This is a genomic window from Actinacidiphila sp. bgisy144 (assembly GCF_057708105.1).
Genome location: NZ_JBYIRM010000041.1, coordinates 1 through 57,456 on the forward strand (window position 1 = coordinate 1; position 57,456 = coordinate 57,456).

49 protein-coding genes (1 of these 49 only partly in view) are annotated in these 57,456 nt (G+C 72.9%); 28 read left to right on the forward strand and 21 right to left on the reverse strand.

The annotated features are described in order from the left end of the window. Positions 1–385: 385 nt before the first annotated feature. On the forward strand, positions 386–1,216 hold the full coding sequence (locus tag AC3EVP_RS32525) for an AfsR/SARP family transcriptional regulator (RefSeq protein WP_435136179.1): 831 nt from the start codon (positions 386–388) through the stop codon (positions 1,214–1,216). A 170-nt stretch (positions 1,217–1,386) separates the two neighbouring features. Continuing rightward, the gene (locus AC3EVP_RS32530; protein WP_335984070.1) at positions 1,387–2,058 is read left to right on the forward strand and encodes a GntR family transcriptional regulator; all 672 of its coding nucleotides are present in this window, start codon (positions 1,387–1,389) and stop codon (positions 2,056–2,058) included. Positions 2,059–2,176: 118 nt separating this feature from the next. On the opposite strand, the gene AC3EVP_RS32535 is transcribed toward AC3EVP_RS32530, so the two are convergent. Together AC3EVP_RS32535 and AC3EVP_RS32540 are read right to left on the reverse strand one after the other, a co-directional pair. Next, positions 2,177–3,478: a cation:dicarboxylate symporter family transporter gene (locus AC3EVP_RS32535; RefSeq protein ID WP_435136182.1), complete on the reverse strand. Its 1,302-nt coding sequence runs from the start codon at positions 3,476–3,478 to the stop codon at positions 2,177–2,179. A 182-nt stretch (positions 3,479–3,660) separates the two neighbouring features. Next, the gene (locus tag AC3EVP_RS32540; RefSeq protein ID WP_335984109.1) at positions 3,661–4,320 is read right to left on the reverse strand and encodes a GntR family transcriptional regulator; all 660 of its coding nucleotides are present in this window, start codon (positions 4,318–4,320) and stop codon (positions 3,661–3,663) included. Between the two features lie 187 nt (positions 4,321–4,507). Here AC3EVP_RS32540 and AC3EVP_RS32545 point away from each other — a divergent pair, with 187 nt between their 5' ends. The 4 genes from AC3EVP_RS32545 to AC3EVP_RS32560 all read left to right on the forward strand — a co-directional run bounded on the left by AC3EVP_RS32545 (position 4,508) and on the right by AC3EVP_RS32560 (position 8,117). After that, positions 4,508–5,533, forward strand: coding sequence for an amidohydrolase family protein (locus tag AC3EVP_RS32545; RefSeq protein WP_435136185.1), 1,026 nt, complete (start codon positions 4,508–4,510; stop codon positions 5,531–5,533). Between the two features lie 88 nt (positions 5,534–5,621). Continuing rightward, positions 5,622–6,305, forward strand: a complete 684-nt coding sequence (gene ligK / locus AC3EVP_RS32550) for a 4-carboxy-4-hydroxy-2-oxoadipate aldolase/oxaloacetate decarboxylase (protein WP_335984076.1) — start codon at positions 5,622–5,624, stop codon at positions 6,303–6,305. Between the two features lie 53 nt (positions 6,306–6,358). After that, positions 6,359–7,225, forward strand: a complete 867-nt coding sequence (locus AC3EVP_RS32555) for an amidohydrolase family protein (protein WP_435136189.1) — start codon at positions 6,359–6,361, stop codon at positions 7,223–7,225. Further along, complete coding sequence (locus AC3EVP_RS32560; RefSeq protein WP_435136192.1) at positions 7,218–8,117, forward strand: substrate-binding domain-containing protein; 900 nt, start codon at positions 7,218–7,220, stop codon at positions 8,115–8,117. The genes AC3EVP_RS32555 and AC3EVP_RS32560 overlap by 8 nt, the downstream gene beginning before the upstream one ends. 24 nt (positions 8,118–8,141) lie before the next feature. On the opposite strand, the gene AC3EVP_RS32565 is transcribed toward AC3EVP_RS32560, so the two are convergent. After that, a complete protein-coding gene (locus tag AC3EVP_RS32565; protein WP_435136195.1) occupies positions 8,142–9,185 on the reverse strand; it encodes a LacI family DNA-binding transcriptional regulator in 1,044 nt (347 codons plus the stop codon). A gap of 229 nt (positions 9,186–9,414) precedes the next feature. On the opposite strand from AC3EVP_RS32565, the gene AC3EVP_RS32570 reads away from it, so the two are divergent. The 7 genes from AC3EVP_RS32570 to AC3EVP_RS32600 all read left to right on the forward strand — a co-directional run bounded on the left by AC3EVP_RS32570 (position 9,415) and on the right by AC3EVP_RS32600 (position 16,261). Continuing rightward, the gene (locus AC3EVP_RS32570; protein WP_435136198.1) at positions 9,415–10,581 is read left to right on the forward strand and encodes a Gfo/Idh/MocA family protein; all 1,167 of its coding nucleotides are present in this window, start codon (positions 9,415–9,417) and stop codon (positions 10,579–10,581) included. Then, on the forward strand, positions 10,578–11,504 hold the full coding sequence (locus tag AC3EVP_RS32575) for a DUF6807 domain-containing protein (RefSeq protein WP_435136201.1): 927 nt from the start codon (positions 10,578–10,580) through the stop codon (positions 11,502–11,504). The genes AC3EVP_RS32570 and AC3EVP_RS32575 overlap by 4 nt, the downstream gene beginning before the upstream one ends. After that, entirely contained in the window at positions 11,501–12,223 is a 723-nt protein-coding gene (locus tag AC3EVP_RS32580; RefSeq protein ID WP_435136204.1) for a cupin domain-containing protein, read from the forward strand. The genes AC3EVP_RS32575 and AC3EVP_RS32580 overlap by 4 nt, the downstream gene beginning before the upstream one ends. 218 nt (positions 12,224–12,441) lie before the next feature. Continuing rightward, positions 12,442–13,773, forward strand: a complete 1,332-nt coding sequence (locus AC3EVP_RS32585; protein ID WP_435136207.1) for an ABC transporter substrate-binding protein — start codon at positions 12,442–12,444, stop codon at positions 13,771–13,773. Then, entirely contained in the window at positions 13,770–14,735 is a 966-nt protein-coding gene (locus AC3EVP_RS32590; RefSeq protein WP_435136210.1) for a carbohydrate ABC transporter permease, read from the forward strand. The genes AC3EVP_RS32585 and AC3EVP_RS32590 overlap by 4 nt, the downstream gene beginning before the upstream one ends. Continuing rightward, positions 14,732–15,571 carry a carbohydrate ABC transporter permease gene (locus AC3EVP_RS32595; RefSeq protein WP_435136213.1) on the forward strand — a complete coding sequence of 280 codons (840 nt, stop codon included), beginning with the start codon at positions 14,732–14,734 and terminating at the stop codon, positions 15,569–15,571. The genes AC3EVP_RS32590 and AC3EVP_RS32595 overlap by 4 nt, the downstream gene beginning before the upstream one ends. Positions 15,572–15,580: 9 nt before the next feature. After that, positions 15,581–16,261, forward strand: a complete 681-nt coding sequence (locus tag AC3EVP_RS32600; RefSeq protein WP_435136216.1) for a hypothetical protein — start codon at positions 15,581–15,583, stop codon at positions 16,259–16,261. 28 nt (positions 16,262–16,289) lie between these two features. On the opposite strand, the gene AC3EVP_RS32605 is transcribed toward AC3EVP_RS32600, so the two are convergent. Then, positions 16,290–17,321, reverse strand: a complete 1,032-nt coding sequence (locus tag AC3EVP_RS32605; protein ID WP_435136219.1) for an ABC transporter substrate-binding protein — start codon at positions 17,319–17,321, stop codon at positions 16,290–16,292. 292 nt (positions 17,322–17,613) lie between these two features. Between AC3EVP_RS32605 and AC3EVP_RS32610 the strand changes: the two genes are divergently transcribed. From AC3EVP_RS32610 to AC3EVP_RS32620, 3 genes are read left to right on the forward strand one after another with little or no spacing between them, the layout of a single operon-like run. Continuing rightward, positions 17,614–18,669 carry an ABC transporter substrate-binding protein gene (locus tag AC3EVP_RS32610; protein WP_488179839.1) on the forward strand — a complete coding sequence of 352 codons (1,056 nt, stop codon included), beginning with the start codon at positions 17,614–17,616 and terminating at the stop codon, positions 18,667–18,669. After that, positions 18,666–19,451, forward strand: a complete 786-nt coding sequence (locus AC3EVP_RS32615; protein ID WP_435136225.1) for an ABC transporter permease — start codon at positions 18,666–18,668, stop codon at positions 19,449–19,451. Before AC3EVP_RS32610 ends, AC3EVP_RS32615 begins: the two co-directional genes overlap by 4 nt. Then, positions 19,439–20,263: an ABC transporter ATP-binding protein gene (locus AC3EVP_RS32620; protein ID WP_335984100.1), complete on the forward strand. Its 825-nt coding sequence runs from the start codon at positions 19,439–19,441 to the stop codon at positions 20,261–20,263. The genes AC3EVP_RS32615 and AC3EVP_RS32620 overlap by 13 nt, the downstream gene beginning before the upstream one ends. 84 nt (positions 20,264–20,347) lie before the next feature. On the opposite strand, the gene AC3EVP_RS32625 is transcribed toward AC3EVP_RS32620, so the two are convergent. The 15 genes from AC3EVP_RS32625 to AC3EVP_RS32695 all read right to left on the reverse strand — a co-directional run bounded on the left by AC3EVP_RS32625 (position 20,348) and on the right by AC3EVP_RS32695 (position 37,148). After that, positions 20,348–22,294 (reverse strand): hypothetical protein, encoded by a 1,947-nt coding sequence (locus AC3EVP_RS32625; RefSeq protein ID WP_435136228.1) that lies wholly within the window; start codon positions 22,292–22,294, stop codon positions 20,348–20,350. A gap of 376 nt (positions 22,295–22,670) precedes the next feature. Beyond that, positions 22,671–23,924, reverse strand: a complete 1,254-nt coding sequence (locus AC3EVP_RS32630; protein WP_435136231.1) for a lactonase family protein — start codon at positions 23,922–23,924, stop codon at positions 22,671–22,673. A gap of 61 nt (positions 23,925–23,985) precedes the next feature. Then, positions 23,986–24,858 (reverse strand): ABC transporter permease, encoded by an 873-nt coding sequence (locus AC3EVP_RS32635; RefSeq protein WP_335984105.1) that lies wholly within the window; start codon positions 24,856–24,858, stop codon positions 23,986–23,988. A 44-nt stretch (positions 24,859–24,902) separates the two neighbouring features. Further along, positions 24,903–26,003, reverse strand: coding sequence for an ABC transporter substrate-binding protein (locus tag AC3EVP_RS32640; RefSeq protein WP_435136234.1), 1,101 nt, complete (start codon positions 26,001–26,003; stop codon positions 24,903–24,905). A gap of 84 nt (positions 26,004–26,087) precedes the next feature. Then, a complete protein-coding gene (locus AC3EVP_RS32645) occupies positions 26,088–26,753 on the reverse strand; it encodes a GntR family transcriptional regulator (RefSeq protein WP_335984329.1) in 666 nt (221 codons plus the stop codon). An 85-nt stretch (positions 26,754–26,838) separates the two neighbouring features. After that, positions 26,839–27,699 carry an amidohydrolase family protein gene (locus AC3EVP_RS32650; RefSeq protein ID WP_335984331.1) on the reverse strand — a complete coding sequence of 287 codons (861 nt, stop codon included), beginning with the start codon at positions 27,697–27,699 and terminating at the stop codon, positions 26,839–26,841. A gap of 85 nt (positions 27,700–27,784) precedes the next feature. Further along, positions 27,785–28,780 (reverse strand): ABC transporter substrate-binding protein, encoded by a 996-nt coding sequence (locus AC3EVP_RS32655; RefSeq protein ID WP_435136239.1) that lies wholly within the window; start codon positions 28,778–28,780, stop codon positions 27,785–27,787. A gap of 57 nt (positions 28,781–28,837) precedes the next feature. Continuing rightward, positions 28,838–29,704 carry a substrate-binding domain-containing protein gene (locus AC3EVP_RS32660; protein WP_435136242.1) on the reverse strand — a complete coding sequence of 289 codons (867 nt, stop codon included), beginning with the start codon at positions 29,702–29,704 and terminating at the stop codon, positions 28,838–28,840. 29 nt (positions 29,705–29,733) lie between these two features. After that, a complete protein-coding gene (locus AC3EVP_RS32665; protein ID WP_435136245.1) occupies positions 29,734–30,927 on the reverse strand; it encodes a DUF3500 domain-containing protein in 1,194 nt (397 codons plus the stop codon). Further along, entirely contained in the window at positions 30,920–31,813 is an 894-nt protein-coding gene (locus AC3EVP_RS32670; protein ID WP_435136248.1) for a substrate-binding domain-containing protein, read from the reverse strand. The genes AC3EVP_RS32665 and AC3EVP_RS32670 overlap by 8 nt, the downstream gene beginning before the upstream one ends. Continuing rightward, entirely contained in the window at positions 31,813–33,465 is a 1,653-nt protein-coding gene (locus tag AC3EVP_RS32675) for a thiamine pyrophosphate-binding protein (protein ID WP_435136251.1), read from the reverse strand. Before AC3EVP_RS32675 ends, AC3EVP_RS32670 begins: the two co-directional genes overlap by 1 nt. Continuing rightward, positions 33,462–34,544, reverse strand: coding sequence for an amidohydrolase family protein (locus tag AC3EVP_RS32680; protein ID WP_435136254.1), 1,083 nt, complete (start codon positions 34,542–34,544; stop codon positions 33,462–33,464). The genes AC3EVP_RS32675 and AC3EVP_RS32680 overlap by 4 nt, the downstream gene beginning before the upstream one ends. A 158-nt stretch (positions 34,545–34,702) precedes the next feature. Further along, positions 34,703–35,563 (reverse strand): HpcH/HpaI aldolase family protein, encoded by an 861-nt coding sequence (locus AC3EVP_RS32685; RefSeq protein ID WP_435136257.1) that lies wholly within the window; start codon positions 35,561–35,563, stop codon positions 34,703–34,705. Beyond that, positions 35,541–36,335, reverse strand: coding sequence for an SRPBCC domain-containing protein (locus AC3EVP_RS32690; RefSeq protein ID WP_435136260.1), 795 nt, complete (start codon positions 36,333–36,335; stop codon positions 35,541–35,543). Before AC3EVP_RS32690 ends, AC3EVP_RS32685 begins: the two co-directional genes overlap by 23 nt. A 9-nt stretch (positions 36,336–36,344) precedes the next feature. After that, complete coding sequence (locus AC3EVP_RS32695; RefSeq protein WP_335984343.1) at positions 36,345–37,148, reverse strand: ABC transporter ATP-binding protein; 804 nt, start codon at positions 37,146–37,148, stop codon at positions 36,345–36,347. A 447-nt stretch (positions 37,149–37,595) separates the two neighbouring features. Between AC3EVP_RS32695 and AC3EVP_RS32700 the strand changes: the two genes are divergently transcribed. The 10 genes from AC3EVP_RS32700 to AC3EVP_RS32745 all read left to right on the forward strand — a co-directional run bounded on the left by AC3EVP_RS32700 (position 37,596) and on the right by AC3EVP_RS32745 (position 52,467). Continuing rightward, positions 37,596–40,295: a SpoIIE family protein phosphatase gene (locus AC3EVP_RS32700; protein WP_435136323.1), complete on the forward strand. Its 2,700-nt coding sequence runs from the start codon at positions 37,596–37,598 to the stop codon at positions 40,293–40,295. Between the two features lie 219 nt (positions 40,296–40,514). Then, positions 40,515–41,570: an ABC transporter substrate-binding protein gene (locus AC3EVP_RS32705; RefSeq protein WP_435136264.1), complete on the forward strand. Its 1,056-nt coding sequence runs from the start codon at positions 40,515–40,517 to the stop codon at positions 41,568–41,570. A gap of 286 nt (positions 41,571–41,856) precedes the next feature. Next, the gene (locus tag AC3EVP_RS32710) at positions 41,857–42,528 is read left to right on the forward strand and encodes a GntR family transcriptional regulator (protein ID WP_435136267.1); all 672 of its coding nucleotides are present in this window, start codon (positions 41,857–41,859) and stop codon (positions 42,526–42,528) included. A gap of 123 nt (positions 42,529–42,651) precedes the next feature. After that, positions 42,652–44,241, forward strand: a complete 1,590-nt coding sequence (locus AC3EVP_RS32715) for a carboxylesterase/lipase family protein (RefSeq protein ID WP_435136270.1) — start codon at positions 42,652–42,654, stop codon at positions 44,239–44,241. A gap of 91 nt (positions 44,242–44,332) precedes the next feature. Beyond that, positions 44,333–47,374 carry a glycoside hydrolase family 2 TIM barrel-domain containing protein gene (locus AC3EVP_RS32720; protein ID WP_435136273.1) on the forward strand — a complete coding sequence of 1,014 codons (3,042 nt, stop codon included), beginning with the start codon at positions 44,333–44,335 and terminating at the stop codon, positions 47,372–47,374. After that, complete coding sequence (locus AC3EVP_RS32725; protein ID WP_435136276.1) at positions 47,371–48,057, forward strand: GNAT family N-acetyltransferase; 687 nt, start codon at positions 47,371–47,373, stop codon at positions 48,055–48,057. Before AC3EVP_RS32720 ends, AC3EVP_RS32725 begins: the two co-directional genes overlap by 4 nt. Before the next feature lie 77 nt (positions 48,058–48,134). After that, positions 48,135–48,641, forward strand: a complete 507-nt coding sequence (locus AC3EVP_RS32730) for an SRPBCC family protein (protein ID WP_435136279.1) — start codon at positions 48,135–48,137, stop codon at positions 48,639–48,641. Between the two features lie 123 nt (positions 48,642–48,764). Next, complete coding sequence (locus tag AC3EVP_RS32735) at positions 48,765–49,604, forward strand: GNAT family N-acetyltransferase (RefSeq protein WP_435136282.1); 840 nt, start codon at positions 48,765–48,767, stop codon at positions 49,602–49,604. 97 nt (positions 49,605–49,701) lie between these two features. Further along, a complete protein-coding gene (locus tag AC3EVP_RS32740) occupies positions 49,702–50,874 on the forward strand; it encodes an MBL fold metallo-hydrolase (protein WP_335984156.1) in 1,173 nt (390 codons plus the stop codon). A 456-nt stretch (positions 50,875–51,330) separates the two neighbouring features. Then, a complete protein-coding gene (locus tag AC3EVP_RS32745) occupies positions 51,331–52,467 on the forward strand; it encodes a serine hydrolase domain-containing protein (protein ID WP_435136286.1) in 1,137 nt (378 codons plus the stop codon). 105 nt (positions 52,468–52,572) lie between these two features. Here AC3EVP_RS32745 and AC3EVP_RS32750 read toward each other — a convergent pair whose 3' ends face one another. Further along, positions 52,573–53,304: an SDR family oxidoreductase gene (locus tag AC3EVP_RS32750; RefSeq protein ID WP_435136289.1), complete on the reverse strand. Its 732-nt coding sequence runs from the start codon at positions 53,302–53,304 to the stop codon at positions 52,573–52,575. Between the two features lie 70 nt (positions 53,305–53,374). Between AC3EVP_RS32750 and AC3EVP_RS32755 the strand changes: the two genes are divergently transcribed. Beyond that, positions 53,375–54,250, forward strand: a complete 876-nt coding sequence (locus tag AC3EVP_RS32755) for a LysR family transcriptional regulator (RefSeq protein ID WP_435136292.1) — start codon at positions 53,375–53,377, stop codon at positions 54,248–54,250. Positions 54,251–54,366: 116 nt separating this feature from the next. Here AC3EVP_RS32755 and AC3EVP_RS32760 read toward each other — a convergent pair whose 3' ends face one another. After that, a complete protein-coding gene (locus tag AC3EVP_RS32760; RefSeq protein ID WP_435136295.1) occupies positions 54,367–56,379 on the reverse strand; it encodes a M3 family metallopeptidase in 2,013 nt (670 codons plus the stop codon). A gap of 176 nt (positions 56,380–56,555) precedes the next feature. Between AC3EVP_RS32760 and AC3EVP_RS32765 the strand changes: the two genes are divergently transcribed. Beyond that, positions 56,556–57,456 carry the 5' portion of a saccharopine dehydrogenase family protein gene (locus tag AC3EVP_RS32765; protein WP_435136298.1) on the forward strand. 128 nt of this gene lie beyond the right edge of the window, so only the first 901 of its 1,029 coding nucleotides appear in the window; it begins with the start codon at positions 56,556–56,558; its stop codon lies beyond the right edge, outside the window.

Below are 57,456 nucleotides of genomic sequence, written 5' to 3' on the forward strand. Positions count from 1 at the left end.
CTCTGGCCAGGGCCTCACATGTTCGTATACCGTTGCGAATGATTTCGCCGGAATACGGCCACGGAACCCTGAAGCACAATTACCGTCAGGGATGCGTATAAATCACTGCAACGGGCGCGCTCTTCCCAAATACGGACCAGGGGCAGCAGAAAGCCAGCGACCCGGCATCCGCCACCAAGGCCGCAGCGGTCAGCATGGACCACTGCCCGGAACGCGGCCAAGAGAAAGTCAAGAACACGCCATCACCCCGCAAAGACAGGCGCCCTTGACAGGCGATACACGGCCTGACGTATGCTCTGCGCACGAACGTCTGACAATTTACATTCACGCACCGGATATACTCGAAATCCACTCCCTATTCGCACGCGTTTTCGTGGGGGAAGCATTGGACATCGGGATTCTCGGGCCACTGGTCATCGGCGCCAACGACCAGGACGCGGCGCCGAGCGCACCGAAGCCCCGGCAGCTGCTGGCGCTCCTGGCGGTCCGGGCCGACCGCGTGGTCCCGGTCGACGTGCTGGTCGACGAGTTGTGGGAAAGCGCTCCACCGCCCAGCGCGCTCACCACGGTGCAGACCTACATCGTGCTGCTGCGCCGGCTGCTGGCGGCCGCGTTACGGGTCAGCGGCGCGGTGGTGGCGCAGCAGGTACTGACGTACACCGGTTGGGGATACCAGTTGTCGGCGGGCGAGGGCGCCCACGACGCCAGCGACTTCACCCGGCACGCCGCCCTCGGCCGCCGGGCGCTGGCCGCCGGGGACAACAGCCGGGCCTCGGCCGCCCTGCGCCAGGCGCTCGCCTGCTGGCGCGGACCGGCGCTGGTGGACGTGCGCACCGGCCCGCAACTGCTGGCCCACCGCGTCTCCCTGGAGGAACAGCGCATGGGCACCCTGGAGCAGCGCATTGAGGCCGACCTGCGGCTGGGCCGGCACCATGAGGTCATCGGAGAACTCTCCGGCCTGGTGGTCCAGCACCCGCTGCACGAGAATATCCACTCCCTTTTGATGGTGGCGCTGTACCGCTCGGGCCGCCCCGGCCAGGCGCTGGAGACTTTCCAGACGCTCCATCAGAACCTGCGCGACGAATTGGGAATGGAACCGTCGCCGCGTATACGGACGGTCCAGCAGGGAATTCTGCGCCGGGACTCGTCGCTGGAGGCCGACCAGGAGTCCAAGCTGTTCCTCCAGCAACTGACGCCCTGCCACCCCGCGAGCTGACCGCCGGCAGAAGCCGCACGCGGCGGAAAGCCGCCGCACCGCAGGCGCTCCCGGCCGGCGCCGGACCGGCCTTCGGCGGAGCGCCGGGCGCCGAGCGGCGCGTACGGCGGTGCCGCGGGCCGGATGTATTCTCCCGGCGGGGAACAGCGGAACTCAACGAGGCGGTCGCAGTGGCGCAGGACCGGAAGTCGGGGCGGGCGGGGCGGAGCGCGGTGCAGCAGGGCATCCGCCAGGCGCTCGCGGCCGGGGACATGGTGCCCGGCCAGCGGCTGGTGGAGCAGGAGCTGTCGGACGGCTTCGGCGTCACCCGCAGTTCGGTCCGCGAGGCCCTCCAGGAGCTGGCCGCCGAGGGGCTGGTGGAGTTGGTCCCCAACCGGGGCGCGCGGGTGCGCGTGGTGTCGGTGGAGGACGCCGTGCTGATCACGGAGTGCCGCTCGGCGCTGGAGGTCCTGTGCGCGCGGCGCGCGGCCGTGCACGCCACCGACGACCAGCGGCGCGCGCTCGAGGAGATCGGGGAGCGCATGCGCGCGGCCGTCGCCGAGGGGGCGCTGGACACGTATTCCGCGCTCAACCGCCGCCTGCACGACCTGGTGGCGGCCGCGAGCGGCCAGACGGTGGCCGAGTCGCTGCTCGACCGGCTCAACGGCCAGATGGTGCGCCACCAGTTCCGGCTGGCTGCCCGCGCCGGCCGCCCCGCCCAGTCGCTGCCGCAGCACCTGGCGATCATCGAGGCCGTCGCGGGCGGCGACGCGGACGCGGCGGAGAAGGCGACGCGGGCCCATCTCGACAGCGTGCTGGCGCAGTTGCGCGCCACCGCCGACAGCGGCCTGGGCGCGCTGTGAGGCGCGGCCAGGCCGGGCGGGCGGTGGCGCGCGGCCGGTTCACCAGGGCTGCGCCCCGCGGCAGGGTCACGCGGCGGTGACGCCGGGCGGTGTCACGCGGAAGTGACGTGCGGCGGTGTCACGCGGCGGTGGTGAACCCGGCGTCGAGCTCGGCGTTCAGCCGGACCCGGTCGATGGCGTTCTCCCACTTGCCGACCACCAGCGTGGCCACGCAGTTGCCCGCGATGTTGGTGAAGACGAAGGCCGCCGACAGGATGCTGTGGATGCCCAGCACCAGCGCGATGCTGTCCACCGGGATCTTGTGGGTGGAGCTGAGTGTCAGCGCCAGGACGGCGATCGCCGAGCCGGAGACCCCCGCGCCGCCCTTGGAGGTGAGCAGCAGGATCAGCAGCAGGCCGAGTTGGGCCTGCCAGCCCAGGTCGGTGCCGGTGGCCTGGGCGAGGAAGACGCTCACCGAGGCGAAGTACAGGCAGGTGCCGTCGTGGTTGAAGCTGTAGGCGGTGGGCAGCACCAGGCCGACCACCGACTCGTCGACGCCGAGCCGCTCCAGCTTCGAGGTGAGCTGCGGGAAGACGCTCTCCGAGGAGCTGGTGCCCAGCACCAGCAGCAGTTCGGCGCGGAAGTAGCGCAGCACCTTCAGCAGGCTGACACCGGCGTACCGGGAGACCGGCCACAGCACCAGCAGGAAGAACAGCAGCACGATCAGGTAGAAGACGCCGATCAGCTTGCCCAGTGAGGTGAGCGTGCCCAGCCCGTACTTGGAGACGGTGTAGCCGATCGCGCCGAACGCGGCCAGCGGCGCGATCCGCATCACCTTGCCGATGATCCAGAACAGCGTGCGCTGCACGGTGCCGACCAGCTCCAGCACCGGGGCGCTGCGCTCGCCCAGCGAGGCCAGGCCGCAGGCGAACAGCACGGAGAAGACCAGCACCTGGAGGATGTCGCCCTGGGCGAACGCCTGCACCGCGGAGGTGGGGACCAGGCCGACGAGGAAGTCGTCGAAGCCCTCGGACTTGGCGGGTGCCGTGCCGGTGCCGCCCTGGTGCGACAGGTCGATGTGCACGCCGGAGCCGGGGTGCAGCACGTTGACCACGACCAGGCCGATGATCAGCGCGGCGGTGGTGATCACCTCGAAGTACACCAGGGCCCGGACGGCTATCCGGCCGACCTTCCCCAGGTCGCGCACGCCGGCGATGCCGTGGGTGACCGTGCAGAAGATGATCAGGCCGACGACCATCTGGATCAGGTGGATGAAGATGTCGCCGAGGAACTGCGTGTGCCGCCCCACCGCGGGGGCGTAGTTGCCCACGACGACGCCCAGCGCGACGCCTGCGAGGACCTGGACGGCCAGGTCCCGGTAGAACGGGGTAGGGGGTTTGGGCGCCGCGGGCGGCGCTCCCAGTGTGGCGGTCTCGCTCATCGTGGTATCCGGATTCTCCGTTGAAGGCCGGGTGGCCGGGTCTCGTCCGTGCGCCTCGGCGGACCCGTTGACGTCCCGACTGAATCCCACGTCGATCAGATTGTCAATAATCTTGCCGAAGATATGGTCGCCCGAAGCGCCCGCAATTCCGCGCCGGCCGCGCGGCGCCACGACCTGCGCCGCTACCAGCCGTTCAGCCCGGTCGGCGGCTCGCTCGCCCGCAACTGCTCGATCACGCCCGCGAGTTGGGCCTCCGCCGCCGCGTCGGCCGCGTCCGGGTCGCCGGCCAGGACGGCGTCCACGATGGCCAGCAGCTGCGGCAGCGACTCCTGCGGGCGGCCGGGCCGCATGGCCAGGCGGAACTGGAAGCGCACCATCTGCGTGTTCAGCCGCTCCAGCTGGCGCCGGGCGACAGCCTGGCCGCTGAACTCGATGACCAGGTCGTGCAGGCGCCGGTTGAGCGCCGAGTAGTCCTCGAAGGCGCCCTCGGCGACCGCCGCGCGCAGCCGCTCGCCGACCTCGGCCAGCGCGGCGCGCTGCTGCTCGTCGGCGTGCTCGGCCGCCTTGCGCGCGCACAGCCGCTCCAGCGCGGAGCGGCACTCGGTGATCTGGACCGCCTCCTCCACCGAGACCACCCTGATCCGGGCGCCACGGTTGGGCACCAGCTCCACCAGGTCGTCGGAGGCGAGGTCGAGCAGCGCCTCGCGGACCGAGCTGCGCGTCACCCCCATCCGGTCGGCGAGGTCCTGCTCCACCAGCCGCTGCCCCGGCACGAGGTCGCCGACCCACAGCGCGCGCCGGATCTGCGCACTGACGTGCAGCCGCCCGGCCGCGCCCTTCATACGTGTACTGGTCACCTGGACCGGACTCCTCTCCCTGGCTCCCCCGCACCCGCTCATTCGGCCGGTAACCTTACCATCGGCAATATTGTCAGCAATATGATTGACGACTACTATGCGGAGCGCAGCGCGCCCGGGCGCAGGGCCTTCTGGCCCCCGCCCGGCCACCCCGACCGCGAGGAGAACCGCGTTGATCATCGACTGCCACGGCCACTACACGACCGCGCCCGCGGCGCTGGGCGACTGGCGCGACCGCCAGGTCCAGGCGCTGGCGGGCGACGGCGAACCGCCCCGGCCCGCGGACCTGCGGATCGGCGACGACGAGATCCGGGCGTCCATCGAGGCCAACCAGCTGCGGCAGATGGACGAGCGCGGTATCGACGTGACCGTCTTCTCCCCGCGCGCGTCCTTCATGGCCCACCACGTCGGCGACTTCGCCACCTCGGCGGCGTGGGCGCGGTGCTGCAACGACCTGTGCGCCCGCGTCGGCGAGCTGTTCCCGGACCGGTTCGCGCCGGCCGCGATGCTGCCGCAGTCCCCCGGGGTCGACCCGGCCACCTGCATACCGGAGCTGGTCCGCGCGGTCGAGGAGCTGGGCGCCGTCGCGGTCAACCTCAACCCCGACCCCTCCGGCGGCCACTGGAGCGCGCCGCCGCTCACCGACCGCTCCTGGTACCCGCTCTACGAGAAGATCACCGAACTCGACGTGCCGGTGATGGTGCATGTGAGCACCAGCGACAACCCCGCGTTCCACACCACCGGCGCGCACTACCTCAACGCCGACACCACCGCCTTCATGCAGCTGCTGCAAGGCGACCTGTTCGCCGACTTCCCCACGCTGCGGCTGGTCATCCCGCACGGCGGCGGCTCGGTGCCCTACCACTGGGGGCGCTTCCGCGGTCTGGCGCAGGCGCTCGGCAGGCCGGAGCCGGCGCAGCACCTGCTGGGCAACGTCTTCTTCGACACCTGCGTGTACCACCAGCCCGGCATCGACCTGCTGCTGAAGGTGCTCCCGCCCGCCAACGTGCTCTTCGCCTCGGAGATGATCGGCGCGGTCCGCGGCGTCGACCCGGACACCGGGCACCACTTCGACGACACCCGCCGCTACGTCGAGCAGGCGGGCCTGGCGCCCGCGAACCTCGCGGCGATCACCGAGGGCAACGCCCGCCGGGTCTACCCCCGGCTCGACGCGCGGCTGCGCGCGGCCGGCCGCTGAGCCGCGCCCCCGCGCAGCGCACCCGCGCCCGCACCACATACCCCGCACCGCAGCACGTCCGAGCGGCATCCACCGAGAGGAACCCACCATGCAGGAACTCGGCGTCGTCCACACGACCATCGAGCGGGCCGACCCCGCCGCCGTGGCGCGGCTGTCCGCGCTGGGCGTGGCGACCGTGCACGAGGCGATGGGCCGGCTCGGCCTGATGCACCCGGCGATCCGCCCGGTCTACCCCGGCGCCCGGCTGTGCGGCACCGCGGTGACCGTGCTGCTCCAGCCCGGCGACAACTGGATGCTGCACGTCGCCGCCGAGCAGGTCCGGCCCGGTGACGTGGTGGTCGCCGCCTGCACCTCCGAGAGCCGCGACGGCTTCTTCGGCGAACTGCTGGCCACCTCGCTGCGGGCCCGCGGCGCGCGCGGCCTGGTGATCGACGGCGGCTGCCGCGACGTCGCCGACCTGGAGCGGATGGACTTCCCCGTCTTCAGCACCGCGATCCACGCCAAGGGCACCGTGAAGGCCACCCTCGGCTCGGTCAACGTGCCGGTGGTGTGCGCGAACACCCTGGTCACCCCGGGCGACGTGGTGCTCGCGGACGCCGACGGCGTGGTGGTCGTACCGGCCGCGCGGGCCACCGCGACCGCCGAGGCGGGCGAGGCCCGCGAAGCCGCCGAGGAGGTCAAGCGCGGCCGGCTCGCCGCGGGCGAACTCGGCCTGGACATCTACCGGATGCGCGAGACGCTGCGGGACCGCGGCCTGCGCTACGTCGACTGAACGGACCGGCCGACCGAGCCGACCGTGCCAACCGAAAGGAACCGACACCGCTCATGCTGGTGATCGACAGCCACACCCACGTCATCTCGACCGACGCCGCGCGCTACCCCGCCGACCCGATCGGCGGCCGCCGCTCCACCTGGTCGCAGGAGCACCCGGTCGACCTCGAGGGCCTGATCGCCGCCCTGGACACCGCCGGCATCGACCGGGCCGTGGTCGTCCAGGCGTCCACCGTCTACGGCCACGACAACCGCTACCTGGCCGACTCCGTCGCCGCGCACCCGGACCGGCTGGTCGGCGTCCACTCGCTGGACGCGATGGCGCCCGACGCGGTGGAGCGGATCGCGCACTGGCACTCCCGCGGGCTGTCGGGCTTCCGGCTGTTCACCACCGGCACCACCATGCCCGGCCAGGCCGACTGGCTCGGCCACCCCGACACCTTCCCCGCGTGGGAGTACGCCGAGGCGCACGACATCCCGATCTGCCTCCAGATGACGACCGACGGCATCCCGGCGCTGCGCGGCGCCCTCGAGCGCTTCCCGCGCACCCGGGTGCTCCTCGACCACTGCGCGCGCCCCGACCTGTCCGACGGGGCGCCCTACCGGAAGGCCGCGGCGCTCTTCACGCTGGCGCACTTCCCGGGCGTGCACCTGAAGCTCACCCACCGCGCGCTCGGCGCCGCCGCGAAGGGCGCCTCCACGGTGCCGGACTTCCTGGCCGCGCTGCTGTCGGCGTACGGCTCCGCGCGGCTGATGTGGGGCTCCAACTTCCCCGCCGCCGACGGCAAGCTCGCCGACCTGCTGGCCGAGGCCCGGTCGGCGCTGAGCGGCCTGTCGGCCGCCGACGCGGCGGCGGTCTTCGGCGGCACCGCGGACACCTTCTACTGGGGTGCGCGCCGCGCGGAGGCCGACCGTGCCTGAGACCCGCCTGAGCATCGCGCTGGACACCCACCCCGTCGGCACCCTGCTGCGCGGCGGCACCCTCACCGACCCGCGCGTGCGGCTGGACTTCGCCGACGTCGCACCGATCCACAAGGCGTTCGCGCCGATGGTGCGCGAGCAGCGCTACGACGTGAGCGAACTGGCCGTCGTCACCGCGCTCCAGGCGATCGCGCACGGCCACCCGGTCGCGGTGCTGCCGGTGGTGGTCGCCGCGCGCTTCCAGCGCAAGTGCCTGATCGCGCACCGGTCGCGGCCGGTCACCGACCCGGCGCAGCTGCGCGGCCGCCGGATCGGGGTGCGCGCCTACACCCAGACCACCGGGATGTGGGTGCGCAGCCACCTCGCGGAGGACTTCGGGCTGGCGGCCGACCAGTCGCAGTGGGTCACCCAGGACGAGGCGCACGTCCCGGAGTACGCCGACCCGCCGTTCGTGGACCGCTCGCTGTCCGGCAGCCTCGTCGAGGCGCTGCGCTCGGGCGCGGTGGACGCGGCCGTCCTCGGCAACGACCTGCCCGGCGGCGACGAGTTCGTGCCCGTCTTCGACCGCGCCGCGCAGCGCGACCGCGCCTGGTACGACGCCCACGGGTACGCGCCGGTCAACCACCTGGTGGCCGTCTCCACCGAGGTCCTGGCGCGGCAGCCGGACGCGGTCCGTGGCGCGTACGCGCTGCTGTGCCGCGCCGAGGAGACCGCCGCGCGGCAGGCCGCCGACCGGCAGCCGGACGCGCCGCGCCTGACGAGGTCGGGAGCGGACCGGCTGAGCGGCCCGATCGAGGAGATCGCCGCCGCGTGCCTGGCGCAGGGGCTGCTGCCCCGGCCGCTGACCGCCGAGGAGGTCTTCGGCCCGGCCCGCGACCTGCTCGCCGCCTGACCGGATCGGCGGCGAGCGGGGGATTCAGTCCGCGACCGGCGTGCGCCCGCCGGTCGTGGACTCCCCCACCGCCAGGCGGTAAGGGGCCAGATGGACCGCGTGGCGCGGCGGGGTCGCCGCGCCGATCCGGTCGGCGAGGGAGGTGACCGCCAGCGACGCGATGGCCGCCTTGTCGGGCACCACCGACGTCAGCGAGGGGATGGCGTACCGGCCCTCGTCGGTGCCGTCGACGCTGGCCACCGCGATGTCGCCGGGCACCGCGAGCCCGGCCTCGTGGAAGGCGCGGATCGCGCCGACGGCCAGCAGGTCGTTGAAGCAGAAGACCGCGTCGGGGCGGCCGCCGGCCGGGAGCGCGGCGAGCGTGCGGCCGGCGTGCAGGCCGCTGCGCCGGTCGAACTCCTCGACCGGCGGCGCCAGGCGCGGGTCGAAGGGCAGTCCGGCCTCGTGCAGGGCGAGTTGGAAGCCCTCCAGGCGCTGGCGGCTGGTCGCGGAGTGCTGCCGGTCCACGCCGACGGCCGCGAACCGGGTCCGGCCCAGGGACGCGAGGTGGGCGGTGGCCTCGCGGGCGGCGGCCACGTTGTCGATCAGGACGTGGTCGGTGGCGAGCTGCTCCCGGCCGTCCTCGCGCTCGCCGAGCAGCACCAGCGGGAAGCCGGCCGTGGTGGCGGCGAGTTCGTCGAAGGGCACCCGCAGCGGGGAGAGGATCACCCCGTCCAGCAGGGCCGAGCCGAGCCCGCTGGCCAGCCGCAGTTCCTCGTGGGCGTCGCCGAGGGTCTCCTCGATGAGCACCGTCAGCCCGATCCGGGACGCCTCGGTCCGTACATGGTGGGCGAGTTCGGCGAAGTAGGGGGTGGCCAGGAAGGGCACCGCCAGCGCGATCAGCCCGCTGCGGCCGGTGCGCAGCCGCACCGCCGAGGGGTTGGGCCGGTAGCCGAGCTCCTGCACCGCGGCCATGACGCGCTCCCGGGTGGCGGGCGCCACCTTCGACATTCCGCGTACAACGTTGGAAACCGTCTTGACGGAGACGCCCGCCCGGTCGGCGACGTCCTTGAGCCTCACTGCCGTCACGTAACTCCCCTTCTGAGCGGTGCCTCATTGTAGGGCAGTTCCCCGCAGACCGGCTCCCCTTCGGCGACACGGGCGATCCGGCGGCGCCCTAAGGGTTGACCGCCCGTACGCATGCTGGTTACAACGTTGGAACAGCGAGGCGAAGGAGCCGTCGGTCTGCCCCTGCTGCGGGGTTCCGCTGCGCCTCGCGCCTTGCGTGACGTACCGCCAGCCGCACGAGAGGGCCCGTATGTCCCCGCACGAACCGCTGCCCCCGCACCTCCCGGCCACCCCGCTGCGCACCGCGGTGGTGGGCGCCGGAGCCATCGCCCGCGGCGCCCACCTGCCCGCGCTCGCCGCGCTCGCGGACGAGGGCGGGGTGCAGGTCGCCGCCGTCGTGGACGTCGCCGAGGACGCGGCCCGCGCCGCCGCCGGGCAGTTCGCCGTACCCGGCGCCTTCACCGATGTCGGCGCCATGCTCGACCAGGTGCGCCCGGACCTGGTGGTGCTGTGCACCCCGCCGGCCCTGCACCGGGAGCAGGCCATCGCCGCGCTGCGGGCCGGCGCCCATGTGTGGTGCGAGAAGCCGCCCTGCCCCTCGCTCGCCGACTACGACGCGGTCGCGGCCGCCGCGGGCCCCGCGCCCGGCGCGCCCACCGCCTCCTACGTCTTCCAGCACCGCTTCGGCTCCGGGGCCCGCCATGTGCGCCGGCTGCTGCACGAGGGCGCCTTCGGCCGGCCGCTGGTCGCGCACTGCCAGACCACCTGGTACCGGGACGCCGCCTACTACGCGGTGCCCTGGCGCGGCCGCTGGGACACCGAGGGCGGCGGCCCGGCGATGGGCCACGGCATCCACCAGACCGACCTGCTGCTGGACCTGATGGGGCCGTGGCAGGAGATCCGCGCGATGGCCGCCCGGCTGGTGCACGACGTGCAGACCGAGGACGTCTCCACCGCGCAGGTCCGCTTCGCCGGCGGCGCGGTGGCCACCGTCGTCAACAGCGTGCTCAGCCCCGACGAGGTCAGCCGGATCAGGATCGACTGCGAGCTCGCCACCATCGAGCTGACCCACCTGTACGGTTACCGCAACGCCGACTGGCGGATCACCCCGGCCCCCGGCGTCCCCGCGCGGACCGCCGCGGCCTGGCACGACTTCGGCCCCGACGAGCCGAGCTCCCACCTGGCCCAACTGCGCGCCCTGGTGGCCGACATCCGCGCCGGCACCCCGCACCCGACCAGCGGCGGGGGCGGCCGCCGGGTCGTGGAGTTCACCGCCGCGCTCTACAAGTCCGCCTTCACCGACAGCACCGTCCGGGCCGGGCAGATCCGCCCCGGCGACCCGTTCTACGCCGCCATGCACGGCGGCGCCCCCGACCGGCTCCCGGTCGGCGCCCGCGAGGAGGAGCAGCCCGCATGACGCTCTCGCTGACCCACGTCCACGACGACCGGATCACCGTCACCCACCAGGGCACCGGTACCGAGCTGTTCGCGTACGTCTACCGCCCGGAGGCCGCCTGGGAGGCGCCCAAGCCCTACCTCCACCCGATCCGCACCCTCGCCGGCGGCCTCGTCACCGACTACCGCCCCAACGACCACCGCTGGCACAAGGGCCTCCAGCTGACGGCCTCGCACCTGTCGGGCCAGAACCTGTGGGGCGGCAACACCTATGTGCACGGCGAGGGCTACCTCGCGCTGCCGGAGCGGGTCGGCTCGATGGCGCACACCGGCTTCGACGAGGTGTCCGCCGGCCCGGACGGCGTGGTGATCGCCGAGCGCCTGAGCTGGCACCCGCACGACGGCTCGCTGTGGGCGCGGGAGGAGCGCCGGATCGAGGTGCGGGCCGACGCCGACGCCGGCAGCTGGAGCCTGACCTGGTCCTCCGCGGTCACCAACCGGCGGGACGAGCCGCTGCGGTTCGGCAGCCCCACCACCGCCGGGCGCCCCGATGCCGGCTACACCGGGCTGTTCTGGCGCGGCCCGCGGGCCTTCCGCGACGGGCACGCCTTCACCGAGGACGCCGACAGCGCCGAGCGCGACCTGATGGGTCATCAGGCGCCCTGGCTCGCCTACAGCGGCGAGCACGACGGCCGCGACGGGCACGCCACCCTCGTCTTCGAGCACGCGCCGGGCAACGACCACACCGGCGCGAAGGGCGTCCACCCCGCGCACTGGTTCGTCCGCACCGACCCCTTCGCCGCGGTCGCCCCGTCCTTCGCCTTCCACCAGGAGCTGGTGCTCGACCCCGGCGACACCCTCGCCCGCGCCTACCGCGTCCATGTCGCCGACGGCGCCTGGGACCGGGCCGCGGTCATCGCACACCTGGAGCGTCATCCGTGGTGACCGGCTACGACGGGTTCCCCGGGGCGGTCGGCGTCTCCCGGCTGAGCGTCTACGACTGGCCGACCGTCGACGGCCGCCCCGGCGGCGGCACCCCGCACCTGCACCTGACGTGCAGCGAGGGATACGTCGTCACCGGCGGCGAGGGCGCCGTGCAGACGCTGACCGCCGGCGGCTTCGAGGAGACCGAGCTGCGCGCCGGCACCGTGGTGTGGTTCACCCCCGGCACCATCCACCGGCTGGTCAACACCGGGGAGCTGCGGATCACCGTCGTCATGCAGAACGACGGGCTGCCCGAGGCGGGCGACGCGGTCCTCACGCTGCCGCCGCACCTGCTCACCGACCCGGATACCTACGCGGCCGCGGTCCGGCTGCCGGCCGGGGAGGGCGAGGCCGCGCAGGCGGAGGCGGCCCGCGCCCGCCGCGACCTGGCCACCCGCCGCTTCACCGAGTTGCGGACGGCGGTCGCCGCGGGCGACCCCGAGCCGCTGGCCGCCTTCCACCGAGCGGCGGCCGCGCTGGTGCGGCCGCGGCTGGCCGACTGGGAGCGCCGCTGGCGCGAGGGCGCCGCAGCCGCGGCCGCCGCCACCCGCGACCAGCTCGCGGCGCTGGCCGCGGGCGACCCGGGCCACCTGGCCGCGGCCCGCACCCATGCCACCGGCCCCACCGCCACCGGGCGGTTCGGCATGTGCGGCCGGCTCGACGTCTACCACGGCGCGTAGCCGCCCCGCCCGTACGGCCCCGCCCCACCACCCCTCAACACCCGCCGACCCGAGCGCCGGACCCCACCGCGAGCCGCACCGACCGTACGCCCGCACCCACCCCTCACCCCCGCGCACCCGACGCCACCCGCCGAATCGACCGCGGGCGATACCGCCTGCCCGCCCGGCGCCGCCCGGCACCTGTCCCCCATCACCCCACCCCGTCCCGAAAGGCCACCATGCCCGAGCCCCGAAGCGGCCGGCGCCGGTTCCCCCGCCGCCGGGCGGCCACCGCGGCACTCGCCGCCGCCTTCAGCACCGTCCTCCTGGCCGGCCTCACCTCCTGCGGCGCCTCCGACGCCGGCGGCCACATCACCCTCACCTTCTCCTGGTGGGGCAACGACGACCGGCAGGCCCGCACCGAGCAGGCCGTGAAGCTGTTCGAGAAGGCGCACCCCGGCGTCACCGTCCAGATGTCCAACGCCGACTTCGGCTCCTACAAGCAGCGGCTGTCCACCCAGGCCGCGGGCGGCGGCATACCCGACCTGGCCCAGCTGGACTACCGCCAGATCTCCCAGTTCGCGGGCGGCGGCGCGCTGCTCCCGCTGGACCGGTACGTCAAGGACGGCACCCTGGACACCGGCGAGATGGACGCCTCGCTGGTCCGCACCGGCCACCTCGACGGCAGGCAGTACGCCCTGCCGATGGGCCGCGGCATCACCGGCTACGTCTACGACGCCACCGTCTTCGCCCAGGCCGGCATCCCGGCACCCCAACCCTCCTGGACCTGGGAGGACTGGGCCCAGGTCGCCGCGAAGATCACCGCCATGAAGCTGAAGACCCCCGACGGGCGGACCGCGGCGGGCGCCAACGACGGCGGCAGCAACGAGGACGTCTTCGAGGACTGGCTGCGCGGCCACGGCAAGCAGCTGTACGCCGGCCCCAGCACCCTCGGCTACACCGAGCAGGACCTCGCCGCCTTCTGGAGCTTCTGCCACCGGCTCCAGAAGTCCGGGGCGCTGGTGTCGTCAAAGGACAGCGCGCAGGCCGACGCGACCGGCATCAGCGCCTTCAGCCGCGGCCTGGACGCCCTGGACTACTCCTGGGACGCCACCTTCACCGGCTTCACCAGCCCCAGCGGGCACACCATCCGCTACGCCCCGGTCCCCACCGTCGGCGGCCGGGCCGGCTCCTACTTCAAGCCCACCATGCTCATCGGCATCGGCGCCCACTCCAAGCACCCGAAGGAGGCCGCCGAGTTGATGGACTTCCTCCTCAACGACCCGCGGGCCGGCGACGTCCTGGGCGTCACCCGCTCCCAGCCGCCCAACCGGAAGATCGCCGCCGCGGTCGACCGCAAGCTGACCGGTCCCGACCGGCAGGTGTGGCAGTTCGACGAGGAGATGGAGAAGTACGGCGTGCAGCCGCCGCCGTCCGCACCCCCCAAGGGCGATGTCGCGATCGAGAGCGCCTTCACCCGCGAGTACCAGCGGGTGGAGTTCGGGCTCGCCTCGCCGCGGAAGGCGGCCCACGAACTGATCGTCCAGGCGAAGCAGGAGCTGGAGTCATGACCGTCGCGCCGATCGAACTGCCCGAGCCCGCCGGGCGCACCGCGGCGGGAAGCACCCGGCCCGGCCGCACACCGCGCCGCCGCGAGGCGCGCTGGCCCGCGTACGTCTTCCTCACCCCGTGGATGATCGGCGCCCTCGCGGTCACCCTGGTGCCGATGGCGGTCTCGCTGTACCTCTCCTTCACCAGCTACGACATGTTCAGCGCCCCGCACTGGGTGGGCCTGCGCAACTACCGCGAGATGCTCACCTCCGACCCGCGCTTCTGGCGGTCGGTGCTGACCACCCTGAAGTACGTGGTCATCGCGGTGCCGCTGAAGCTGGCGCTGGCGCTCGGCGCGGCGCTGCTGCTCAGGCGGCTCAGCCGCGGCCGCGGCTTCTACCGGTCGGCGTTCTACGCCCCCTCGCTGCTGGGCGCGAGCATGTCGATCGCCCTGGTCTTCCGGGCGCTGTTCAACGACGGCGGCACCGTGGACAAGGTGCTGGGCACCTTCGGCATCCACATCGGCGGCTGGGTCGGCAACCCGCACCTGGCCACCTACGTGGTGGTGCTGCTGACCATCTGGCAGTTCGGCGCCCCCATGGTCATCTTCCTCGCCGGCCTCCAGCAGATCTCGCCGGAGCTGTACGAGGCGGCCGCGCTCGACGGGGCGGGCCCCTGGCGGCAGTTCGCCGCCATCACGGTGCCGATGCTCTCGCCGGTGGTCTTCTTCAACCTGGTGCTGGAGATGATCCAGTCCTTCCAGGTCTTCACGCCCGCCTTCGTGGTCAGCGGCGGCAACGGCGGCCCGGCCGACTCCACCCTCTTCTACACGCTCTACCTCTACGAGCGCGGGTTCACCGCCTCGCACATGGGCTACGCCTCGGCCATGGCCTGGCTGATGCTGCTCGCCATCGCGGCGGTCACCGCGGTGATGTTCAAGGTCTCCCGGTCCTGGGTGTTCTACGCGGACGAGGCGGAATGATGAACCAGACCCTGCAACGCCGGCTGCCCCACGTGGTGGCCCTGCTCGCGCTGATCGCCCTGCTCTACCCGCTGCTGTGGCTGCTGGTGACCTCGGTGAAGCCCGCCGACGAGGTGGTGACCAGCGTCGACCTGTGGCCGCACCACTTCGAGTGGAGCAACTACAGCACCGCGCTGGACGGCGTCTCGGGCGTGTCGGTGCCGCGGCTGCTCGGCAACAGCCTGCTGATCAGCCTGGGCGCGGTGGTCGGCAACGTGGTCTCCTGCTCGCTGGCCGCCTACGCCTTCGCCCGGCTGCGGTTCCGGATGCGCGGCCCGATGTTCGCCTTCACCGTGGCGACCTTGATGCTGCCGCAGCACGTGGTGCTGATCCCGCAGTACATCATCTTCAACAAGCTCGGCATGACGAACACCTACTGGCCGCTGGTGCTGCCGAAGTTCCTCGCGGTGGAGGCGTTCTTCGTCTTCCTCATCGTGCAGTTCATGCGGAACCTGCCCCGGGACCTGGAGGAGGCCGCGCGGATCGACGGCTGCGGCCCGTTCCGGTCGTTCTTCCACATCATCCTGCCGCTGAGCCGGCCGGCGCTGATCACCACCGCGATCTTCTCGTTCATCTGGTCCTGGAACGACTTCTTCGCGCAGATGATCTACCTGTTCTCGCCGCAGAAGGCCACGATCACCCTCGCGCTGCGGAACTTCGTCGACCAGTCGAGCACCTCCGCCTACGGGCCGATGTTCGCGATGTCGGTGATCTCGGTGCTGCCGATCGTGCTGTTCTTCTTCGTCTTCCAGCGCTACCTGGTGCAGGGCATGGCCACATCCGGACTCAAGGGCTGAGGAGGAGCGTTGACCCGCACATCCGCATCCGCAACCGCATCCGCGACCGCTTCCGCCACCACACGCGCCACCACACCCGCGGCCGTCTCCCGACGGGCGCACCGCGAACCGGGCGAGGTGTTCGGCGCCGGCTTCACCCTCTTCGCCGACATGCTGCTGGTGGGGGTGGTCACCGCGGTGGCCTGCCTGCCGGTGGTCACCGCCCCGGCGGCGCTGTCGGCGGCCAGTGCCGCGCTGCGCCGCAGCGCGGCGACCGGAGTGCAGGTCAAGGCGGGCGACCTGCTGGCCGGCCTGCGGGAGCGGCTGACCCCTTCCGCGCTCGCCAAGGGCCTGCTACCGCCGGCGTTCGCGGTCCTGCTGCTGCTCGACGAGCGGCTGCTGCGCGCCGGGCTGCCCGGGGCGGGCCTGATGGCGCCGGTCCTGCTGCTGCTCGCGGTCGGCGCCGCCGCGGTCGGCCTGCGCGCGGTCGCCCTGGACGGGCCGCACCGGCTCTGCGGCCGTCAGGCGCTGGCCCGTTCGCTGGCCGACCCGCGCGGCACCGCGCTGCTGGCCGCCGCCGCGGTGCTCGCGGCGGTCCTGGTGTGGGCGATGCCGGTCCTGCTGCCGCTGCTGCCCGGCCCGCTCGCCCTGGCCGCGACCGCCGTGGACGTCCGCCACCGCCCGCCGGCGGTGTCCAGGACGGGCCGCTGACGGGGGCGGCGGGCGGGCCGCCCGGCGTTCAGGGGAGGTACTCGTTGGTCCACTGGCTGTCGGTGACCGCGGCCTTCTTGTCCAGGGTGACCAGGGAGTTGACGAAGCCCAGCGTCGTGGCCCAGCCCTGGGCGTCCATCGCGTCGCTGGTCGGCCAGGCCACCTGGCGCAGGCTCGCGGCGACCACGTCCGCGGCCACGCCCGGCACCGCCTTGCGCGCCGCCGCCTGCACCGCGGCCGACTCCAGGTGCGCGTGCATGTAGGCGGTGGCCTGCTGGACGGCGGCGGCGACCTTCCTGGCGGTGTCGGCATGCTGGGAGAGGTAGTTGCTGCGGGCCACCACGAACTGGCCGTAGCCGGCCTCCTTCTGCGACCACGCCGGGACCTTCACCGGGTCGGCGACCACCACGCCGTCCCCGGAGTCCTGGATCTCCAGCGGGGTCGGCTCGGAGGTGGCGAACCAGTCGATCTGGTTGCTCTTCAGCGCCGCCTTGTCGGCCACCGGGCTGGGCAGCGACACCCACTTCACCTTGCCGGGGTCCACGCCGTAGCCCTTGAGGAAGATGCTCGCCTCGCCCTTGGTGTTGGCCGAACTCGATCCCCCGGTGGAGCCGTCGAGCGCCTTGGCGACCTGCGCCGCGGGCGTCGAAGCGGTCAGGTGGTGAGCCTTGGCGAACTTGGTGCTGACGATCAGGCCGAGCGGATAGCCGCCGGCGTCGGTGCCGATCGCGGTCTCGGGGACGTTCTTGCCGAGCGCGGCCAGGAAGCCGTTGGGGCTGTCGTTGAGGAACTGCACCGAGCCCGACTGGAGCGCGGACGCCCCCGTGGAGGCGTTCAGCGTCACGTATTCGACCTTCAGGCCCTGCGCGGCGAAGTACCCCTGGCCGTCGGCGACCTCGATCGGGGTGTCCAGGATGTTCCCGCTGACGCCGATGGTGACGGTGGCGCCGGAGGAGCCGCCCGAACCGGCCGAGGAGCCCCCGCCGCACGCGGTCAGCAGCAGTGCGCCGGCGGCGGCCAGTGCCGCCGCGGCCCGTCGCCCGCGAAGTTGAGGTCGCATCAGATCCGCTCTCCCTGGTCGCCGTCGTGGATTGTCCGACAAGGTGCGAGCGACCGTAACAGCAACCTCCGACCCCCACAAGACATCAGGACGCAAGACCAGGCCCAGCCAATTGTCCGACAATATTGTCAAGTTGTTTCCCCAGTGCTACGTTCGCTAGGGCGCTGCGGTGCGTCTGGTCGCACAATCCGGGCCTGGCCGACCCGTTGATGGACCGACGCCCACGCCCCATCCCGTCGACGGACTTCGAGGTCGCTCCACCTCCATCGCACGCGGAGAAGGGATCACCCCCATGAGATCACGCGGAATGTCCGACCATCTCCACCGCACACGCGCACGACGTCTGCCCCTGCTCCTGACCGTGACCGTCACCGTGACCGCCGCACTCACCCTCACCGCCTGCGGCGCTTCGGGCACCTCCGAATCGTCGTCGGGCACGTCCGAAGGACGGATCACCTTCGGCGACCTGAGCCCCACCACGACCCTCACCCCGTTCTACGCGGCCGTCTACGAGGGGTTCTTCAAGAAGGCCGGACTGGACGTGTCGGTCGAGAAGTTCACCGGCGGCGGCTCCTCCTCGGTCGCGGCGCTCGCCACCGGCGCCGTCGACGTCGCCTCCGGCGGCCCCACCAACTTCATCGGCGACATCGCCAAGAAGGCCATCTCCGGCAAGATCTTCGCGCAGGCCGCCGGCGCCCAGTACGACGTGCTCGCCGCGAAGGACATCACCTCCCTCTCCCAGCTCAAGGGCAAGACGATCGGGGTCTCGGGCGGCAACTCCGCCGACGAGATCTACCTGATGGCGGTGCTGTCCCACTACGGCGTGAACCCCCACGACGTCACCTTCGTCACCGCCGGCACCCTCGCCCAGCGCTTCGGCGCCATCTCCGGCGGCACCGTCAAGGCCACCGCGGAGCTCAACACCCAGCGCTCGGTGGAGCAGCAGGTCGGCACGGTCCTGCTCAAGGCCGAGGACAGCGCCGTGCAGGTGCCCAACGTGACGTTCTGGGCGTCCGACGCGTCCTTGAAGTCCCGCCCGGCGGCGCTGAAGAAGATGGTGTCCGTCCTGGTCACCGCCGCCAAGTGGGCCGCTCAGCCGGCAAACCGCAAGGCCGCGGTGGCCGACTGCCAGAAGGGCAGCGGCGCGACCGCCGCCAGCTGCGAGGAGACCCTCACCGTCAACACCGACCCCGCACGGGCCGGCAAGTGGACCTGGTCCTCGACCTGGGCCGTGGACACCGACGGCATCACCAAGGCGATCAGCGCCACCGCCCAGGTGATCCCCGACGCCAAGGGGCTGACCAGCGCCGACGTCGTGGACACCGCGCTCACCGGGACCCGGCCGTGACCGGGCCGCGCCGGACGGCGAAGGAGTACCGGTCCGCGCTGCGCCCGCTGCTGCTGGGGGCGCTGTGTCTGCTGCTGCTGGTCGCCCTGTGGCAGCTGGCGGTGACCGGGCACTGGGTCAAACCGCTCTTCCTGCCCGGCCCGTCGAAGGTCGTGCACGCGCTCGGCACGCTCTTCTCCGACGGTCAGATCTGGTCCAACCTGCGGGTCTCCGGCGAGGAGTTCGCGATCGGGCTGGGCGTCTCGGTGCTGCTCGGCGCGCTGCTCGGGCTGCTCACCGGCTGGTACAAGGCGGCCGACGAGTTCCTCAAACCGCTGGTCGTCGGCATCAACTCGATGCCGCAGGTCGCCGTCGTCCCCGTGCTGATCCTGATCTTCGGCATCGGCATGACCCCGAAGATCGTGGTCGTGGTGCTCAGCTGCACCACCGTCATCCTGATGAACACCGCGGCCGGCGTCGGCAACGTGGACTGGCAACTGCGGCGGCTGGCGCGCAGCTTCGGCGCGAGCGACCTCCAGGTGATCAGGACCGTGGTGCTGCCGACCCTGGTGCCGTTCTTCATGACGGGCCTGCGCATCTCCATCGGGCGGGCCATGATCGGTGTGGTGGTCGGCGAGATCTTCGCGTCGAAGGCGGGCATCGGCAACGTCCTCATCTCGGCCAGCAACTCCTTCAACATGCCGGTCATGTACGCCACCGTCGCCGTCATCACCTTCCTCGGCATCGCGCTGACCCAGCTCGCGGCGCTGCTGGAGCGCCGGATGCAGCGGTGGCAGCGGTGAGCCGGGCGGAGCGGCGGACCGCCGCCGCGCCGGACCGGCCGAAGCTCCAGGTGGCCGGCGCGCAGGTCACCTACCAGGCCCGCACCGGCGGGGTGGTGGCCGTCGACGGGATCGACCTCGACGTCGCCGACGGCGAGTTCGTGGCGATCGTCGGGCCCAGCGGCTCGGGCAAGAGCACCTTCCTGATGGCGCTGGACGGGCTGGTCCCGCTGACCGGCGGGCGGATCTCGGTGGACGGCACGCCCGTCGACCGCCCCGGCCCGGACCGGGCCGTGGTGTTCCAGGACGCCTGCCTGCTGCCCTGGCGCCCGGTCATCGACAACGTTGCCTACGGGCTGGAGCTCGCCGGGCGCGGCAAGAAGGAGCGGCTGGCGGTCGCGGCCGAACTGCTCGCGCTGACCGGGCTCAAGGGGTTCGAGCGCTTCTACCCCGACCAGCTGTCCGGCGGCATGAAGCAGCGCGTCAACATCGCCCGCGCGCTGGCCGCCGATCCCGGCATCCTGCTGCTGGACGAGCCGTTCTCCGGGCTGGACGCGCAGACCCGCGAGAGCATGCAGGCGGAGCTGCTGAAGATCTGGGACGCCCGCAAGAAGACGGCCGTCTTCGTCACCCACCAGATCGACGAGGCCGTCTACCTCGCGGACCGGGTCGTCGCCTTCAGTGCGCGCCCGGCCCGGGTGGTGGCGCAGTGGCGGATTCCGTTCGCCCGGCCGCGGCCGCTGGAGCTCAAGCACAGCCGTGAGCACCGCGACCTCGAAGAGGAGATCTGGGAGGTGGTCCGGGCGCAGAAGGCGCCCGGCACCGACCGCTGACGTGCCTCTCGCACCCGCGGGCTGCCGCCCCTCCCCCGGTTTCGGGGAAGGGGCGGCAGCCCATCGGCGGTCAGCGGCACCGCGTCAGCCGGCGGTCCCGGTGAGAGCCGCCTGGGGCAGGTAGAGCGGCATCGAGTCCTCCCACTGGCTGTCGGTGAGCATCGTCTTGCCCGAGCCGTCGGCGTTCATCGCCATGATCATGCCGTAGGGCTGGAAGGTGTCGTCGTAGAGCGCGGCCTCCTCGCGGAAGCCGTACATGCCGGTGTTGTAGAGGATGCGGCCGTCGGGGTGCCACACGGCGTGGCCGTCGTTGGCACCGCTGCTGGTGAGGACGCTCAGCCCGGTGCCGTCCGGTTTGATGGTGCACACGTCGAAGTTGGTGGGGCCGGTCTTGCGGGTGAAGAGGATGCGGCTGCCGTCCGGGGACCAGTCGGGCAGGTTGTCGGACGCGGTGGTGAGCACCGTGGTGGTGCCGCTGGCGAGGTCGAGGATGCGCAGGCCGTTCTGCGCGCCCCACACCCGGTAGACGATCTTGGTGCCGTCGGCGGAGTAGCTGGGGAAGCCGGAGTTGGTGGAGTTGTCGGTGAGCGCCTGGGCGCCGGTGCCGTCGCTGCGCACCCGCCAGATCGCCGCGGTCATCACCGCGCGCTCCTGGAACCAGCCGCCCAGCCCGAACGCGATCCACTGGCCGTCCGGGGACCAGGCCGGCCGGAAGGCGCCGGCCAGGCCCTCGGTGACCAGCGTCTGGTCCAGGCCGGAGGTGGTCGTGTCGAAGACCACCTTCAGGTCGCTGCCGTCGGGGTTGAGCGTGGCGATGTCGGACTTGCCCGGGCCGGTCTGCTTCTCGGTGATCGCCAGCCGGTTCTGCGACGACAGGATCGGGAAGACGTCGCAGAAGCGGTAGTCCCAGTTCGCGTCCCAGCTGTAGAGCGGGGCGTCCAGGGTCCGGCTGGTGAAGTCCTGCTTCTCGTAGATCACCGACTTGCCGTCCGGGGACCAGCAGGGCGAACGCACCCCGGCGCGCTTCACGTTCGGGATCGAGCCGTTCACGTAGACCAGGCCCTCGTCCTGCCCGTTCTTGAGCAGGTAGCCGATCTCGGTGTTGGTGACGTACTGCGGGGAGACCTTGAGGTTCGGGCCGGAGGTGTGCTCGACGCGGTCGGTGCCGGTGGCGAAGTCGACCGAGACGATCTGCGACTCCACCACGCCGATGTCCTCGGGGCGGTGCGCCTGCCAGGTGCCTTCGACGGTGATCTCGTAGTAGACGATCCGCTGCCCGTCCGGGGACCACTTGGGCGAGCCCAGGCAGTAGCCGGGCTTCGTGGCGAGCTGCCGGAAGCCGGTGCCGTCGGGCTTGATGACGTAGATGCTCAGCTCCTGGGTGTGCTCCCAGCCGGTGCCGTTGTCGTGCCCCATCCACTGCGTGTTGCGGTCGGAGGAGAAGGCGATCCACTTCCCGTCGGGCGACCAGACCGGGCGGAAGTGGCCGTCGGGGCTGCTGGGGTCGCCGGCGAGCGCCGCGGTACCGCTGAGGTTGGTCAGCGCACCGGTCTTGGTGTCCATCAGCCAGATCTGCGACAGGTGGTCGGCGGACCGGGTGGAGGAGAAGGCCAGGGTGCGCTTGTCCGGCGAGAGGGTGGCGCTGTCGTAGACGGCCGGGCCGCCGACCACGGAGGTGACGCCGGTGCCCTGGCCGGAGCCGCCCAGGGTGGTCGCGTAGATGTTGGCGTTGCCGTCGCCGGTGCGCTCGGAGGTGAAGTAGACGGTCTTGCCGTCGAAGGAGTAGTTGGCGTGCCGGTCGAACTTCGCGTCGGTGGCCGACAGCAGCTTCCGCTCGTTGGAGCCGTCGGCGTTCGCGGTGTACAGGGTCGACGCCGAGGGGCCGATCCGGTTCATCAGCATCACCCCCTTCTTGCCGCTGCTCGCCGCGGAGACGGCGAAGGAGGGGGTGGGCAGCAGCGCGGCGCCTGCGGTCGCCGCACCGGCCACCAGGAACGCCCGACGTCCTATACCCTTTTTCTCGGATGCCATTTCTCTTCCAACTCCCGTGGTGTGAGGGATCGAGTTCTTCCGTTGGCGCGCGCTTTCCCGGAGAACGTGCGGGACGCTACTCCGCGGCTGATCCACCGTCAATTAATCCGTCGGAAATACCGCCGTCAATTGTGGGAGCCCTGGCATTTCCGCGTCCGGGCATGCGAAAGCCGCCCGCGGCCCTTGCGGAAAATGCGGTGGACGCGGACGGAAAGGCGAGGGGAAAGAAAAGGGAACGGGAAAGCGCACGAAGCGCGCGGCGGGAGACAGTTCGCCCCGGTGGGCGCCCGCACTCGAAGGGTGCGGGCGCCTCGGGCGGCTGCGTCGGACGTCAGGCGTCAGCCTCAGGCGTCACCCTGAGGCGTCAGACGTCAGGTCAGGCGCAGAAGAAGGTGACGGAGTCCGGGTTGGGCACGGCCAGGGAGGTGCCGGTGTCCGTCAGCTGCCCGGACCGCGGGTCGACCGCGAAGACGTTCACGCTGCTGCTCGCCTCGTTGGCGACGAGCAGCCACCGCCCGCTCGGGTGCAGGGTGAAGCCCCACGGCGTGGTGCCCCCGCAGGGGATGCGCTGGAGCACGCCGAGCAGGTCGGTGCGGGGGTCGACCGAGAGGACGACCAGGGAGTTCTCGGCCCGGTTGCCGGCGTACACGAACCGCCCGTCGGCGCTGATCGCGAGGTCGGAGGCGCTCGCGGTGCCGGTGAAGCCGGGGGTGCCGACCGCGAGGGTCTGCCGGTGCGTCAGCTCGCCGGTCGCGGGCGTCCACTGGAGGGCCTGGAGGTCCGAACTCAGCTCGCTGAGCAGGTAGACGGTGCGGCCGGCGGGGTGGAAGGCGACCCGGCGCGGGCCGGAGCCGGGCGCGGTGGCGTAGCCGGCCGGGCCGTCCTCGGACAGCACGCGGGTGCGGCGGTCGAAGGGGCGGACGAAGACGCGGTCGGCGCCGAAGTCCGGGACCAGGACGAACCGGCCGCTCGGGTCCACCTCGGCGTGGTGCGGGTGCGGGCCCGCCTGCCGGGGGTTGGGGCCGGAGCCGGTGTCCTGCGCGCGCGAGGCGACCGCGGCCAGCTCACCGCTCGGGGTGATCGGCACCGCCGCGGTGAAGCCGTCCTCGAAGTTCGTGGCGAGCAGGGTGTTCGAGGGCTGGTCGATGCCGATGTAGGACACCCCGCCCCCGTTCAGGCCGGTGCCGCCGGTGGACAGCTCGCCGGTCGGGGTCAGGGCGCCGGTCGCCGGGTCGATCCGGAAGGTGGCGACGACCCCGCCGACGGCCATGGTGGCCACGTACAGGATCGGCAGCGACGGGTGGGTGACCGCCCAGTCGGCGTTGGCCTCGCCCACCGGGCCGAGCGCGGTCAGCGCGCCGGTGCCCGGGTCGAACCACGCACCGTAGATCTCGGTGCCCTTCCAGGTGTTGAAGTAGACGAGTTCCCGCCGGCCGGCGCGCGAGCCGGCGGAGGCGGGGGCGGCGGCCGCAGGGGCCGCGGCGGCCGCGGTGGACACGGCGCCGAGCAGCGGTACGGCCGCGGCGGCGGCCACCGAGCCCAGCAGCCGTCTGCGCGAGGGGCGCCGGTCCTGGCCGGCGGCCGGCCCGCCCGGGGTGTTCCCGGTCGCGGCGGATCTGGAGTCGAACATGTCGAGAGTGCTCCTTTGCATCTCGAATGTGCGCGGAAAGGGATGGAGCAAATGATGCGGTCTACTGGGAACGCTGCCCCGACGTACGGCGCTTGGCCAGGCCGAGGTGCTTCAGGGCGAACTTGTCGAGCTGGGTCAATATGCTGTTGAGGATGAGCGTGATCGCCATCAGGACGATGAGTCCGGCGAATTCGGTCGCGGCGTCGAGGTTCATCGCGGAGGTGAACAGCTCGTGGCCCACGCCCTCGGAGGAGGCGATGAACTCACCGCCGATGACACCGAGAATGGCCAGCGGCCCGCCGGTCTTGAGCGCCGCGAAGAACGGCGCGGCCAGCGTCGGCAGCGTCACGTAGCTGAGCACATGGCTCTTCTTCCCGCCCATCACCTGGATGATCTCGATGAGTTCCCGGTCCCGCAGCCGCAGGCCGAGGTAGAGGTTGTAGAACACCACGAAGGCCACACCGGTCGCGGCGATGTAGATCTTCGACCAGGAGCCGATCCCGAAGAACAGTACGAACAGCGGGGCCAGCGCGATCTTCGGCACGCCGTTGACCGCGGCGACCAGCGGCTCCATCACCCGCCCGGCGAGCGGGAAGGAGCCCAGCACCAGGCCCATCACGGTGCCGATGGCCACGCCGATGCCGAACCCGACCACCACCTCGAAGGAGGTGGTCTTGATGTCGGTCCACCCCTGCGAGGAGCCCAGCAGGTGGTGCAGCGCCGTCCACACGTCGGTCGGCTTGCTCACCGCGTACTCGGGGATCACCGGGCCGCTCATCACCTGCCACAGCACCAGGCAGAGCACGATCACGGCCAGCCGCAGCACGATCACCAAGGCCGCGCCCCGCCACCGGTGGTCCTTCTTCTTCCCTCCGGTCGCCGCCGGGACCTCGGCCCCGGTCTTCTTCTGACTCATCTCACGGGTAGCAGCCACCACCGTCTGCTCCTTCCAGTCTCATCAGCCGCGAGCGCGCGAGGCTACGGCAGGTACTTGTTGGTGTAGTTGGCGGACGTGATCTTCGCTTCCTGGGTCAGCGCGCCCAGGGAGTTGATGAACGTCGTGGTCTTGGTCCAGTCGGCGTCGGTCATGGTGTCGCTGGTGGGCCATCCGACCTGGGGCAGGCTGGCCTTGACCACGGAGGCGGACACCCCCGGCAGCGCCTTGCTCGCCACGCTCTGCACGGTCGTGGAGTCGATGTTGCCGTTCATGTAGGCGGTGGCCTGTTGGACGGCGGTGGCGAACTTCTTGGCGATGTCGGCGTGCTGGCTCAGATAGCTGTTGCGCGCGACGACGATCTGCCCGTATCCGGCTTCCTTCTCCGACCAGGCGGTGACCTTGGTGGAGTCGGCGACGACGACGCCGTCACCGGTGCCCTGGATGGCCAGCGGGGTGGGCTGGGAGGTGACGAACCAGTCGATCTGGTTGCTCTTCAGGGCCGCCTTGTCGGCGGCGGGGCTGGGTAGCGAGACCCACTTCACCTTGCCGGGGTCCACGCCGTACGCCTTGAGGTAGACGCTCGCCTCGCCCTTGGTGTTGGCCGAGCTCGAACCGCCGGTGGAGCCGTCGAGCGCCTTGGCGACCTGCGCCGCGGGCGTCGAGGCGGTCAGATTGTGCGCCTTGGCGAACTTGGTGCTGACGATCAGGCCGAGCGGGTTGCCGCCGCCGTCCGCGGCGATCGCCGTCTCGGGGACCTTCTTGCCGATCGCGGAGAGGAAGTCCGTGGGGCTGTCGTTGAGGAACTGGATCGAACCGGACTCCAGCGCGGAGGTGCCGGTGGCCGCGGTCGTCGTCACGTACTTCACCTTCAGCTTCTGCTTGCTGAAGTAGCCGTTGGCCTCCGCGACCCGGATCGGCATGTCGAAGATGTTGCCCGCGACGCCGACGGTGACCGTGGTCGTGCCGTCCGCGTTCTTGCCCGAGCCGCTGCCGCCGCACGCGGTCAGCGCCACCGCGCACAGCGCGACGGCGCTGCCCGCGGCGAGGAGCCGGGCCCCGGAGCGGTGGTGGTGCGGCGCGCTGGTGTGCCGCGCGCCCGCGGCGGCTCTCGTGTCGCGCGTGGGTGTCTCGTCGTGGTTCATTCGGGACTCCTGTCACCGTGGGTGGTCTGGGGGAGAAGCGGCGCCCGCGCCGCGCCGGCGCCGCTTCACGTGGTGGGCCGGCCGCTACCCGAGGACGAGTGCGTGCCGGGCGGTGGCGACGTGGTGGCGCATCGCCGCGGTGGCCGCGTCGGGGTTCCGGGTCACGATGCCGAGGAGGATCGCCTGGTGCTCCTCGAACGACCCGGTCCTCGGGTGCTGGGCCGCGACGTTGCGGTACTGGCGCATCACCAGCGGGTAGAGCAGGGTGTCGCAGGCCCGGGACAGCGTCGCCTGGTGGGCGGCCGCCTTCACCTGCTGGTGGAAGCGCCGGTTGCCCTGCGAGTAGGCCGCCTGGTCGCCGCGGGAGCGGGAGTCGGCCATCTCCGCCAGCGTGGCGCGCAGTTCCCGGATCTCCTCCTCCGTGGCGCGCTCGGCGGCACGCCCGGCGAGCGCGGACTCGATGGTCTCCCGCGCCTCCAGGATGTCCTTGGCCTCCTCGGGTGAGAAGATCCGGGTCCGGACACCGCGGTTGACCTCGCTGGTGAGGTACCCCTCCTGCGCCAGGCGGACCAGCACGGCCCGCATGGTCCCCCGCGAGACGTCGCACATCCTGGTCAGGTCGGCTTCCGTCAGTCGCGTGTTGGGCTCGATGCTGCCGGACAGCAGCAGCGAGCGCAGTTCGTCGTACGCCTGGCTGTACCGGGTCGCGGATGCCCTGGTGTCGTGGGTGATGCCGTTGTCGCTCTGCATCGTGATTCGCCTAGGGGTCTCGAAGGGAGGACGCCGTCCGGGGCCGGCCGCGCGGCCGGCCGGACGCCGCCGCGCGGGACGGGTCTCAGTCCCCGACCACGCCGAGGCCGGGGTACAGGCGGCGGGCCGTCCCGGCGAAGATCTCCGCCCGGTCCTGCTCGGGCAGGCCCGCCAGCACCGTCTCGGCCAGCTCGCGCAGTTCGGGCAGCGACTGCTCGGCGGCCGGCAGGTTGGAGCCCCAGGCGATCCGGCCGGCGCCGAAGGAGTCCAGCACCGGGGTGAGGAAGCCGGCGGCCTTGTCGCCGGCGTCGTGGAGCCGTTCGAGGTTGCGGTGGGTCAGCTTCAGGTGCAGCCCGGGGTTCTTCGCCAGCGCGGCCACCTCCCGGCCGGCCTCCTCGGGCGAGTCCGCGATGTCGGGGTAGCCCATGTGGTCCAGCAGCACCCGCACCCCGGGGAAGCGCACCAGCACCGAGATCAGGTGCTTGGTGGCCGGCCCCAGCCGCATCTGGAGGCAGACGGTGACGCCCAGCTCCTCCGCCGACCGCCAGAAGTCGTACGTCTCCGGCGTCGCGAACCACTGGCCCTGCTCGGGCACGGTGCTGCCGCTGGTGAACAGCCGCACCCCGGCCAGGCCCCCGTCGCCGACCAGGTCCGCCAGCCGCGCGCCGGCCCCGGGCTTGAGCGGGTCGAAGGTGCCGACGGCGACGAACCGCTCGGGCCACTGGCGGCGGCTGTCCAGCACGTAGGAGTTGTCGTAGCCGTAGGCCGTGGTGGCCTGCACCAGCACGGACTGGCGTATGCCGGTCTCGTCCATGCGGGCCACCATCTCCTCGGCGGTGACCGGGCGGCTCGCGGCCCACGTGGACTGCTTGCCGCCCAGCGGCGCGCGCGGGTAGCGGGCCAGGTCCTGCGCGATGATGTGGCAGTGGGTGTCGACGATGTCCATGGTCGTCCGGTTTCCTTCGCCTCGGGGTGTGCTGGGGGTCGCGGTGCGCGGCCCGGGGCGCGTCGGCGCCCCGGGCGGTGCCGGTTCAGGCACCGGGGAAGTCGCCGTCGGCGAACAGCCGGTGCGGGTCGGTGGGGAAGTCCGCGTCGAGCAGGCCCTGCTGCTGCGAGTAGCGCACCAGCGCGCCGAGGGTCGCCGTGTTCGCCTCGATGCCGTAGGGGATCGGGTCGCCGCCGACCTGCCGGGCCTGCCGGCCCAGCCGCGGCAGCTCCGTCCACTCCGGGTCGGTGGCGACCTGCCGGCGCTTGCTCTCGGCGAGCGCCTTGTACAGCGCGGTCGGCAGGTTCGGGTCCTCCTCCACCAGCGCGGAGCGGATCGCGACCACCGAGTGCAGCGGGTAGATCCCGGTGCGCAGGTACCAGTCGGTGGCGATCACGTCGTCGTCGGCGAACAGCGGGTACGGTCCGGCGTCCGCGCCGCCGTCGGCGGCGGGGGCCGGCTCGGCCGCCGCGGTCCAGCCGGCGGTGGGCGCGCCGGCCCGGCCGGTGCCGGCGTTGCCGGTGAACGCCGCGTCGATGTCGCCGGCGCGCAGCAGCTCGCCCAGCGAGCGCCCGTCGGTGACCCGCTCCACGTTGCCGGGGGCGCGGCCCTCGATGTGGTCGTCGTCGTCGACCACCCAGGTGATCTTGTCGACGTCCACTCCGTACTCGCCTGCGAGGATGCCGCGCACCCACACGCCGGTGCTCACCGTGTAGGCGCGCACCCCGACCCGGCGCCCTTCGAGGTCCTTCGGGACGCGGATGCCGGAGCCGGCGGCGCACTGGATGTCGCCGTGGTGGAAGCGGCGGTTGAGGAAGACCGGGACCGCGGTGAGCGGCACGTCCTCCTGAAGCGCCATCAGGTAGGAGACGGGGGCGAGTTCGCACACGTCGAACTCCAGGTCCCTGATCATCCGCCGGTAGGCGCCGATGATCGGCCGGACCCGCACCTCCTCCACGCCGTGTCCGTCCACCGGGACACTGCCGTCGATCAACGCCTGGGCGTGCTGGTAGTTGCCGAGGGCCACCGAGAGCTTCGCCATGACCTGCCTTCCAGTCGGGTGTGTGCTGCGATACGGGGGGTGTGCGTGCGGCGCCGGTCAGCCGCCCAGGCGCGCGGGGGTGACGCCCAGCGCCGCGCAGGACCGCTCCACCAGCTCGTCGAACTCCACCGGGCGTACGAGCACGTCCTGCTCGCGGGCGTAGCGGGCGGCCAGCGCGACCGGGCCGCGCAGCGCCTCGAAGCCGGCCGGGTTGGTGCCGGCGGGGTCCTTCGCGGCCACCTCGCGCATCGCGTCGTACATGGCCAGGACCGCCGCGGAGTTCTCGGCGGCCGCCTGCTCGGTCACGCCCACCACGTGGTTGAGCGGCAGGAAGCCGCGCTCGGCCGTCCAGCGCTTCGCGACGTCGAGGGCGTCGGGGATCGCGGTGCGGATGCGGTCGTCGGCGGGCAGTTCGTTGCCCATGACCCCGAAGTCCAGGCGGCCTTCCAGGAAGTCGCTCTGGAGGCGGGCGCCCTCGGGCGCGCGCCGCACCCACGACGGGTCCTGGTAGCCGTCCACGTGCCCGGGCTCGTAGACCGTCCAGTCCGCCTTGCGCAGGTCGACGCCGTACTGCTCGGTGAGGAAGCCGCGCAGCCACACGCCGGTGGTCTGGCTCCAGGAGCGGACGCCGACGCTGCGGCCCTCGACGTCCGCGACGGTCAGCGCGCCCATCGTGACCAGGGTCTGGTGCTGGGTGCGGCCCAGCGTGGTGACCGGCAGCAGCACCACCGGCTTGCCGTGGGCGACGGCCTGGAGCAGGGTCACCACCGCCAGTTCGCACACGTCGACCGCCTGGTCGTTCACGAAGCCCCGCGACGCCTTGTGCACCGGCTTGATGTCCTGGCGCTCGACGTGCGCGCCGGCTTCCGTGCCCGCGCCGAGCGCGGCCGCCGCGAGGTCGTCGCGGCCCACAACCAACTTCATCTTCCGACTCCTTCTGCTTCGTGTCCGGTTCAGGCCCGGCCGGGCCGGTCGGCGTGGCCGGGTCCGGGCCCGTGCCGGTGGAACCGCTCGTGGTGCTGGCGCAGCAGGTCGGCGCCGTAGTCGTTGCCGTTCGGGGTGCGCACCACGGTGTGGATGTGCCGCCGGGTCGGCACGTCGTTGTCGAACATGACCCCGGCCTGGTGCTCGAACTCGACGAGGATCACCGGGCTGTGCACGCGGTAGTAGAAGGCGCTGTCCGGGCCGCCGTCGCCGATCCAGGAGAAGTACGTGTCCTGCTTGTGGGCGAGCACTTCGGCGGTGCGCACCTGCGCCTGGGCGTCGCCGGCCCGGCCGGTGTACAGCCCGAGCAACTCGGTGGCCAGCGCGTACTGGTGGCCGGTCAGCTCGGTGAACGGCATGCCCTGGTAGTTGAGTTCGTAGTTGTCGCGGAAGGCGCCGACGAACAGGTCGGGCGGCAGCACGTCGCCGATCACGGCCTGCGCGCGCTGCTTGCCGGTCAGGCTGTCGAACAGCTCCTGGCCGACGGCCTCCTCGCGGCGGAAGACGTGCGTGCCGGCGTACTTGCCGGAGGTGGCGTGCACCGGTTCGGCGCCCAGGAAGGTCGGGGTGAGCACCATCTGGTCGCCGACGAAAACGCAGTTGACGTTGACGTGGTGGCCGTCGAGCTGCCAGCCCCACGGCTGCGCGCCGTCGCCGGGGTCGCCGTAGACGGTGAACCAGTACAGCCACTCGTTGAGCAGGTCCTCCTCGCCGCGCAGCTCGCCGATGGTGAGGTTGAGGTGCATCAGGTCGACGACTTGCGTGAAGCCGGTCTCGCTGAGGCTGGCGCGCATCACCTCGAGCGCCGAGTTCCGTACCGGGTCCGCGAGTTCCTCCAGGCACACGCCGTGCCGCAGGAAGTAGCGGGCGCCGTTGGCCCAGTGCCGCCACGACACGTCGTCCATCGGCAGCCGGCCCTCGGCCAGTTGTGCGGCGCTGAGGCCGGAGAGGTAGCGCTCGGCGGCGCGCCGCACCCCGGTGACGTCCACGCCGGTGCTGTGCAGCGGGAACAGCCCGGGGCGCACCCCGGCGGAGTCGGCGACGCCGCGGAAGGGCTCGTCGGCGGCGCGCCTGCGCCACTCCACCCGCTCCAGCAGGTCCGGGGTCCACACCGCGGGCTTGCGGGTGGGCGCCTTGGGCCGGTACCTGAGTCCGTCAGTCATCGAGGAACGCCCCTTCCCGCACGATCCGGTCGACGTCGACCGGGGTGCGCACGACCTGCTGCTCCAGCGCGTAGCCGGCGCCGATCCGCACCGACTCCGCCAGTTCGCCGCTCCAGCCGGCCGCGACGACCCGCCCGGCGGGCGAGGTGTCGCGCTGGTCCGCGGTGGCGGCGATCGACGCCGACAGCGCCCGGTACAGCGCGGCGACCGCCTGCGGCGCGGACTTCAGCACCTCGTCGCGGACCACGACCATGTGGTTGACCGGGACGGTGCCGTGCCGGTCGATCCACGCCTGCGCGGCGGCCGGCGCGTCCGGCAGGACCGGGACCAGTTCCACGCCCTGGGTGCCGATGGCGCGCGGGCCGAGCACCGCGGCCGCCACGTCGCCGGTGCGCAGCAGGTCGGCGACCTTGGACGCGTCCGAGCGCTGGACGTTGTCCGGCGCGCGGTACTGCGCGACGTGCGGCTCCTCGGTGGTGACCCAGGTGACGTCCGAGGGGCGGACGCCGTAGTCCTCGCGGAGCACGCCGCGCACCCACAGCCCGGTGGTCTGGCTGTAGGAGCGCACCCCGACCCGGGCGCCGGCCAGGCCGGCCGGGGTGAGCGCCGGGCCGTCCGGCAGCCGGGTGAGCGAGCCGTGGTGGGTGCCGCCGATCATCGCCACCGGCAGCAGCGTGATCGGCACGCCCGCCTCGCGGGCCTGGAAGTACGTCGCGAGGGCCATCTCGCACACGTCGTACTCCAGGCTCCGGACCATCCGGGCGAAGGCGGAGTACAGCGGCTTCGCCTGCGCCCAGGCGCACTCCACCCCGGGGACCGGGACGGTGCCGTCCTTCAGCGGCCGGGTGTGCGGGTAGTCCCCCAGCAGGACCGACAGCCGCGCCATCACACGTCCTCGCCGTACTGGAGCCGGCGGTAGGGCACGCTCAGCACGTTGCGGGTGATCCGCACGTCGACGACGGTCGGGCGCGGGTCGCGGACGAACTCCGCGAGCGCGGCGAGCAGTTCGCCGGTGGTGCGGACGGTGGCGCCGCCGCCGCCGAGCGCGACCGCGACCGGCCCGAGGTCGGGGTTGCCGATCACCGCCAGCTCCGGGTCCAGGCCCTTCGCCTTCGCCTTGTGGAACTCCGCGCCCAGCCCCTCGTCGTTCATCACCACGACCAGCACCGGGATGTCGTAGCGGCAGGCGGTCTCGAACTCCGACAGGTGCATCAGGAAGCTGGCGTCGCCCTCGACGACGAACGCCGGGCGGTTGCCGTTCGCCACGATCGAGCCGATGGTCAGCAGCGGCGCCTGGCCGATCGCGCCGAACATGCCGTAGTTGGAGAGCACTTCGCGGGAGCGCTGGAAGAGCATGGTGCCGAAGTCGGTCTGGTGGCCGCTGCCGAGGACCAGGCCGATCTCACGCGGCAGGGCGGCGTCCAGCACCCGGATCACCTCGCGCGGGTCGAGCCGGCCGGGCTCCTCCTCGTAGCCGGACGGCTCCGCGAGCGCCTCGGTGAGCCGGCTGCGCACCTCGTCGGTGTGGAAGCCGTCGCCGCTCGCCGGGCTCTTGGCGAGGACCGTGTTCAGCTCGGCGAGCGCGGTGCGCGCGTCGGCCCGTACGTAGCACTCCGCGGCGCGGCCGTGGCCCATCACCACGTTCTGCGCGGTGTCGATCTGCACATAGGTGGCGTCGGGGAAGAGCAGGCCGTGCTCGGTGGTGTAGTGGTTGAGGCTGGCGCCGACCGCGATGACGCAGTCGGCCTCCTGGAGCAGTTCCATGGCGACCTTGTTGCCGTACAGCCCGGAGATCCCGACGTGGAACTCCGTCGCGTCGCACAGCCAGTTCTTCGCCTGGAGGGTGGTGGCCAGCAGCGCGCCGGTGTGCTCCTGGAAGCGCAGCAGCTCCTCGCCCGCCTCGGAGGCGCGGGCGCCGCGCCCGGCGATGACGACCACCCGCTTGGCGGCCCGCACGATCGCCGCCGCCTGCTCCACCCGGGTCGGGTCGGGCAGCAGCCGCGCGGTGTCGATGAGGTCGGTGGAGGGGACGTAGGGGCCGGCGTCCTCGTACTCCTTGACCTGCACGTCGAACGGGGCGCTGATCATGATCGGCCGGGACTCGGTCCTGGCCAGGTAGAACGCCTGGCGCACCGCCTCCTCGGCGAGTTCGGGCCGCGAGACCTGCACGAAGCCGCACTCGATGGCGGCGGCGAACCGGCGCTGGTCCAGGTACTGCACGGCCGTCTCGTCGCCGACCGGCACCTCGCCGCAGAAGGCGACCAGCGGGGTGCGGGCCCGGGCGGCCACGATCATCGAGGTGGCCAGCTGCGCGGTGCCCGGGCCGCTGGTGGTGGTGACCACGCCGGGCCGGCCCGCGGCGCGCGCCCAGCCGTCGGCCATGCCCAGGCCCGAGCCCTCGTGCCGCACCTCGTACAGCTTCACCCCGCGCTCGTGCAGGGCGTTCATCCAGTGCATGTTGGCGTCGCCCATCATGCCGAAGACGTCGGTGGCGCCCTCTTTGACGAACGCCTCGGCGAGTGCCTCGTAGACCTTCACTTGCCGGACTCCTTCGCGGTGGTGGTGGAGGTGGTGGCGGCGACGCCGCGCCGCGCCAGGATCTGCGGCAGCCGGGAGAACACCCGCAGCGCGTTGCCGCCGAAGATCGCGTCCCGGTCTGCCGCGTCGAGGGAGTCCAGGGAGTCCAGCAGGTAACCGGTGTCGTCGAAGCGGTGGCCGGTCTCGGGGTCCACCCCGCGGACGGCGCCGATCATCTCCGAGGCGAACAGGATGTTCTGCGCGGGCAGCACGTCCACCAGCAGCTGCATGCCGCGCCGGTGGTACACGCAGGTGTCGAAGTAGACGTTGCGCAGCACCGCCTCCTCCACCGGCGGCAGCCCCCGGTCCTGGAGGAAGCCGCGGTAGCGGCCCCAGTGGTAGGGGACGGCGCCGCCGCCGTGCGGCAGGATGAATTTCAGCGTCGGGAAGTCCTTGAACAGCTCCGAGGTGCACAGCTGCATGAAGGCGGCGGTGTCGCCGTTGAGGTAGTGCGCGCAGGTGCCCTGGAGGGCCGGGTTGCGGGACATCGCGACGTGCACCATCGCGGGGACGTCCAGCTCCACCATCTTCTCGTAGAGCGGGTAGTAGACCTTGTCGGTCAGCGGCGGGGCCTGCCAGTTGCCGTCCGACGGGTCGGGGTTGAGCAGGCAGCCGACGAAGCCCAGCTCCTCGACGCAGCGCTGGAGTTCGGCGGCGCTGTGCCGGACGGAGGCGGCCAGCGGCTCGCCCGGGGACTGCGGCAGCTGGCACACCCCGACGAACCGGTCCGGGAAGAGCCCGCAGACCCGGGCGATCAGGTCGTTGCTGACGTGCGACCAGGCCAGGCTGGTCTGCTCGTCGCCGTAGTGGTGGGCCATCTTGCCCGCGCCGGGCGAGAACAGCGCCAGATCCGTCCCCCGCTCCAGCTGGAGCTTCAGCTGCCCCTGCTCGATGGCGGTTCTGATCTCGTCGTCGCTGATGCGCAGTTCGGCGGGCGACAGCCGCGCGCCGGACTCCTCGAACGCCTGGATCTGCCGCTCGCGCCACTTCCCCAGCGCGGCCGGAGCCGTGGTGAAGTGACCGTGACAGTCGATACGCATGCAAAACTCCGAAACTCGCGTGCCGGGGGCGCGGGCGCGCCTGCGGCGGGGGCGGGGGTGTGGTGCGGCGGGGGGGCGTGCGGGCCCGGTCGCGGGGAGGCGCGGGCACCGGGCCCGTACGCGGGGCCGGTGCGGCTGGGCCGCGGCTGGTTCGCGGCTCAGTCGCGGCCGGTCAGGGAGCGGCCCAGTTCCAGCCCGGGGTAGGTGCGCACCGGCATGGACATCAGGAAGCGGTAGCCGTCGTCCAGCACCTGCTTGACGTTGTCGGCCGTGACGTGCGGGTGGCCGACCGGCACGTTGCGGGCGGCGCAGATGTCGAGGATGCGGCGCTTGCACTCCAGCATCAGCGGGTGGTCGTACTGGCGGGGAATGCCCAGTTCCTGGCTCATGTCGCCCTCGCCGATGATGATCAGGCCGATGCCCGGCACCTGGTCGAGGATGTCCGGCAGGTTGTCGATGGCGAGCTGGTCCTCGATCATGAGGGCCACCAGGATCTCGCCGTCCGGGTCCAGCGGCCACACGTCGGCCTTGGCGTAGTACTCCGCGTTGCTGACGCCCCAGTAGCGGGCGGCGGTGGCGGGGCTGTCGCCGCGCAGGCCGGCGGGCTGGTGGCGGGGGCGGTCCGGCAGCCGCGGGTAGCGGCAGGCGGCGACGGCGTTGTACGCCTCCTCGACCGTGGAGATGTGCGGCCACACGATGCCGTACGCGCCCAGGTCCAGGGCCTGCTTGGCCTGCCACTGGCCCTTCTCGCCGCCGTTGACGGGGATGCGGACCAGCGGGGTGAGCGCGGGCGCGAGGCTGTCGGCGCCGAAGATCTGCTTGCGGCTCAGCAGGTACTGGAGGCTGTCGCGCAGGGCGGGGACGTCCCACGGCTTGTGCTCGGTCTCGAAGACCAGCGCGTCGTAGGCGCTGGTGCCGAACTCAAGGGCGGCGGACGGGTCGGCCGCGGAGAAGGACGCGAAGACGTGCTGTCCTGCCTCGAAGGCGGCGATCACCTTATTGAGCCGGGGCGTTGCCACTGCCGACCTCCTCGGTCTGCGTCGGGTGCGAAGCGTCGTGGGTGTGCGGGGCGCTGTGGTCGCCGCGGGCCGGGGCCGCGGGGGTGGGGCGCGGCGGGTCCTGGCGGCGGCCGAAGAGGCGGCCGAACCAGGCCAGGCAGCGGCGCAGCAGCCCGGCGGGTGCGGGTGCGGGGGTGGATGCGGGGGCCGGGGTGGCGCCGGGTGCGGGGGCGGCGGCCGGCGCGGGTGCCGGGGCGGACGCGGACACGGGGGCGGCGGCCGGCTCGGAGGCGGCGGAGGCGGCGGGCGTCGGCAGCGGCTCGGCGGCGGGCGCGGCCGCGGGCTGCCCGCACTTCGCGATCAGCTTGGCGGTGAAGTCCTTGGTCATCCGGGAGACCACCACATTGGCGCCGGACTCGACCAGCGAGGCGAGCTTGCCGCTGAGGGTCACCTCGCCGTCCATCAGCACCCGCGCGCTGCCGGGCTCGGCGCCGTCGACCACGCGGAACGTCGCGTCGCCGCGGAAGCGGGTGGCGCCCTGGCCGTCGCCGCCGCGGGCCGACAGCCGGCCCTCGAACTCCCCCGGGTCCAGGTCGAGCGTGATGCGGGCGGCGAACTTCACCCGGATCGCGCCGAACTTGATCACCAGGGCCCCGTCGAACGACCCGTCGTCATGGGCCTCGCCGAGTTCCGCCCCGGCGATGCAGGACACGACGTCCGCGGGGTCGGACACGACCTCCCACACCCGGCTGCGCGGGCTCGGGACGTCGATCTCTTCCTTGATCGTTATCACTGCGGTTCCTTACGCGGGAGCGCCGGACAGGTCTATCTCCGACTTGAACAGGCTCCACAGGTCGTTGTAGAGCTCGGAGAACTCGCGCGACTCGACCAGCGAACCGATGTCGCGCGGCCGTTCGAAGGGGACTTCCAGGACGCGGCGCACCGTCCCGGGCCCCTTGGACATCACGATCACCTCGTCGGCGAGGTAGAGCGCCTCGTTGAGGTCGTGGGTGACGAAGATGAGGGTGCCCTGCTGCTCCTGCCACAGGTTGAGCAGGTCCTGCTGGAGTTTGAGCCGGGTGATGGCGTCCAGCGGGCCGAACGGCTCGTCCATGAGCACGATCGCCGGGTCGTAGATCAGCGCCCGCGCGATGGCGACGCGCTTCTGCATGCCGCCGGACAGCTCGCGCGGGTAGTGGTCCTCGAAGCCGGTCAGGCCGACCACCTTGATCCAGTGCGCGATCCGCTCGTTGCGCTCGTCCTTGGGCACATGGCGGAACTTCAGCGCCAGGCCGATGTTGGCCCGCACGCTCAGCCAGGGCAGCAGGTTGGACTTCTGGGTCACGTAGGCCGCTTCGGAGTTGACCCCGCGGACCGGTTCGCCGTTGAAGTCGACCGTGCCCCGGGACGGGTTGAGCAGTCCGGCGGCCAGGTTGAGGATGGTGCTCTTGCCGCACCCGCTCGGCCCGATCACGGCGACGAGTTTGCGCCGCCGGACCCGGAACGAGACGTTCTCGATGGCCGGCTGGTGGGTCCCGGGGAACTCCAGGGTCACGTCCTCGAAGCGGAGTGCCTCCGCACTGGTGTCTTGCTGGTTGGTCGACAACTCTGTCTCCTTGGCCTGCAACGGGAGAGGCGATCCGGGGCTCGCAGATGGGCATTCGAGCCACTTAGCCGGTCAACGCCGCTGGTTACGGTGCGGCTTCCACACGGCAGTCCAGTACGCACGGCACCCCATGGAGTGGGTGACCCGCGGTCCCGACTGGCGGATTGTCCAACAACTTGCGAGCGACCGTAACACCGCCGAATCGTCAGCTCAAGAAGGGTGCGCGAAAATCCTTGGTTCTGGTCTGCCCGGCCGCACACGGCCGCCGCGGCCTGTTGAACAAAACGGCGAGGCCACCGGCCCGACGGCGCGATCTGGTGTAAAAGGGTGGATATGCACCGGTCCCGTCGGCTGCGGGGTCCGGCCGGCTCATCACGTGGCCCGCGCACACGTGGGTGGTGGCGCGGTCCGCAGTCGCTCCTCAGCCCGCGCAGTGTGGTCGGCCAGATGTTCCTGCTCCAGGTGGCGGTCATCCTGCTGATGGCGGCCGTCGCCGCGGTCCTGCTCGTGGTGACCGTGAAACGCGAGGCCGAGCAGGCCGCGGCCCGCCGCTCCGCCGCGATCGCGAACGCCGTCGCCCACGCCCCGGGGGTGGTCGCGGCCCTGCGGTCGTCCGACCCCACCGCCCAGCTCCAGCCGGCGGCCGACGCCATCATGCGCACCTCCCACGTCGACTTCGTCGTGGTCGTCGACCGGCGGGGCATCCGCTACACCCAGCCCGGCCGGGCGTCGCTGCTGCACACCCGGATCTCGTACCCCCAGGACCTGCGCGCCCTCCGGACGGGACGCGCCGTCACCGGCCACGTGAAGTCCGGCGGCCACGACGCCATGCGCACGTTCGTCCCGATCAAGGACAGCGACGGGCGCGTGGTCGGCGGGGTCGCCGTCGGGGTGCGGGTGAGCACCATCGACGCGACCGAGGCCGGGCGGCTGCCAGTGCTGCTGGGGATCACCGCGTTCGCGATGGCCGCGAGCACCGTGGGCACCGCGCTGCTCGGCCGGCGCCTGCTGCGGCAGACCCGCGGGCTGGGCCCGTCCGAGATCACCCGCCTGTACCTGCACAACGACGCGGTGCTGCACGCCGTGCGCGAGGGCATCGTGATCATGGACGCCGACGGCACGATCCTGCTGGCCAACGCCGAGGCGCGCAAGCTGCTCGGCCTGCCGCCGGAGGCCCAGGGCCGGCAGGTGGACGCGCTGCCCCTGGCCCCCCCGCTCGCCGAGCTGCTGGGCTCGGGGCGGGAGGCCAGCGACGAGGTGCACCTGGCCGGCGGCCGGGTGCTCGTGGTCAACCAGCGCCCCCTGGACGGACACGAGGCGGTGGCCGGCAGCGTCGCCACCATGCGGGACTCCACCGAGCTGAGCGAGCTGTCCAGCCGGGCGGACGCCGCGCGCAAGCGGCTGTCGGTGCTGTACGGCGCGAGCATCGGCGTCGGCAGCACCCTGGACGTCGGGCGCACGGTCGACGAACTCGCCAAGGCCACGGTCCCGCTGTTCGCCGACTACCTGACCGTCGACCTCGCCGAGCCGGTGCTGAACGGCGACGAACCCACCGGCGCCGAGCCGGAGTTGCAGCGCGTCGTGAGCGCCGGTATCCAGCCGGACCCGCCGTTCGCCCCGGTCGGCGCGCACGTCGCGGTCGACCTCGCCGCTCTCGCGGCGGGCGCGCCGGACGCCGGGCACGGGCGGCTGGACGCCGACCTCTCGGCGGGCGACGGCCTCGTGCCCCGGTACGTCCCCGGCTTCGGCGCCGCCGACCCCGCGCTGACCGAACCCGTCGCGGCCCGCGGCATCCACTCGCTGGTCACGGTCCCGCTGCGGGCCCGCGGCGTGGTGCTGGGCGTCGCCGCCTTCTGGCAGGCACAGGGCCGCGCCCCCTTCGAGCAGGACGACCTGGAGCTGGCCGAGGAGCTGGCCGCGCGCGCCGCGGTCGCCATCGACAACGCCCGCCGGTACACCCGCGAGCACGCCATGGCCGTCACCTTGCAGCGCAGCCTGCTGCCCGGGGCGCCGCCGGAGCTCAGCGCCCTGCAAGCCGCCCACCGCTACCTGCCGGCCGCCTCCGGCGGCGTGGGCGGCGACTGGTTCGACGTGATCGCGCTGCCCGGCGCGCGGGTGGCGCTGGTGGTCGGGGACGTCGTCGGCCACGGGCTGCACGCCGCGGCGACCATGGGCCGGCTGCGCACCGCGGTGCACAACCTGTCGGCGCTCGACCTGGCGCCCGACGAGCTGCTGTCGCTGCTGGACGACCTGGTCACGCGCATGGACGCCGACGAGGGCAAGGACGCCGGCGGCGAGCCGGGCGTCACCGGCGCCACCTGCCTGTACGCGGTGTACGACCCGTCCTCCGGCCTGGCCACCATCGCGCGCGCCGGGCACCCGATGCCGCTGCTGGTGCGGCCGGACGGCACCGTGCACACCCCGGACGTGCCGGTCTCCCCGCCGCTGGGCCTGGGCGGCGCGGAGCCGTCCGAGGCCGCCGAGCTGGACCTCCCCGAGGGCAGCACGCTGGTGCTCTACACCGACGGCCTGGTCGAACGCCGCGACCGCGACATCGACTTCGGTCTGGACCTGCTGCGCGGCACGCTGGCCGCCCACCCGGGCCTGGACCCGGAGGCGACCTGCCAGGCGGTGCTGGACGCGGTGCTGCCCGAGCACCCCGCGGACGACGTCGCCCTGCTGGTGGCCCGCACCCGGCGGCTGCCCGCCGAGCGGATCGCCCGGTGGGAGATGCCCTCCGACCCGGCGGCGGTCGCCGAGGTCCGCGCGGCGTGCGGCCGGCAGCTGGCCGCGTGGGGACTGGAAGGGCTCGGCTACAACACCGAGCTGATCGTCTCCGAGCTGGCCACCAACGCCGTCCGCTACGGCTCTCCCCCGGTCAGCGTCCGCCTGCTGTACGACCGCAAGCTGATCTGCGAGGTCGCCGACGGCAGCAGCACCTCGCCGCACCTGCTGCGCGCGGCCGGCACCGACGAGGGCGGCCGCGGACTGTTCCTCGTGGCCAGCCTCGCCGAGCGCTGGGGCACCCGCTACACCCGGCGCGGCAAGGTGATCTGGACCGAGCAGCCGCTGCACACCGCGGCGGACGAGGCCGCCGCGGCCACCGCCGAGGAGCTGCTCGACCAGTGGGGCGACGAGGAGCTCTGAGCCCCACCCGCCTCACTATTGTCCGACATTTTCTCTCGCCCCCTTCGGCCACCGAGCCACAGCTTCCTGGCTCCACAGCCGAAATTCCTTGCCGTCGCACGCCGTTGTGCGGCGTTGCCCGTCGGAGTTGTTGCGGCATCATGGACCCGGTGTTACGGTCGCCCACACCTTGTATGACAATCAGCGCCCGGCTTGCCTCGTGGCGACTGGGGAGAAGTCATGAGACGCCACACCTCGGACGCCACCGGCAGACCCGCCGCCCGGGCCGTCGCGGCAAGCTGCGCCCTGGCGCTGTGCGCGGTGGCGCTGACCGCGTGCGGCGGCAGCGGCTCGGGCAAGAACGCGGACGGCACGACCACGGTCACCGTCGGCGTCGCGGGCAACATCTTCGACATGCCGATCCGGGTCGCGGAGGCCAACGGCTACTTCAGCAAGCAGAAGCTGAAGGTGAAGTACGTGACGACGACCGCGGCCACCGGCACCTCCGCGCTCCAGTCGGGCTCGATCCAGTTCCTCAACGACAGCCCCACCGACTTCCTGTCCGCCGTCGACCGCCGCGTCCCGGAGACGGCGATCGCCGCGGACGGCGGCGGCAACCCGCTCGGCCTGATCGTCAGCACCAAGTTCGCCAAGGCGCACAATCTGACCGCCTCGACGCCCGCGGCGCAGGTCGCCAAGGCGCTGGACGGCTCCACCGGCGGTTCGAGCTCGGCCAACACCAAGGGCGAGGCGAGCGTCTACCTCAAGGCGTACGGCGTGGACCCCGGCAAGGTGAAGTGGGTCTCGCTGCCCAGCCCCGCCGCCGACAAGGCGGCCCTGAAGAGCAACCAGATCGACTGGTTCGTCACCTCCCAGCCCACCCCGCTGGCCATCCAGGGCACCGGTGACGGCGTCGTGGTCGCCGACTCCACCAAGGTCACGGCCTGGTCGGAGAAGGAAGCCGGATACGGGCAGATCGTCGTCGCACGCAACAGCTACCTCAGCCAGCACGCCGACATCGCCAAGAAGTTCGCCACCGCCGTCCAACAGGCCACCGCCTACATGCACGACAACATCGACTCCGCCACCGTGCAGAACGTGGCGAGCAAGGCACTGCCCGGCGTACCGGCCTCGGTCGTCAAGGCCAGCCTGCCCCAGGTCTCCTGGCCGGCGAGCGACGCGATGAAGCTGTCGGTCTGGATCACCACGCTGACGTTCATCAACTCGCTGAACGCGCTGGCCTCGGGGCAGGCGATCGTCTCCTCCGACAACTTCACCAACCGGTACCTGCCATAGGGCGCGCCGGGTGACGACACTCCCCCCGCGTGCGCCTTGTCGGACAACCACCACAGCATGATCGTACGACCACCGGACGATCGGGCCCCGATCCGCAGGCGATCCGCGGGGGATCTGCGGGCCGACCGCCGCGCCCCGCACCAGCCGTGTTGCACTTACCTTCGTGTTGTTGGACAATCCCCCCGGGCCCGGCCGGACCTTCTCGCCGACGGCGCGCTTCGCCTCTAACCTGGCCTCCGCGCGGCCTCGCGCGTGGACTTCCTTCTCACACCCCTAGGCGATCACGGTGGAACAGAGCAGCAACGGCGGTGCCGCGGACGACAGCAGGACGTCCGCCACCCGGTCCAGCCAGGCTTACGAGGAACTTCGCACCCTGCTGCTGTCGGGCAGCATCGAACCCGACACCCGGCTGACCGAGGCCGACCTGACCCGGATGTTCAACGTCTCGCGCAGCACCATGCGCGCCGTCCTGGCCCGCCTGACGCAGGAGGGGTACGTCACCAGCGAGGTCAACCGCGGGGTGCGCACCCGCAACTTCACCCCCGCGGAGGCCCGCGACATCCTGGAGGCCCGCGAGATGCTGGAGTCCGCGCTCGCCGGCTTCGCGGCCGAGCGGGCCGACGACGAGGAGATCGCCGGGCTGCGCGCCACGCTGGAGGAGATGGCCGACGCGCACGCACGCGACGACCAGGCGACGTACTCCCAGGGCAACCGGCGCTTCCACCAGCAGGTCAAGGTCGCCGCGCACCAGCAGACGCTGGCCCGGGCCTACGACACGCTGCTCTACCCGCTGGTGATGCGGCAGTACCGCAACCTGTCCGCGCACCACCCCAGGGCCGGGTCCTACGAGGAGCACCAGGCGATCCTGCTCGCCATCGTCACCCGCAACCCGGCGGCGGCCACCGCCGCGATGCGCCACCACGTGGCCACCGCGCGGCATGCGCTCGTGCTCAAGTAGCGTCGCGGCCACGGCAGTTCGAGGCGGCCGCGCGGTGCGGGCAGACCCGCGCGGCCCGGTCCGCCGCTCTCCGCAGCCGGACTCCCCCACGTCCCTTTCCCAGGAGAGGCAGAGAAGCGACCCATGAGCGCACCAGTCGAGACCGAGTCCGGCCCGGTCGAGGGCATCTCCGGCCGGGACCGCTCGATCACCGTCTACCGGGGCATCCCGTACGCCGCTCCGCCGGTCGGGCCGCTGCGCTGGCGGCCGCCGGAGCCGCCGGCCCGCAACCCGGAGGTGCTCAAGGCCGGTGCGTTCGCGCCGATGTGCCCGCAGTCGCCGCGCGACGCGTCCCGGGCCGGCATCGACCTGCCGATGAGCGAGGACTGCCTCTACCTCAACGTGTGGACGCCCTCCGACGCGGCGCGGCGCGGGCCGCTGCCGGTGCTGGTCTGGGTCTACGGCGGCGGCTTCCGGGCCGGCACCGGCGCGCACCCGCGCTACGACGGGGAGGGCCTGGCCCGCCACGGCCTGGTCGTGGTGACCTTCAACTACCGGCTGGGCGCCTTCGGCTTCCTCGCCACGCCCGAGCTGAGCGCGGAGTCCGAGCACGGCGGGTCGGGCAACTACGGGCTGCTGGACACCATCGCGCTGCTGCGCTGGGTGCGCGACAACATCGCGGCCTTCGGCGGCGATCCGGGCCGGGTCACCGTGGCCGGGCAGTCCGCCGGCGCCGGGACCGTCAACTTCCTGGCGATGTCGCCGCTGGCCAAGGGGCTGTTCCACCGCGCCATCGCGCAGAGCCACACCCGCTACGCCCGCGACCCCGAACTGCGCTACCTGGCCACCTCCTACCGGACGCTCGCCGACGCCGAGAAGTCCGGGGAGACCTACGCCCGCGAGCACGGCGCCCGCTCGCTCGCCGACCTGCGGGCCCTGCCCTGGCCGAAACTCGTCGACGGCCGCCCCGCCTTCGACGAGCAGGTGGACAGCGGCGGCGCCGGCAAACCGCCGATGTTCCGCCCGGTCGTCGACGGCTGGGTGCTACCGCACGGCTACGACGAGACGTACGCCGCCGGCCTCCAGAACGACGTCGCCTACCTCACCGGCAACAACCTCCACGAGAGCGGCGCGGTCCCGGAGTCGGTGTTCGCCGAGCACCGGGCCCGCCCAGTGGCCGTACCCGGCGCGCCGCCGGTGCACGTGACGCTGGAGTCCTTCACGACCGCGGCCCGGCGGAAGTTCGGGCCGATGGCCGAGGAGTTCCTGCGACTGTACCCGGCCGGCACCGACGACGAGGCGGCCAGAGCGAGCAACGCCGCCGTCCACGACAACTCCCGCATATCCACCTACCTGTGGGGCACCCAGTGGACCGCCCGGGCCACCCGGCCGGTCTACACCTACTTCTGGACCCACCCCTCCCCCGCCCTGGGCCAGCAGCCGCGCCGTGCCTCGCACAGCTCGGAGATCGAGTTCGTCTTCGACAACCTCGACCCCGGCAGCGCCCCCTGGACGGAGGAGGACCACCGTGTCGCCGCCGTCGTCTCCGCCTACTGGGCGAACTTCGCCGCCACCGGCGACCCCAACGGCCCGGGCCTGCCGCACTGGCCCGCCTACAGCCCGCACGCCCCGGCCGTGATGGAACTGGGCACCCACTTCGCCCCCGTGCCCATCGCCGACCCCGCCCGGCTCGACTTCTGGCGCCGCTTCTTCGCCACCCAGCAGCCCTGGTGACCACCCCCGGTGGCGCGGCCGGCCGGCCCTGACGAAGAATCGACGTCGCAGGTCGGTACGTCCGTTCGAGGGGATCATGAGGAGCAGCAGCATGCACCAGGCGCCGTCCGGGCCGCTTCCGTACTACGAGGACCCGGGGCCGGGGACGGGGGCGCTGCCGCCGCGCGCGTGGACGGGGGTGTCGGACGCCCGCCGGGTGAACCTGGGCGGCGCGTGGCGGTTCCGGCTGCTGCCCACGGCCGACGGCGCGGACGAGTCCTTCGCCCGGCCGGGCTTCGACGCCTCCGGGTGGGACGTGCTGCCGGTGCCCTCGCACTGGCCGCTCCAGGGCGAGGACGGGGCGTACGGGCGGCCGGCGTACACCAACATCCGCTACCCCTTCCCGGTGGACCCGCCGCGGGTGCCGACGGACAACCCCACCGGCGACCACCTGCGCGCCTTCGACCTGCCCGGCGACTGGCCGGGCGGCGCGGCGGTGCTGCGCTTCGACGGGGTGGACTCCTGCGCCCGGGTCTGGCTCAACGGCCAGGAGCTGGGCACCTTCAAGGGCAGCCGGCTGCCGGTGGAGTTCGAGGTCGGCGAGGTGCTGCGGCCGCGCGGCAACGTGCTGGCGGTGCGGGTGCACCAGTGGTCGGCCGGCAGCTACCTGGAGGACCAGGACATGTGGTGGCTGCCGGGCATCTTCCGCGACGTCACGCTGATCGAGCGCCCCGAGGGCGCCGTCGCGGACTACTTCGTGCACTGCGAGTACGACCACCTGACCGGCAACGGCTCGCTGCGGGTGGACTGCGCGCCGCAGGGCACCGTGACCGTGCCCGAACTGGGCCTGGACATCGCGACCGGGCAGACCGCGGTGGTGCCGGTCGAGCCCTGGTCGGCGGAGCGGCCGCGGCTGTACGACGCGGAACTGGCCACCGAGGGCGAGCGCATCCCGCTGCGGATCGGCTTCCGCACCGTCCGCGTCGAGAACGGCGTGCTGGAGGTCAACGGCCGGCGGGTACTGTTCCGCGGTGTCAACCGCCACGAGTTCGACCCGGACCACGGCCGCGTGGTGGACCTGGAGACGATGCGCCGCGACCTGGTGCTGATGAAGCGGCACAACATCAACGCGGTGCGCACCAGCCACTACCCGCCGCACCCGGCCTTCCTCGACCTGTGCGACGAGCTGGGCGTGTGGGTGGTCGACGAGTGCGACCTGGAGACGCACGGCTTCGAGGAGGTCGGCTGGCGCGGCAACCCGGTCGACGACGACCGGTGGACCCCCGCGCTCCTGGACCGGGCGGCCCGGATGGTCGAGCGCGACAAGAACCACCCGTCGGTGGTGATGTGGTCGCTGGGCAACGAGTGCGGCACCGGCCGTGGCCTTTCCGCGATGGCCGGCTGGATCAGGGAGCGCGACCCGGCCCGCCCGATCCACTACGAGGGCGACTGGTCCTGCCCGGACGTGGACGTCTACTCGCGGATGTACGCCGACCACGCCGAGACCGAACTGATCGGCCGCCGCGCCGAACCGCCGCTGCCCGACGCCGCCTTGGACCGGCGCCGCCGGGCGATGCCGTTCGTCCTGTGCGAGTACGCCCACGCGATGGGCAACGGCCCGGGGGGCCTGACCGAGTACCAGCAGATCTTCGAGACGTACGAGCGCTGCCAGGGCGGCTTCGTCTGGGAGTGGATCGACCAGGGGCTGCGAGCGCGCACCCCGGACGGCACGGAGTACTTCGCGTACGGCGGGGACTTCGGCGAGGAGCTGCACGACGGCAACTTCGTCTGCGACGGGCTGGTCTTCCCGGACCGGACGCCCTCCCCCGGCCTGCTGGAGTACAAGAAGGTGGTGCAGCCGGTCGCCTTCACCGCGGACCTGGCGCGGGGCGTGGTGCGGGTCACCAACCGCCATGACGTCGCGGACCTTTCGGGGCTGGCGTTCCGGTGGGTGTACCAGGTGGCGGGCGAGTGCGCCGGCGAGGGGCCGCTCGCGGTGCCCGCGCTGGCGCCCGGGCAGAGCGCGGAGGTGGCGCTGCCGGACGCGCCGGCCCCGGTGAATCCGGCGGACCTGGTGAATCCGGGCGACCCCGCCGACCCCTTCGACCCTTTCGGCCCCTTCGGCGCCGAGGCGTGCTGGACGGTGCGCGCGGTGCTCGCCGAGGACACCGCGTGGGCGCCGGCCGGCCACGAGGTGGCCTGGCAGCAGTTCGCGGTGCCGAGCCCGCCCGCCCCGGCCCCGCAGGCCCCGGCGGCCGCCGCCGCACCGCACCGCCCGCACCGGACCGACGACGGCCTGATCCGGCTCGGCCCGGGCCTGTTCGACACCGCCGGCACCCTGCGCCGGCTGGACGGCGTCGCGCTGGCGGCCGGACCGCGGCTGGACGTGTGGCGCGCGCCGATCGACAACGACCGGGGCACGCAGTGGCACCCGGACGGGCGGCTGGAACACATGTGGCGCGCGGCCGGGTTCGACCGGATGCAGCACCGCGTCGACGAAGTGGCGCTGGGCGAGGCGGAGTTGACCGTCAGCACCCGCGTCGCCCCGGCCGCCTCCGACCTCGGGCTGCGCACGGTGTACCGCTGGCGCGCGGCCGGCGGAGCGCTCGCCCTGGACGTCGAGGTCGTCCCGGAGGGCCCCTGGACGCTGCCGCTGCCCCGGCTCGGCGTCCGGCTCGGCCTGAGCCCGGCACTGGACGCCGTCGAGTGGTACGGCGGCGGGCCCGGCGAGGCGTACCCCGACACCCGCGACGCGTCACGGCTGGGCCGGTACCGTTCGACCGTGGCCGCGCTCCAGACGCCTTACGTGCGCCCGCAGGAGAACGGCGCCCGCGCCGACGTGCGGTGGGCCGAACTGCGCGCCGCCGACGGCTCGGGCCTGCGGGTGGCCGGTGCGCCGCCGTTCTGGTTCACCGCCCGGCCCTGGTCCACCGAGCAGCTCGCGGCGGCCGAGCACACCTACGAGCTGGTGCGCGGCGACGTGCTGTGGCTGCACCTGGACCACGGGCTCCAGGGCGTGGGCAGCCACGCCTGCGGACCGGAGGTGCTGCCGGACTTCCGGCTGGACGCCGTACCGTCCGCGTTCTCCTTCACCTTCACCCCGCTGCGCGCCGGCGACCCGGCCGGCGCCGCCGACACCCCGGAGCAACCGTGACCGCCCCCTTCGTCCGCCCCTACCGCCCCGCGGACCTGCCCGCGCTGTACGACGTGTGCCTGCGCACCGCCGACGCCGGGCAGGACGCCACCGCGTCGTACGCCGAGGCCGACCGCGACCTGCTCGGCGCGATCTTCGCGGCGCCGTACGCGGTGCTCGAACCCGCGCTGACGTTCGTCGTGGACGACGGCGACGGGCGCGCGGTCGGATACGTCCTCGGCACCGGGGACACGGCGCGGTTCGTGGAGCGGTTCCGGGCGGAGTGGCTGCCGGGCGTCGCGGCGCGCTGGCCCGCACCGGTGGAGGGGGCCGCGGGCGGGGCTTCGGACGGGGCGTCGGGCTCGGCTTCGGGCGGGGCTGCCGCGGGGGGCGGACCCGACACGCCCGCCGAGGCGATGGCCGCGCTGCTGCACACGCCCGAGCGGATGGTGGTACCCGCGCTCGCCGCCTACCCGGCCCACCTGCACATCGACCTGCTGCCGCACGTGCAGCGCTCGGGGTACGGGCGGCAGCTGATGACCGCCTTCCTGGCCGCGCTCGCCGCGCAGGGCGTCCCGGCGGTGCACCTGGGCATGCTCACCGCCAACACCGCCGCCCGCGCCTTCTACGACCGGCTCGGCTTCCACGAGATCGCGGTGCCGGACCCGGGCCCGCTCACCTATCTGGGCCGCGCCACGTCCTGACCCGCCCTCAGCCCCCGGCGTGGGCGCGGCCGTTGTCAGTGGCCGCGCCTACGCTCGGCGGCAGGAGGTGCGCACCCATGACCGACAACGCGTCCCGCTACGAACCCGTGGAAGTCTCCCTGGTGGTCCCCGCTCCGCCGGCCGCCGTCTTCCGCGTCCTGACCGACCCCACCCGCCACACCGACCTCGACGGCTCCGGCATGCTGCGCGGCGCCGTCACCGAGACCCCCGTCTCCCGCGTCGGCGACGTCTTCACGATGCGCATGTTCTTCGCGCAGCACGGCCACTACGAAATGGACAACCACGTGGTGGAGTACGAACAGGACCGCCGTATCGCCTGGGAGCCCGCCCCCGGCCGCGGTCACCCGCACTCCGACGTCCCGGACAGCCGCTGGGGCCACCGCTGGACCTACACCCTCGCCCCCGCGGGCCCCGGCGCCACCCTCGTCACCGAGTCCTACGACTGCTCCCGCGTGCCCGCCGACGAGCGCGCCGGCATGGAGGACGGCCGCGTCTGGGCCCCCGCGATGACCGCCACCCTCGCCCGCCTCGCCGACGCCGTGCAGCCCCCGCCCCCGGCGTAGGGACTGACATGGTGCCTGGCGTGGTGCCTGGCGTAGGGCCCGCCGTAGGGCCTGGCGTCCGCGGCTCCGCGGCCCGGCGAAATCCCGGTGCGCGGACCCGGCCGGCCGGGACACGATGGGGCGATGGGATGGACGATCACACCGTCGCTGCCGCACTTCACCGCCGCGGCGGGCGGCTTCCTGGAGCGGCGGCCCGCGGAGCACACCGTCCTGCGCACCGTCTGCGGCACCCTGGCCCGCCGCGGCACCGACGCCTACGGGCCGCGGCCGCCGCTGTTCGGCTGGTGGCGGGAAGGCGGACAGGGCCCGGTGGAGGCCGCCTTCCTCCAGACCCCGCCGCACCCGCCGCTGCTCGCGCGCGGCCCCGAGCAAGCCGCGCGGGAGCTGGCCGCCGCCTGGGACGGCCCGCTGGAGGGCGCGCGGGGCGAGGCGGAGACGGTGCGGGCGTTCGGCGCGGCCTGGCAGGAGCGGACCGGCGCCGTACCCCGGGTGGTGCGCGAGGAGCGGCTGCACCGGCTGGCCGCGCTGACCCCGCGCGACCCGGCGCCGCCCGGCCGGGCCCGGATCGCCGGGCCCGCGGACCTCGACCTGCTGCTGCGCTGGCACACGGAGTTCGCCCGCGACATCGGCGCACCCGCGGACGACATGGCGCGCGGCGTGCCGGACGCCCTGCGCCGCGGCGGCCGCACCCTGTGGGAGGTGGACGGCGAGCCGGCGGCCATGGCGGGCAGCACCTCGCCCGAGGACGGCGCGATCCGGGTGGTGGCCGTCTACACCCCGCCCGCGCTGCGCGGCCGCGGCTACGCGGGCGCGGTGACGGCAGCGGTGTCGCAGGCGGCGCTGGACGCCGGGGCGGAGGACGTGCTGCTCTTCACCGACCTGGCCAACCCGGTGAGCAACCACGTCTACCGGCGGCTGGGGTACGTCCCGGTGCGGGACCAACTGGTCGTCGCCTTCGGGTGATCGACAGCGGGTCGGGTTCGGGGGAAAGGTTCGGGGTAAGGCCACGCATAATAGGGGAGGCGGTTACTCCGCCGTTCGACGATCGCCAGGAGGAGCCGTGAGCGGTGTCCGCCGACAGCCGTCCCGACTCGTGAAGCTGCGGCCCGCACCGTTCGGGGCCGACCCCGTGGGTGCGCGGCTGGAACGCATGCTCGCCTCACCGAACTACGCCGACGGGGCCTTCGTCAATCCGGTGCCGGCCAGTTCGACGCCCAGCGGGAGCATGGTCAAGGCGCTGCCCGAGACCCTGCGGAAGGACGCGCGGCAGGCGCGGAAGCCGGCCCGGCCGGTGCCGCTGTACCCGACGACGCTCGCCGACCTGGCGAAGCGGCCGGCGTCGGGGCTGCGGCTGACGTGGATGGGCCACTCCTCGGTGCTCGCGGAGATCGGCGGGCGCCGGGTGCTGTTCGACCCGGTGTGGGGCGAGCGGTGCTCTCCGTTCGCGTTCGCCGGGCCGAAGCGGCTGCACCCGGCGCCGGTCCCGCTGGAGCACCTGACCGGCATCGACGCCGTGGTGATCTCCCACGACCACTACGACCACCTGGACATGCCGACGATCGTCGCACTCGTCCGCGGCGGCGCGGTGTTCGTCGTACCGCTGGGCGTCGGGGCGCACCTGGAGCACTGGGGGGTGCCCGCGGACCGGCTGCGCGAGCTGGACTGGCACGAGTCGACCGAGGTGGCCGGGGTGACCCTGACCGCCACGCCCGCGCGGCACTTCTGCGGGCGCGGCCTGCGCGGCCGGCAGCAGACCCTGTGGGCGTCGTGGGTCGCCACCGACGGCGTCCACCGCATCTACCACAGCGGCGACACCGGCTACTTCCCCGGCTTCGCCGACATCGGCCGACTGCACGGCCCGTTCGACGCCACGATGATCCAGATCGGCGCCTACAGCGAGTACTGGCCGGACATCCACATGACTCCGGCGGAGGGCGTGCGCAGCCACCTCGACCTGTGCGGCGACGCCGCGGGCGGCGTGCTGCTGCCGATCCACTGGGGCACCTTCAACCTCGCCCTGCACCCCTGGTCCGAGCCCGGCGAGGGCACCCTCGAAGCGGCGCACCACTCCGGGGTGCGGGCGGTGACCCCGCTGGTCGGCCAGCCCTTCGAGCCGGCCGACCCGCCCGCCGCCTACCCGTGGTGGCGCGAGGTCGCGGTCACCCCCGACACCGGCTGGAGCCCCTGGCCCCTGCCGACCCCGGCACAGAAGGACAAGGTCACCGAGTCCTGACCCCCGACGCACCGTAGCCCGCCACCGCTGAACGGCTCGTCCCGATGTGCTCGTCCAGCAGGGCCCAGTCCCGCCCCGACCGTGAAAAGCGCCGCGCGATCCAGGGCCGACCGTTCCGGGCCGAATGGACCTGATCCGACGTGACTGGGCTTCGCCGGTACGCACACCATGATCTGCCGCCCACCCGTCAGATGCTGACAGACGTACCTGCCGACGCCTTCGCGGACCAGGCGGACGCCGGGCAACTCCGAATTGCCGCACCGGCGGACGGGTGAGCGCTGGCCAGGGGCGGGGAGGCGGATGCCGTCATGACCGGTCATATCTGGCCGGTGCCGTGACCTGGTACGGCGGGCTGCCGGGACACCAGGATCGCGGTGCCGGCCGACCGGTCGGCTGCTTCCCGGGGCCGTGGCAACGCGTCGCGCTGCCACGGCCGGACACGGATGAAGGAACCCGATGAAACTCTTACGTCTGACCGCCGTCGGCGCGACCCTGGCGCTCGCCACCCTGGCCGGCGTCGGCTCGGCGAACGCTGATGCGCCGACCGCGTACGACCTCCTCCAGGCCGGGGCCCAGCAGGGCGTCACCGACGGATACCCCGGCGTGATCGGCCTGGTCCGCCAGGGCGACAGCACCCAGTACGTGCACGCGGGAGTGGGTGACCGCAGCACGGGGGCACCCGCCGACCCCACGGCCCAGTTCCGGATCGGCAGCAACACCAAGGCATTCACCGCCACCGTCCTGCTCCAACTCGAGGGCGAGCACCGGCTCTCCCTCGACGACACCGTCGCCAAGTGGCTGCCCGGAGCCGTCGACGCCAACGGCTACGACGGATCGACGATCACCCTCCGCGAACTGCTCAACCAGACCTCCGGCCTGCCCGACTACATCGACGACCTGGGACTCCAGCTCGCCGACTACACGAACGCCGATCCCAGCCGGCCCTACCCGCCGCAGACCCTGGTGGACGCCGCCCTGGCGCTGCACAAGCCGACCTCGGCGCCGGGCCAGAAGTGGGGCTACTCCAACACCAACTACGTGCTGGCGGGCATGGTGATCGAGGCCGTCACCGGCAACGACCCGGCCACCGAGATCCAGCACCGCATCATCGAACCGCTCGGCCTGACCCACACCACCTTCCCGACCACCGACCCGACCCTGCACGGCAACTACCTGCACGGGTACGAGTGGTTCGCCGGACTCGCCCTCAGGGACGTCACGACCTCGAACGTACAGATTTCGGGTGCGGCCGGGGCGATCGTGTCGACCCTCGACGACCTGGCCACGTTCGACCGGGCGCTGCTCACCGGAACCCTCCTGCCGCCCGCGCAGGAGGCCGAGCTCAAGACGACCGTCCCGACGGACAGCACCGGCACCGCCGGGTACGGGTTGGGCATCTACCACCAGCAGCTGCCCTGCGGGCAGTGGGCCTGGGACCACGACGGCGACGTGCTCGGGTACCACAGCATCTGGCTGGCCAGCGACGACGGCTCCAAGCAGGTGGTGCTCGCCGCCAACGAGTTCCACATGATGGGCCCGACGAACGGCCAGAACGACACGGGCGGCGCCGCGCTCAACGCCCTCTGCGCATGAGGGTGGGCCGCGCCGCCGGTGGCCCCCGCCGGCGCGGTCTCCGGCTCGCCCACTCCGTCCGAGCCGACCCCCGCCGCCCGCTCCCCCGGTTCCCTGACAGGCAGCTCACCAGGGAACCGGGCCGTTCTCGTCGAAGAAGCCGCCGGTCGGCCCGTCATCGGGCAGCGTGGCGAGCCGGACGACCACGGCCGCGCCGTCGGCCGCGGTGCGGGTGAGGCCGGGGAAGGCGGTGGTGAAATCGGTCGCGCACGGCCCCGGATCGGCGGCGTTGACCAGGATGTTGCGGCTGCGCAGTTCCTTGGCATACTGCACGGTCAGCGAGTTGAGCGCGGTCTTGGACGGAACGTACGCGGCCAACGGGGGCCGGGTGGTGAAGTAGTCCTCGGGATCGCTCATCCGGGCGAGGGAGCCCAGTCCGCTGCTGACATTGACGATCCGGGCGGCGGGGGAACGGGCGAGCAGCGGCAGCATCGCGGTGGTCACGCTGATCACACCGAACACGTTGGTCTCGAACACCTCGCGTACAGCGGACAGTTCGGCACTGCCGGGGCGCTGGGCGGCAGAGTCGCCGGAGATGCCGGCGTTGTTGACCAGGATGTCCAGCCGGCCGAAGCGCTCCTCGATCCAGCGGGCGGCGGACAGGACGCCGGCGCGGTCGGTGACGTCGAGGGTGACCGGGTGCACCCGCGGGCCAAGGTCGGCTGCGGCCGCCGCACCGCGGTGCGGGTCGCGCGAGGCCAGCAGGACGTTCGTGCCGAGCGAGGCGAGCCGGGCTGCGACCTCGCGCCCGATGCCCTTGTTGGCACCGGTGACCAGGGCGGTCGTGGTTTCTGTCATGTATCCAGCCCACCACGGGGGCGGCCGGGAGTTCCAACACCGACCAGGCACGCAGCGATACCGTGCGGGTATGGAAAGACTGGAGGTCCGCGAACTCGTCTACTTCACCGCCGTCGCCGAAGAGCTGCACTTCGGTCGGGCGGCCGCCCGGCTGGGGATGACCCAGCCGCCGCTCTCCCGCGCCATTCACCAGCTCGAACGGCGGCTGGGCGTAGCCCTGTTGGAACGGGTCGGTCGCCGGGTCGCGCTGACCGAGGCGGGGGCCGTCCTGCTCCGCGAGAGCCGTACGGTGCTCGACGCCGCGTCGGCCGCGGCGCGCCGCACCCGGCGGGCCGGCCGCGCCGACCCGCGTCTGGTCCTGGCCATCAAGCCGGGCGGCGACGGCGGCCTGCTGCCCGCGATCCTCGACGCCTACCAGGCTGAGCCGGGGGCGCTGCCGGTCGAGCTGGTGTGCAGCTTCGGCGAGCGTGAGACCCTCCTGCGGGAGGGTCGTGCCGACGCCGCCCTGCTGCACCGCCCCCACCCCGACCTCACCGGCCTGGACACCCAGGACCTCCTGACCGAGACCCAACTTCTCGTGATACCGCGCTCGCATCGCCTCGCGGGCCGTACCCGGGTCAGCCTGGACGACCTCGCCGGGGAGCCCCTGCCGCGCTGGCCGGGCGCATCCGAGGGCGGCTCACACGGTCCCGAGGTCCACGACCTCGGGCAGCTCCTCCACCTCATCGCCCTGCGCCGCATGGTCGCCGTCCTCCCCTCCTCCATCCGCGACCAGCTCCGCCACGACCTGGTCGCCGTCCCCGTGGACGATGCCGAGCCCACCACGCTCGTCCTCGCCTGGCCCGAGGACGCCACCTCCCCGGCCCTGGCCGCCTTCGTCCGCGCGGCCGCCGCCGTGGCGGGCAACGTCAGCGCCGGGTCGCCGAGCATGTGCGACGGCACGTAGTGGTCCGCGGCCCGTGCGCCGGCGGCGCAGTGCCCCGCGGAGCGCAGGACCGGCCCCGGCCCCATGCGTCAGTTCACCGTAGAAGCACGGCCCGGGCCTCCCCCTGCGTGCCGGGGTCAGTTCAGGCCGCGGCGCGCGAGGAGGGGCTCGACGTGGGGGGCGCGGCCGCGCACCGCGGCGAACGCCGCCATCGGGTCCTTGCTGCCGCCCTTCGCCAGCAGCTCCCGCCGGAACACCTCGCCGTTGGCCCGCCGCATCCCGCCGTTCGTCTCGAACCAGTCGACGGTGTCGGCGTCCAGCACCTCGCTCCAGATGTACGAGTAGTACCCCGCGCTGTAGCCGCCGCCGAAGATGTGCGTGAAGTACGTGGTGCGGTAGCGCGGCGGCACCGCCGGCAGGTCCACCCCGGCCGCGGCCAGCGCCCGCGCCTCGAACTCCAGCGGATCGCCCGGGTCCTGGCCGGCCGGCAGCGAGTGCCACGCCCAGTCCAGCAGCGCCGCCGCGAGGTACTCCACGGTCGCGAAGCCCTCGCCGAACCGGGCGGCCGCCAGCATCCGGTCGACCATGCCCGCGGGCATCGGCTCGCCCGTCTCGTGGTGGCGGGCGTACCGCGCCAGCACCTCCGGCCAGGTCGCCCACATCTCGTTGACCTGGGAGGGGTATTCGACGAAGTCGCGCGGCACCGCGGTGCCGGAGAAGTACGGGTAGCGCACGTCGGAGAAGAGGCCGTGCAGCGCGTGCCCGAACTCGTGGAAGAGCGTGTCGACCTGGCTGAACGTCAGCAGCGCGGGCTCGCCGGGCGCGGGCTTGGCGATGTTGTGGTTGTTGACGATCACCGGCCGCTGACCGAGCAGCCCGCACTGCTCGACCAGCGCGTTCATCCAGGCCCCGCCGCGCTTGGTGGGCCGGGCGAACAGGTCGATCAGGAACAGCCCCAGGCCGCTGCCGTCGGCGTCGAAGACCTCGAAGACCCGCACGTCCGGGTGGTAGCCGACCAGGTCGGGCCGCTCGGTGACGGTGATGCCGTACACCTCGTGCGCCGCGTGGAAGACGCCGTCGCGCAGCACCGCCTCCAGTTCGAGGTAGGGGCGCAGCGCGTTCTGGTCGATGTCGTGCCGCTCCTTGCGGACCTTCTCCGACCAGTACGCCCAGTCCCACGCCTCGATCGGCCCGCCCGCGGCCTGCGCGAGCGCCTCGGCCTCCTGGCGGGCATTGGCCACGGCGGGCGGCACCAGCCGCGCCAGCAGGTCGGTGACGGCCTCGGTGCTGCCGGCGGTGGTGTCGGCGGCGGTGTACGCGGCGTGGCTGGGATAGCCGAGCAGCGCGGCGCGCTCGGCGCGCAGCGTGGCGAGGGTGACCGCGAGCGGGCCGTTGGTGTCCTGGGCGCGGTCCATGGCGGCGGCGAGCAGGCGGCGCCGTACGTCGCGGTCGTCCAGCAGCGCCAGTTCGAGCTGGTTGGTGAAGTTGCGCAGGCTCAGCACCCAGCCGCCCTCGCGGCCCAGCTCGCGGGCGTTGGCCGCGGCGGCCGCGACCGCGTCGGCCGACAGCCCGGACAGCTGCGCGGGGTCGTCCAGCACCAGCGCGCCGTCCTTCCCCGCGGCCAGCACGTTCTGTCCGAACTCGGTGGCGGCGGCGGCGATCCGCGCGTTCAGCTCGCGCAGCCGCTCCCGGTCCGCCGGCGACAACCGCGCCCCGGCGCGCACGAAGTCGGTGCGGTAGCGCTCCAGCAGCCGCAGCGACTCCGGGTCGAGGCCGAGGTCCGCGCGCGCCTCGTACAGTGCGTCGATCCGCGCGTAGAGCGCGGGGTCGAGGTGGATCTCGTCGGCATGGGCGGCGGTCATCGCGCTGACCCGGGCCTCGATGGCGAGCAGGCCGTCGGTGACGTGGGCGGCCGCCTGGTTGTCGTACGCCGCCCGCACCCGCGCCAGCAGCCGGCCCGAACGCTCCAGCGCCTCCACGGTGTTGGCGAAGGTGGGGGGCTCGGGGTCGGTGGCGATGCGCCGGACCTCGGCGGTGTGCTCGGCGATGCCCCGCTCGAAGGCCGGCAGGTAGTGGTCGTCCGTCAGCGCGGCGAAGGGGGGCAGGCCGTACGGCAGCGGGCTCGGTTCGAGCAGCGGGTTCGTGGTCACTTCTCGACCCTATACAGCCCCTCCGGCGTCCGCCGTCGCGATCCCGAACGCCGCCCGCCGTCCGAACAGCGCCCGCCCGCCGTCCACCTGCCGGTCGGCGAGATAGCCGCCCGACAGACGGCGCGTGTACGGTTCCGATCAGCTCTCGCTGCACCGCCGCGGAAGGATCGCACTCCATGACCTGGCTGTTGTACGGGGCCACCGGGTACACCGGTCGCCTGATCGCCCGGCGTGCCGTCGCGCAGGGCCTGCGCCCCGTGCTGGCCGGTCGCAACGCCGCCAAGCTCCTTCCGTTCGCCGCGGAACTCGGCCTGGAGCACCGGGTGTTCGACCTGACCGAGCCGACCGCGGTCCGCCGCGGGCTGAAGGACGTGACGGCGGTGGCGCACTGCGCGGGGCCGTTCGCGCGCACCGCGCTGCCGATGGCGCACGCGTGCGTGGAGACGCGGACGCCGTACCTGGACATCACCGGCGAGATCGACGTGTTCGAGTCGCTGCACGCGCTCGGCGCCCGGGCGCAGGCCGCGGGGATCACCCTGCTGCCGGGTGCGGGCTTCGACGTGGTGCCGACCGACTGCGTGGCAGCACTGCTGGCGGCCCGGCTGCCGGACGCGACCCAGCTGGACCTGGCGTTCCTGACCGCCGGCGGGCCGAGCCCGGGCACCGCCCGGACCATGGTGGCCGGCGCGCCCGACGGCGGCCGTATCCGCAGCGGCGGCGAGATCCGCTCGGTGCCGCTGGGCTCACGGCAGGTGCGGGCCGCCTTCCCGTCGGGTGCGCGGACGGTGGTGTCGGTGCCGTGGGGCGATGTGAGCACCGCCTACCACTCGACCGGCATCCCGGACGTCACCACGTACACCGCGCTGCCGCAGGCGGTGGTGGCCGCCTCCCGTGCGGTGCGGCTGGGGCCGCTGCGCGGCGCGGTGTCCGGGGCGGTGGGGAAGCTGGTGCGCGGGCCGGGTGAGCGGCGGCTGGCCGGCGGCCGCAGCGAGGTGTGGGGGCAGGCCACCGACGCTGCGGGGAACAAGGCGACCGCGACGCTGACCGGGCCGAGCCCGTACCGGCTGACGAGTGACG

Excerpts from the sequence above, each read along its gene's own strand:
- AC3EVP_RS32535 (WP_435136182.1), bottom strand. The coding sequence starts at position 3,478 with ATGAGCGAGACCGCCACACTGGGAGCGCCGCCCGCGGCGCCCAAACCC.
- AC3EVP_RS32540 (WP_335984109.1), bottom strand. The coding sequence starts at position 4,320 with ATGAAGGGCGCGGCCGGGCGGCTGCACGTCAGTGCGCAGATCCGGCGC.
- ligK (WP_335984076.1), top strand. The coding sequence starts at position 5,622 with ATGCAGGAACTCGGCGTCGTCCACACGACCATCGAGCGGGCCGACCCC.
- AC3EVP_RS32555 (WP_435136189.1), top strand. The coding sequence starts at position 6,359 with ATGCTGGTGATCGACAGCCACACCCACGTCATCTCGACCGACGCCGCG.
- AC3EVP_RS32570 (WP_435136198.1), top strand. The coding sequence starts at position 9,415 with ATGTCCCCGCACGAACCGCTGCCCCCGCACCTCCCGGCCACCCCGCTG.
- AC3EVP_RS32575 (WP_435136201.1), top strand. The coding sequence starts at position 10,578 with ATGACGCTCTCGCTGACCCACGTCCACGACGACCGGATCACCGTCACC.
- AC3EVP_RS32585 (WP_435136207.1), top strand. The coding sequence starts at position 12,442 with ATGCCCGAGCCCCGAAGCGGCCGGCGCCGGTTCCCCCGCCGCCGGGCG.
- AC3EVP_RS32590 (WP_435136210.1), top strand. The coding sequence starts at position 13,770 with ATGACCGTCGCGCCGATCGAACTGCCCGAGCCCGCCGGGCGCACCGCG.
- AC3EVP_RS32595 (WP_435136213.1), top strand. The coding sequence starts at position 14,732 with ATGATGAACCAGACCCTGCAACGCCGGCTGCCCCACGTGGTGGCCCTG.
- AC3EVP_RS32605 (WP_435136219.1), bottom strand. The coding sequence starts at position 17,321 with ATGCGACCTCAACTTCGCGGGCGACGGGCCGCGGCGGCACTGGCCGCC.
- AC3EVP_RS32610 (WP_488179839.1), top strand. The coding sequence starts at position 17,614 with ATGAGATCACGCGGAATGTCCGACCATCTCCACCGCACACGCGCACGA.
- AC3EVP_RS32625 (WP_435136228.1), bottom strand. The coding sequence starts at position 22,294 with ATGGCATCCGAGAAAAAGGGTATAGGACGTCGGGCGTTCCTGGTGGCC.
- AC3EVP_RS32630 (WP_435136231.1), bottom strand. The coding sequence starts at position 23,924 with ATGTTCGACTCCAGATCCGCCGCGACCGGGAACACCCCGGGCGGGCCG.
- AC3EVP_RS32640 (WP_435136234.1), bottom strand. The coding sequence starts at position 26,003 with ATGAACCACGACGAGACACCCACGCGCGACACGAGAGCCGCCGCGGGC.
- AC3EVP_RS32645 (WP_335984329.1), bottom strand. The coding sequence starts at position 26,753 with ATGCAGAGCGACAACGGCATCACCCACGACACCAGGGCATCCGCGACC.
- AC3EVP_RS32650 (WP_335984331.1), bottom strand. The coding sequence starts at position 27,699 with ATGGACATCGTCGACACCCACTGCCACATCATCGCGCAGGACCTGGCC.
- AC3EVP_RS32655 (WP_435136239.1), bottom strand. The coding sequence starts at position 28,780 with ATGGCGAAGCTCTCGGTGGCCCTCGGCAACTACCAGCACGCCCAGGCG.
- AC3EVP_RS32660 (WP_435136242.1), bottom strand. The coding sequence starts at position 29,704 with ATGAAGTTGGTTGTGGGCCGCGACGACCTCGCGGCGGCCGCGCTCGGC.
- AC3EVP_RS32665 (WP_435136245.1), bottom strand. The coding sequence starts at position 30,927 with ATGACTGACGGACTCAGGTACCGGCCCAAGGCGCCCACCCGCAAGCCC.
- AC3EVP_RS32670 (WP_435136248.1), bottom strand. The coding sequence starts at position 31,813 with ATGGCGCGGCTGTCGGTCCTGCTGGGGGACTACCCGCACACCCGGCCG.
- AC3EVP_RS32680 (WP_435136254.1), bottom strand. The coding sequence starts at position 34,544 with ATGCGTATCGACTGTCACGGTCACTTCACCACGGCTCCGGCCGCGCTG.
- AC3EVP_RS32700 (WP_435136323.1), top strand. The coding sequence starts at position 37,596 with ATGTTCCTGCTCCAGGTGGCGGTCATCCTGCTGATGGCGGCCGTCGCC.
- AC3EVP_RS32705 (WP_435136264.1), top strand. The coding sequence starts at position 40,515 with ATGAGACGCCACACCTCGGACGCCACCGGCAGACCCGCCGCCCGGGCC.
- AC3EVP_RS32715 (WP_435136270.1), top strand. The coding sequence starts at position 42,652 with ATGAGCGCACCAGTCGAGACCGAGTCCGGCCCGGTCGAGGGCATCTCC.
- AC3EVP_RS32720 (WP_435136273.1), top strand. The coding sequence starts at position 44,333 with ATGCACCAGGCGCCGTCCGGGCCGCTTCCGTACTACGAGGACCCGGGG.
- AC3EVP_RS32730 (WP_435136279.1), top strand. The coding sequence starts at position 48,135 with ATGACCGACAACGCGTCCCGCTACGAACCCGTGGAAGTCTCCCTGGTG.
- AC3EVP_RS32735 (WP_435136282.1), top strand. The coding sequence starts at position 48,765 with ATGGGATGGACGATCACACCGTCGCTGCCGCACTTCACCGCCGCGGCG.
- AC3EVP_RS32745 (WP_435136286.1), top strand. The coding sequence starts at position 51,331 with ATGAAACTCTTACGTCTGACCGCCGTCGGCGCGACCCTGGCGCTCGCC.
- AC3EVP_RS32750 (WP_435136289.1), bottom strand. The coding sequence starts at position 53,304 with ATGACAGAAACCACGACCGCCCTGGTCACCGGTGCCAACAAGGGCATC.
- AC3EVP_RS32755 (WP_435136292.1), top strand. The coding sequence starts at position 53,375 with ATGGAAAGACTGGAGGTCCGCGAACTCGTCTACTTCACCGCCGTCGCC.